Source organism: Streptomyces azureus (assembly GCF_001270025.1).
Lineage (GTDB): Bacteria > Actinomycetota > Actinomycetes > Streptomycetales > Streptomycetaceae > Streptomyces > Streptomyces azureus.
This window is the reverse complement of sequence record NZ_DF968389.1, coordinates 1-52,084: the sequence shown is the minus strand read 5'-3', so window position 1 is coordinate 52,084 and position 52,084 is coordinate 1. Positions and strand designations below refer to the sequence as shown.

Below are 52,084 nucleotides of genomic sequence, written 5' to 3'. Positions count from 1 at the left end.
CCTACCGGATCCGCCTCCCAGACGGACCCGATTCGGCAAGATTGATCCCGACATCACACAGACCCTAGGAGCGGACAGCCATGCCGACAGCGGCTTGATCCAGCCTCGTCGAAGCCGGCACAAGAGCGCGTATGACCAGGCCGGAGGCCGCATGATCGGCCGAGCGCACCGTGCAGGTGCAGCGCCACAACGGACCGATCAGGTCCCCGTACCGCCCCTCCCAACGGCGTAGGAGGCTACGTATTCCCAGGTCAAAGCGCCTCAAGCCACGTCGTGGATGTTGTGCTCGATCAGGTCGGACGCGTGCCGGGCAATAGCACGGTAGTCGGCATCGTCATGGAGGACAGCCAGACCGTGATGGGCCGCGGTGGCGGCGATGACGAGGTCCACCGCCGAGGCACTGCGATGCTCCCCAGCCTGGGCCATACGGTGTTGCACCGCACCGATCCAACGCCCGGCGTTCTTCGGCACCGACACGTCCGGGTAGAGATCAGTGAACATCTCCGTGATCTCGTCGTACTCGCGTCCGTTCCGGGCGTTGTGGAGGAACTCGGCGCGTTGCACGTAACAGGATGTGATGGCCCCGGCATCAACCGCGTCGTACCAGGCCGATTGCAGCTTTGGCTCGCGGAGCAGCCGGACCAGGCCGGACGTGTCGAGCAAGTAGATCACCGGCTGCGCTTCTCCGCTTGGTGCAAGCGCTCTGCATCCTCAACAGCACCCCACTCACGCGCACGTTCGAAGTGACGGCTGATGCGCGCCGCGCGCTCCTGCTGCTCGGCGTAGAAGTGCAGAGCGAGGTTCACCGCCTCCTTCTTGGTCCTGACCTTGGACAGAGCCATGGCGCGTGCCAGGGCGTCGTCATCGATGTCGATCTGGGTCACAGACATGCGACACCTTCCACAATGTTGGTGATGTACATAGAAGAATACATCACCAACATTCGCAGTCTACGTCTGCGTGCAGGATCCCGACGTCGCCCGCACGTATACCCCGGCTACTGGCAGCCCCCGCCCCCACCGCGTGCCCGCAAGAGCGGGCAACCACGGTCAACAGCGGTGCGATCCGTTCCCCGCACACCACCCCGGATGAAGGCATCTGCGCAGGTCAGACCTATAGGGGCCAGGCAAGCGCCATCGCTTCCCAAGGCTGAGAGCGCGAGTTCGAATCTCGTCACCCGCTCCATGCGCCGGCGGCGACGTCCCGCCGCCACTCCTCGTCCTTTGTAAAGCATGGGAGGAAATCCGCTGGAAAGCTCCTGAACCACCTCCTTCAAGGAGGAATGATCTTGACGTTCCGTCGTCTGCCTGGATTGCCGGTCCGGCCGTTCGTGGACGGCACGCCGGCAGACGGCATCCGCACAGCGGAACACCCGCGCGCCACCCCCGGGTGAATGGGGGGCGCAGCATCGCTGCGCCCCCACCGCCCTTGCCGCAACCCGCAACGGGCCGCGAGGAAGACCGACCGGGACTTCGAGTGCATCGCCGCCGTCGGCCGGAGCCGAGCAGGAGACGTGTGCACGCGCGACGGCGCTCCGTACTGGACATCCCCGTGGGCCAAGCCGGCTTCTCGTCACCCCTCCAGCGGGAACCCCCAGGTCATGGACTCGGGGGTTCTTTGTTGTCCAGAGACCATGAGCCTCCAGCGGACACCACCGGGGCACCGGCCTGATCGCCCCGCACCGCTGCGAACGCGGAGAGGCTGAATCCGCGGCCGGGCCGACTCCTTCCGTAGTGACGAAGTGCGAGGAGTACCGAGCCCCTGCCCGGCTGAACCTTGTACCCTTTGCGCGATTCAGACCTTTTCGCCCCACTCCCCCTGAGTGCGGCAGTGTCCCGCGACGGCCGCCTCGGCGTCCAAGCGTCTTCCAGCCGGTGAGGACGCCCAGGGGACCTCAATTGGCATGACGCGCACAGGGATTGACGTAGAAATCGCTTACCGCCTACGGTCCTTCCGGAATCGCGGACACCTTTCGGAATCTCGAACGTCTGGCGTCGGTACGCCCCACGAGAACAAGGAGTCGAAGCGAAATGGGCCCACAGCGAAGACTCGGCTGGATGTCGCTTGCCGCGGCAACCACCATTGCACTCGCGGCCGGAGTGATCACCGCCCCCGCCGCCCACACCGCGGACGATCCCGTGGAGGTCGTGGTCAACGGGGACGACGTTCGCGCCGACAACGTGAACGGTTTGACCTACAAGGGCCTCGGCGTGCTCAGCTGCAACAGCACGAGCAACCTGCTGATGGACTACAAGGCGGAGCATCCCGGCCGGTACTGGGAGCTCATCCGCGTGCTGTTCGGTGGGAAGAACCCCCTGATCAACCATGTCAAGGTCGAGATGGGTTCGGACACGAACACGTCGACCGGTTCCGACCCGGCGACCATGCGCACAGCGGACGAACTCGCCGACGCGTCGCGCTCCCCGGGTTTCCAGCTGGCAGCGGACGCCAAGACGGTCAACCCGAAGCTCAAGGTCTCGATTCTCCGCTGGGTCATGCCCCGATGGGTTCAGACCGAATGGAACAAGGGCACCGGCTCCGACGAGATGTACAAGTGGTACAAGGAGACGATCCTCGACGCGTACGAGAAATACGGGTACATGGTCGACTACGTGAACCCGGACACGAACGAGACGCATGATCCGGACGAGGCCTTCATCAAGTGGTACAAGAAGGCGATTCTGGCCGACACGGACTTCGCTGATCCCCGCTACGGCATCCCGGCGAAAAAGCGGGAGCAGGCCGAGAAGGCCTACCGCAGCATAAAGATCATCGCCGCCGACGAGAACACCACCCACAATTTCGGGCCGTCGATGCTCAGCGACGCGGAACTCTTCGGCATGGTCGACGCGGTCGGCTACCACTACAACACCGATGACCGGCACGACGGGCCCGCCGGCAGCGACACCCATCTGCCGTACACCAGGCTGGCGACCGGTGAGAACAAGTACAACGAGGACAAGGAAGTCTGGTACAGCGAGGGAGTCGGCTCCTTCGGCTACACCGACTACCGCGTCAACAACACCGAGGGTCCGAACGGAACGAGCACCGGTATCGGCGGCGTCCAGAGCGCCCTCGATCTCGCGAACCGCTCCGTCAAGGGCTACGCCAACTCGAAGCGGACGCACTACGTCTTCCAGCCGGCGATCGGCTCCTTCTACGAAGGCGCGCAGTACAGCCACAAGGAACTCGTCAGCGCGCGTGACCCGTGGTCGGGCCACCTCCACTACGACGCGGCCTTCTATGTGATGCAGCACTTCACCCAGTTCGCCAAGACCGGCTGGGAGAACGACACGAACACGGCGGGCATCTGGCGCACCGTGCCGGAGGCCAGTTACAGCGGGGTGAGCGGCACCGAGAACCTCGACGGCTCGAACGGGGCCCCGAGTTACATGACGCTCGCGGACCCCCGTAAGAAGGACTTCTCCACGATCGTCGTCAACGACAGCGACCAGCCCAAGACCTACCGGATCAAAGCCGAGAACATGCGACTCGGTTCCGACCCGACCATGGAGATCTGGGAAACCCGCGCACCGGACGCGGGCCGGCCCTACGACGCGAACTTCAAGCACCTCGTCGACGAGATCCGGCCCGGCGGCGCCGGGTACTACACCTATACGGTCAAGCCGAGGTCGATCGTGACCTTGACGACGCTCGACAAGAGCCACGACAGGGCGACGAAGCAACGCCTGCCCGAGTCGTGGGACCGCACAGTGCTGGACACCGACGCGACCGGCAAGAAGCACAACACCCGCGACAAGGTCCTGTACGCCGACGACTTCGGGTACGAGGAGGAGGGCAGGGTCCAGGTCGGCACCGGCAACGGCGCGCACAAGACGTCCCAGCCCTACCTGAGGTCGCGCGGCAACCAGCCTCGCTACATGGTCGACCAGACCGGCGCCTGGGAAGTCGGTGAGGACGCGAACGGCGACAACGTCCTGTACCAGTACATGGACCAGTCCATGAAGGACACCGGCGCCTGGAACCGCCACACCCCGAACACGACGGTCGGCGACTTCCGCTGGGAGAACTACCGGGCCACGGTCGACGTCTCGTTCCCTGACCCGGCCGGCGGACTCGCCTCCCTGGGCGTCCGTCAGCAGAAGGGCATGGCGATCAGCGACGCCGCCTACAACGTGCGCATCGCACCGACCGGCGCCTGGACGTTCTACGAATACGGCACGGCCGTCAAGTCGGGAACGGTCGCGGCCTCCGACGGCTACCGCCTCGCCATCGAGGCGAAGGGCGCGACGATCACGACGTACATCGACGGCAAGGCCGTCTCCACGTACCAGGACCCGACTCCGCAGACCGAAGGACGCGTCAAGCTCGGAAGCGACTTCCACAAGACGGCGTTCGACAACCTGAAGGTCGAGAAGATCGCCGGGTACACGCCCTACGCCCGCGCACAGCTCGACAACATGGACAGCTCGGTCGCCTACGCCGGCACGTGGAGCCGGAAAGCCTCCCTCGGCGACGCGATGGACTGGTACCGGTCGACGTCGACCGGCACGACCGCCGGTTCGTCGTTCACCGTCCCGTTCACCGGCACGGGCATCGACGTCATCGGCGGCAACGACGGCACCGCCGTCCTCGACGTCTACGTCGACGGAAGGCTGATCGCACGGGACGCGAAGACGGCCGCGACCGGCAAGCGCCTCGCGACGTACGCGCTCCGCGGTCTGCCCGACGGCGCGCACACGGCGAGGTTCGTCCTCAAGTCCGGAAAGATCGTTCTCGACGCGTTCAACGCCATCTCCGGGGACGTGGACCGCACTGTGGACACGACACCGATCCGGGACGCCCTGGAGAAGATCGGACGTCCGGAGCAGGCGGACTACACGGCCGACTCCTGGGCCCTGTTCGCCTCCGCGTCGTCGGCGGCGAAGGCTGCCGCGTCGGGACGGCAGAAGGGCCTTGACGCCATCGGCGTCGAGCAGATCACGGACCGGCTCGAAGAGGCTCACGACCGGCTGGTGCGCAAGGACGGCACCGCCGCCCAGTAGGTGCCCTGGGGCCTGCGGGCCAGTAGGTGCCTGGGCCCGCGGGCCCCGCGCGTTCGCCATAAATGATCAAGGGGCCGTATCGGATTCCTCCGATACGGCCCCTTGTACGGGGGCGAGTCACCGTCCGCAGGGCTCGGCGAACCGCGCCCGCGCATACGACAGTGCTCGCCCACCGGGCCGCCGGACAGTTTTTTGTTATGCACCGGTGCGGCGTGCGTCTCCTTGGTACAGGTCCGGAGAAGAACCAGGAGACAGTTCGATGGAGCAGGCCACCACCGACCGTTCGCTCAGCCGTCGCGGGATGCTGAAGCTCGCCGGTGCGGCCGGTGCCGGCGCCGGTGCGATCGGGGCGGCCACGGGGACCGCGTCAGCCGTGCCGACGGCCCCGAAGGGCGGGTTCGCCCACCCGGCGCTGCTGCACACGCAGGCCGACTTCGACCGGATGGCCGAGAAGGTCAAGGCGGGTGCGCAGCCCTGGACGGACGGCTGGAAGCGGCTGCTGAGCAGCCGGGACTCGGCGACCGACTACCGGCCACGGCCCGTCGCGACCGTCATCCGCGGTGGCGAGGACGCGAACGTCCACCTGCTCTTCCGGGACACCGCCGCGGCCTACCAGAACGCCCTGCGCTGGAAGATCAGCGGGGACGCCCGGCACGCGGACAAGGCGCGGGACATCCTCAACGCCTGGTCGGCCACCCTCAAGGAGCTCGGCGGGAACGCCGACCGGTACCTGATGGCGGGCATCCAGGGGTATCAGCTGGCCAACGCCGGCGAGATCATGCGCGACTACGACGGATTCGACCTCGGCCGGTTCCAGTCCATGCTGGTCGACATCTTCTACCCGATGAACGACCGCTTCCTGGTCAACCACAACGACGCCGTCCCCAGCAACTACCGGGCCAACTGGGAACTGTGCACCCTGGCGTCCATCATCGCCATCGGCGGGCTCACCGAGGACCAGGCCAAGATCGACCGGGCGGTGGAGTACTTCAAGAACGGCGACGGCAACGGCTGTGTCAAACGGGCCATCCCCGTCCTCCACGAGGAGGCGGACGGCGTCGTCCTCGGGCAGTGGGAGGAGAGCGGCCGGGACCAGGAGCACACCATGGCCGGTGTCGGCTGGATGGGCGCGCTCTGCGAGATGGCATGGAACCTGGGCGAGGATCTGTACGGGTACGACGACAACCGGTTCATGAAGGGCGCTGAGTACGTCGCCCGCTACAACCTCGGCAAGGACGTTCCCTACACCTCGTACTCACGCCGCATGGGCCGGCGCCTACCGGGCCAGGCCGGAGTCGTGCACACCGAACCGGAGATCAGCGAGCAGGGCCGGGGCAGCACCCGTCCCATCTGGGCCCTGATCCACAACCACTACGCGGTGCGCCGGGGGCTGGACGTACCGAACATCACGGCATACAAGGACAAGCTCACGCCCGAGGACGGCGGCGGGCTGCGCGGCGGGGCCGGCTGGAGTTACGACCACCTCGGCTACGGCACGCTGACCTACACCCGGGACCCGGAGGACGTCGGCGCGTCCGCGCCGGGTGCCGCACGCGAAACCAGGACGGCGGACGACGCCTCGGGCCGCGCGGCAGGCGGCGGGACGCGCCCGCAGGGCGGTGCCCCCCACGATCTGGCCGCCACCGGGGCGGGCGGCGTCCTGGCCTGGTCGGCCGCCGGGGCCTCGGCCCTCCTCGGGGGTCTGCTCCTGCTCCGCCGTCGCGGGCGCGGAGCGAACACGCCCGGGTCCGACGCGTGATCCGCGGCGCCTGAGCGAGGCGGTGCGAACGGGGCGGCTGCCGGATCCGCACGAGCGAGTCAGGCCGGACTCGCGCCTGAGCTGCTGGTTGAGGCAGTCGCTCAAATCCGTCGAGAAGTCGCGACAGGCGAGCCAAGCCCGGATGCCTGGCGCGGCCGTACGCCGGCTCCGTGTGCCGCGGGGGCTGGGCCCGGCCGTCGGGCTCAGCCCCGCAGCGCTCACTCTCCCCGTGCCCCCGCCTGCCGGGTGACCGCCCGCAGCAGGGGACGGCTCAGCCCGCCGGCCGCCAGAATTCCGCCGACCCCGGCGGCGCAGCACGCCGCGAGAACGATCAGGCCGCGTGCGTCGAACGACGAGTCGCCGCCGGCCAGCGTCAGCGATCCCCCGCACAGCAGCCCCGTCGCGGCGGCCCCGCCCGCCAGCACCGTGAGCGGGATCAGCGTCTCCCGGTTCCGGGCGGCGTCCAGGACCCGCAGTGGGGTCCCGGCCAGGTACAGCAGGCCGTAGGTGCGGCGGCGGTCCAGGACGGCGGCGGCCGCGGTGATCCCGGCCGAGGTGATGGCGACATGAACGTCACCACGAGCACCACCCGGGTGATGGTGGTGAAGTCCCGGGTGAACCGTGCCTCGGACCAGTTCACGTCGGTGGTGGTGACCGGGTACTGGTCGGGTGTCAGGCCGGTGAGCGCGGTACGGGCACGGTCCAGCTCGGCCGGGCCGCCGGACACGGTGGCGGTGACCTGGCGGCTGTCGTAGGGGCCCTCGGCCACGAAGCCGTCGTCCACGCCGACCACCGCGGCGGCCACGAAGACGACCGCTCGCACGGCGCTCGCTCCCCGGCTGCGCGACCGGCGTGCCACGTCCAGCGGGCCGACGACCACCTGACGGAGTCCGGCGAGCGCGCTGACCACGACCAGAGTGACCACCCCGGCCGTCAACGCCAGCAGCAGCGGCGCGCCGATCCACAGGTCGGCCGTGTACCAGGCGCCGCCCGCGAGCGGCAGACTCGCTGCTACCGGAAGCAGCACCGCGTACCCCACGGCACCGAGCAGCGCCCCGGCCGCCCCGGTCAGCAGCGCCTCGGCGGCCGTCAGCCCGGCGATACGGCCCGGCGTGGCGCCGATCAGGCGCAGTGCGGCGAGCCGCTGGTCGCGGCGGGAGTCCTCCACGCGGCCCGAGCCGGATGCCGCCTGCCCGCTGACCGAACGGGAACTGGACGTGGCCCGGCTCGTCGCGGTGGGCCGGACCAACCAGGAGATCTGCGACCGGCTGGTGGTGTCGCTGTCCACCGTCAAGACGCACCTGGCCAAGATCCAGCAGAAGATCGACGCCCGCAACCGGGTCGAGATCGCCGCCTGGGCATGGGAGCGCGGCATGGTCCGGGAGCGATAGGGGCGGCTGCACAGCCGCTGCTCCGGAGCTGTTGTGCGGCGCATGCCCATCCCTGACGGGCGACGACCGCCCAGACTTCCTCCGCCGCCAAGTGCTCACCTCACGCAACGTGCGCGGCGGCCGGTTCACCGACATCGCGCTGGGCGGGCTGAACCACCAGATCGAGCATCGTGTTGTCGCGCGGCCCTGCGGAGTGTCTGGCCGGAGTTCAGGACCCGGTGGAGTCGGACGGCGGGCGCGGGCCGCCGAAGCCGTGTTCCGAGAGGTCGAACCAGTTGCCCTCCGGGTCCATGGCCCGGTACTCGGCGAAGGGGCGGTTGGTGAAGCGTTCGGCCGGTTTCGGAGTGCCGGCCGCCACCAGGGCCTCGGTGGTGGCGGCCGTGTCCTCGATGTGGAACCCGAAGTGGTTGAAGCCGACCGGGGTCTCACCGTCGAGCTGATGCTTGATCAGGGCGAGGGAGAGATAGCCGTCGGAGAGGAAGCAACTGCCGTCCGGATCGCGGTGGAAGAGTTCCATCGCGAAGACCGAGGAGTAGAACTCGGCCAGCTTCTCCGGGTCGCGGGCCACGATGGCCAAGTGGCGGAGTTTGGGCCGGGCGGCGGTGGGTTCGACCACGGTGGAACCCTTCGGGTCGGGGGCCTGCTGCGCCGGGCGGGGCGCGGGGATCATGTTGTGGAACGCGCTGATCAACCAGTGGCCCTCCGCTGTCCGTTCCACGACGGCCAACGCGTGCGTGGTGGTCAGCGGCTGCCCGTCCGGGGCGGTAATGGTCGACTCCGCCTCCACCGTGGCCAGGTCGGGGCGGAGGAATCGGACGGCCACGACGCGTGCGTCGAGGACGGTTCCCGCGTACGGCCCGTGGAAGAGGGCGTCGTGCCCGGCCGCGATGCCGGCCCGGCCGTGTGGCTTGTCGCCTCGTACGGTCGTGAAGTCGCAGTCCTCCGCGAAACTCGTGGCGAAGAGCGCGGCGTCACCTGCCGCCCAGCCGCGGGCCATCTCGGCCCACAGCGCGCGGATCATCCGGGCGTCGTCACGGGTGCCGTCCTCGGTGCCGTCCTGGGCGGGTGCGTTCGTTCCTTCGGGCTGCTGCATTGTTCTCACGCCTTCATCAGTGAACTCGTACGGATACGCAGGTCGACCTCGGGGCACTCGGCGCCCTGGGAGCCTTCGGCGGGATGCTGGGGAGGCGGGGCCCAGGCGCCCAGGGCGTGGTAGAACTCGCCGTCCCGGCGCTCCAGGTAGCAGATGATGTTGAGGGGCCAGCCGGTCCGGCCGAAGAGATGACGGTCCATGGGAGTCGGGCGCTCGCTGAGCGTCTGGCCCCGTTCCGACGGCGGGCCCAGACGGTGCCAGTCCGGGTGCATGTGGATGGAGCCGAGCAGGTCCATCCCCACAGCCTCGGCCTCTCGGGACGCCCGGAGGAGGTCGTGGGAGTCCATCCACCAGCCGCGGTGCTCGTTTTCGTAGGCCGGCCCGAACTTCGGCACGATCGTCTCGCGGAACTCCCGTAGAGCCGCCGGATCACTGGTGCGGGCATTACGGCCGAAGGCGACACGCCGCACGTGGTACGTCGTCGCCTCCGCGCTGCCGAGCAAGAGCGCGAAACAGGGTAACGGGGCCTCGGGGGTGATGAGTTGGTACTCAGCGGCAGCCACGGCGAGGAAGTCCGCGAGTGCCTCGTCGTCCATCAGGACGGTGGGAGGAGGGGGGATGGTACGACCGGTTGCCGAACAGCCGGCCGAGCTGCATCCGGCGTCCGGCGAACCGGACCCGGATGCGTTCGTCACAGCGGACATGGGGTGGTCTCCGTCGAAATGGGGGGTGGGGAGGCCGTTGGAGCGGAGTGTCCGGAGACGTTACTTGAGCGTTCACACTCACAGGCCGACTGCCGTGAACTGTGGGGATTTCCCTACGGCTTGATAGGAACTTGCGGCCGGACGGTTCGCGACATCGAGGGGGATGAGCGTCAAACGCGCGACGGGGTGCCATGGGCGGCAGGTGATTCACATCGACCTTGCTCGCGTCGCCTCGGCACTGCCGGTCAGCCTGGCGTCGAGATCCTGTCCGGCATGGGGCAGGAAGGCGCTGTTGTGTCTGATCGGCGATTCCGACACCGGCAGGGCTGCGCACTCACAAGCGCGCCCGACCTGGACATCCGAGCCGGCCGGCCGAGCGCAGAGCCCGCTCACACTCGCTTCCGCCCACCGCGCTTCGAAGCCGTGCCACAGCGTGCCCGTGCGAGCGGACGACCACGGTCAACAGCGGTGCGAACAGGCCCTCCCGCCGACACCGACGCCGCGCCTCCGTGATCGTTGGGTCCGCCGTTGATCAGGCACTTCCAAGGTCAAGCTAGACCTGCGATGCGGCGAGCAGTTGAAGGGCATGCTCCTTCAGTCGGGCGTCGGCGTCTGCGGCGTTTCCGGAGTCGAAGGGTGGGTGGGGGTCGTATTCGATGGCGAGTTGGATCGCTCTCGCCGTGTCTTCTCCCGCCATCAGGGACGCGAGGTGAAGAGCCATGTCCACTCCCGCCGAGACACCGGCCGCAGTGATGACCTTTCCGGAGCGTACGTAGCGCTGTGGCAGGTAGGTCACGTCGAAGGTGGACTGCAGGTAGTCGGCGGAGGCCCAGTAGGTCGTCGCCTGCCGTCCCTTCAGAAGCCCTGCCGCGGCGAGGATGATGCTCCCGGTGCACACGGATGTCGTCCACCGACTGTGCCGATGGATCTCACGGATCCAGCTCAGGAGCGGCTCGTTGTTCATCGCCCCGATGGTGCCGCGGTTGCCTCCACCCGGGATGAGCAGGACATCGAGACGGTCGACCTCGGCGATCGACCGTTCCGCGACCATGGCCACGTCTCCGGTGTCCGTGCGAACCGCCCCGCGCTTTTCGGCGATCATGGTTACGGTCGCGTCCGGCAACCGGGACAGGACCTCGGCCGGGCCGGTGGGGTCCAGCAGTGTGTAGCCGTCGTACAGCAGGATGCCGATGTCCGGTCCCTTACCGGAGCGCGGGACTGCGTGGGCCGCTCCAGTTCGGGCCGTCGCTGTCGCTGCGAGCACGGTGGCGGCCATGGTCCCGCGAAGTACGTTTCTGCGTGTCGTCGGATGTCTCATGCCCCAAAGTCTTCTTCCTCGGCGCTGAGCGTGTGGTGGGCATGTCCGGCATCCTGCGAATCCTGTCCCCGGTGACCCCGTAGTGGTCCAAGAACGCCTGGCGGAGCGTCTCCGCCGACCCGAACCCACAGCGGCGAGCGATCGCGGCGAGGGACAGCCCACTGGATCTCGCCAGGTGTGCCGCCGCTTCGGTGCGCGCTGCGCGTACGGCCCGGGCCGGAGTCGTGCCCAGATGCGCGGTGAACAGGCGGGTCAGGTGCCGCGAGCTGATGCCTGCGCGCGCCGCCAGGGCTGCCGGGCTGAGGTCCTCGGCCAGATGGCCGCAGATGTAACCGGTCAGGTCTCGCACCAGCCGGTCCTCGGGCGGTGGAGCGGCGAGGAACATGGATATCTGTGCCTGGTCGGCCGACCGGTGCAGATGAGTGACCAGTTCCCGGGCGACGGCGCGGGCCAGTGTCGGCCCGTGGTCGTCCTCGATCAGCGACAGCGTCAGATCGAGTGCGCTGGTGACCCCAGCGGAGGTGTACACATTTCCATCGCGTATGCAGAGAGGACCCACGTCCACGGCCACGGCGGGGTGGCGCCGTGCGAGCCGTTCCCCCCATCCCCAGTGGGTTGTCACCCGCCTGTGGTCCAGCAGACCGGCTGCGGCCAGCACGTAGGCGCCGGTACATACGGAGGCCACGCGTCGGCTGCGGCCGGCCAGCCTGCGCACCTGACCCAGTAGGCGTTCGTCCGTCGCCGCGTCTTCGCAGCCGATGCCGCCCACCACCATCAGCGTGTCCAGACGTCCCGTCACCGCTTCCAGCCCCTGCCCTGCTCTCACCACGAGCCCCGACGAGCTGTGAGCGGCCTGGCGACCGAGGGTTCCCAGCTCGATGGCATAGGGCGGCGTCGCGCCGTACCGGTTGGCGATGTCGAAAGCGCCACTGGGACAAGCGATGTCGAGGATCTGCGCACCGTCGTAGGCGACGATGAGAACACGCCGCTGGTTGTCCATGCCCTGATACCACCACACCTCGCGACACCGCCGCTCATCGTTCCCGGGTAGAGGCCGGCGATCCGCCGCATCGTCAGGTCCGGCAGGTAGGCGACCGGGCAGCCAATGTCCCGGGCGACTGCCGGCGGCAGGGACCCGATGGAGGCCGCTGGTCGACCACGACCAGCAGCGTCCCGTGCTTGGCCTGGAGTTTCGCGAACAGCTCGCGGAGCTTGGGCTCGGTGTTGGGCAGGCGCTTTTCGAAGGCCTTCTTCCCGACCGGTGTGACGGCGGTGGCGTGGTGTTCGCCCTTGCCGACGTCCAGGCCGGGGAAGGCGTCGATGTCGCCGGTGTCGACCACGTGCGTCGCCGACTGACTACGGCAGGAGTTGCTCGGTCCAGATGCATTTGCCGTGGGAGGTGTAGCGGGTCCCCCAGCGTTGTGAGAGTGCGGCGATCAGCTGGAGGCCGCGGCCACCTTCGTCGGTCTCACGTGCGCGGCGAATGTGAGGGGTGGTCAGGCTGCCGTCGGTGACCTCGCAGATGAGCGAGCGGCTGCGGATGAGGCGCAGCCGGGCGGGGCCTCTCGCGTGACGGATGACGTTGCCGACGAGCTCACTGGCTATCAGCTCCGTGGTCCACATGAGGTCGTCCAGCTGCCAGTCGGTGAGCTGATGTCGTATGTGATCGCGGGCTTGGCCTGCGGCGACCGGATCCTCGGGAAGCTCCCAGCACGCCACGTCCCCAGCGGCGAGAGCGTGCGTGCGGGCCACGAGCACCGCGGTGTCGTCGCTGGTCTGCTCCTTGGCCGGGAGGAGAGCGGAGGTGAGCGCGGTGCACAGCTGGTCGAGATGCCGGGCATCGGCATCGCGGTCGGCGATCGTGGCGCCCGGATCGCGCCCGTCGGGCATCTGGGCGTTGGCGAGCGTGTCGGCCAGGCTGGCCATGCCGCTGTCGATGTCGCGGAACGCGGACTCGACCAGGCCGTCGGTGTAGAGCACGAGCAGGCTGCCTTCGGGCACCGTCAGCTCCACCGTCTCGAAGGGCGGCGTGGCCGCGCCGAGCGGTGGGTTCTGAGGCAGCTGCGGGAAGTGGACGGTGCCGTCGGGCTGGACGAGGGCAGGTGGGGGGTGCCCGGCCCGGGCGATGGTACAAACCTGGTCGGTGGGGTCGTAGACCGCGTACAAGCAGGTGGCGTAGAAGTCGTCGCCGAGGTCGCTGACCAGGTCATTGAGGCGGGAGAGCAGCTCGTCGGGGGGCAGTTCGAGTCCCACGAGTGTGTGGACCGCGGTGCGCAGGCGCCCCATGGTGGCGGCTTCGGACAGACCGTGGCCCATGACGTCTCCGATGACGAGCGCGACTCGCTCGGCGGACAGGGGGATGACGTCGTACCAGTCGCCGCCGACCTCCAGACCCTCGGTGGCCGGCAGGTAGCGGGCCGCGGTGGTGACGGCCGGCAGGGAGGGCAGAACCAGCGGGAGCAGACCGCGCTGCAACTCCTGCGAGCGGGTGTGCTCGGCGTCGTACAGGCGGGCGCGTTCCAGTGCTTGGGCGACCAGCCCGCTGAGCGCGGTCAGCAGGGCCTGGTCCTCCTCGCTGAACCGACGCGACCGTGAGAAGGAGATGACCAGGCAACCGATGGGACCACCGGAGACGATCAAGGGCGCGTACGCCCAGGCATGCTTCCCACCCGTGAACGCGAGGTCGGCGACCTCCGGGTAGCGCTCGCGGAACTCCCGCCTGGAGACGAGGTACTGCGGGGCGCGGTGGTGGACGGCGTCGGTGAACGGGCTGTGATCGGACAGGCTGATCGTGTCGGGAATGTTGTTCAGAAACTCCTGGGAGTACCCGGCGCTTCCTGCAACCCGGAGGCTCTCGCCGTCCACGAGCTGCACCAAGAGGCCGGTGGCACCGAAGAGGGGCAGGACACGCTCTGCGACGGTCTCCACGACGTCGCTCACAGCGACCGCCTCAGCCAGCGCCTCATTGAGGCGCCCGATGTACGTGGTGCGCTCGGCGGCTGCGCGCTGTGCTGCCTCGCGCTGCTCGTCCGCCAGCCGCTTCTCGGTCACGTCGGTGAGGTAAACCGTCACACCGTCCGGCGCCGGGACCAGACGTAGGTGGTACCAACGCCGGCTTGTCGGCCACTGGACATCGAAGCCGGTCGGAGCGCCCGCGGCGGCCACCTGCCGGCAGCGGTCCTCAAGATCGGGCACTTCGACACCGGGAACGTCCCAAAGTACGCGGCCGAACAGTTGCTGCGAAGGGCCGAGGAGGCGCTCGGCGTGGAGGTTGACGAACTCGATCCGCCAGTCGGCATCCACCGTGAGGAAACCGTCGCTCATGTGCAGCAGGGAATGGGCGACCGAATCCAGCGCCGTCCGCTTCTGGGTCGTGTCCCACACCGTGCCCACGAAGCGAGCCGGCTCGCCGTCCTCGCCGAGGACGACCTGGGCGTGGGCCTCCACCCAGACGACAGTGCCGTCCGGCCGGCACAGCCGGTACTCCGCCGCGTACTCGCTGCGCTGTCGGACGGCCTGCTCGACCGCGGCCACGACGCGCGGCAGGTCGTCCGGGTGGACGAGCCCCACAACGGTGTCGACCCGTCCGTCGAAGGTCTCCGGGTCGATGCCGAGTATGGCCAGCGTCGCCTCGTCGTAGACCACGTCGCCGGTGCGGAGGTTCTGGTCCCAGCTGCCGACGCGGACCGCCTCGCGCGCGTGCTGGAGCCGGGACCCGGCCAGATGTTCCGCGTTCCACCAGGCGGGGCCGAGGCTGCCTGTGGAGGGAGCGGGATGTGCCAGACGCTCGCACACCCACCGTGCGAGCGTCTCGAGGAAAGCCCGCTGCGCGACCGAGGGAACGCCACACACGGTCACGACCGAGAGCACTCCGAGCGAGCTGCCCTCCGCGGCGAGCAGCGGGACAGCCACGATCCCGGTGCCGGCAGAAGGGGCGAGGGCCTGCGTGTCGGTCGTGGGCAGCCACACGAGCAAGCCGTCCCGCAGGGCCCGGACCGGCGCGGTCTCGTCCTGCCAGCCGAGGGACTCCCACTCCTGGGCGAATTCTCGGGGCAGTCCGCCCGTCACCGCCAGGTGCAACGGCCGGCTGTCACCGGGTATGCGCAGGTGCACCATGCCACCCAGCCCGCCGAGATCGGCCACCGCGTGATGCAGCGCGAGCTGCAGCGCCTCTGCCTGGGTCTGCCCGTCGCCCATGTTCCTGAGTACGCGCATCCGGGCGGCTTCCGGCGCCTCCGCCGCTGTCGGCGGAGCCTGACCGAGCTGTTCGTTTGTGGCCATATGGATCACACTCACCGTCCCGCTGGGCGGGACGCAATTTACACTACTACCCATTCATACGAGCCGAATAAGGGCTATGCCCGTATCATTCCACCCCCCAGCGATCTCCTGCACTGCATCCCTCTCGCAGCCGTCGCCGTCACGCTGCACCGCCGGGTTCCGGCACCGGCTTCCCCGGCGGCGTGAAGGCGGCGAGCACCGTGGCCGTGATGTGGTCGGCGGCGCGGTCGGAGGTGAGACGGCCGGCGCGGATCTCCTCTGCGGCGCTGTGCATGATCGTGTGCAGGACATTGACCAGCCACGCGATCGGCAGATCCGTACGGAAGACGCCCTCGGCGCGGCCTCGGGCGACCAGTGTCTCGACCCGGGCGACGGGTCCACTGTGCAGTTCGCGGATGCGTCCTGCGGAGAGTTCCTTCTGAGCGGCGACGAGCAGTGCCCGCGCCTGATCCACCAGATGCCAGCCGGCCTCGACATAGCGCGCCAGGGCGAGCAGGGGATCACCGGTCAGATCGACCGCGTCCAGTGCCTCGTTGCCCCGGTCGATGGCACGGCTCATCGCCGCGTCGACCACCTCGGCCCGGGAGGTGAAGTGCGCGTACAGCGTCACCCTGCCCACCCCCGCGGCGCGCGCGATCTCGCTCAGGCTCGCGTCCGGGTTCCGCCCGAGACATTCGGCCGCTGCCTGCTCGATCGCCTCGATGCTCCGCAGGGCGTCGGCGCGTCTGGTGGTGCTCTTACTGCCCATGCCCTCACAGTACTCCAGCAAGTTGAACAATCCTGTTTGGGTTGTATCCCTGCGGCGTATAACCTGAACACGCCTGTACGGGTTTGCTATGAGGGGGAGCGTCATGAGTGACACGGAAACCACCACCACACACGCACCGGGTCCACCGCATCCGCTGCGCTGGCCGGCCCTGGGCCTGCTGGGGCTGGCCCAGCTGATGCTGATCCTCGACATCACCGTGGTCGCGATCGCGCTCCCCCACATGGGTGCCGAACTGGACCTGAGCCGTGCCGCACTGACGTGGGTGGTCAGCGGCTACGCCCTCGCCTTCGGAAGTTTGATGCTGCTCGGTGGCCGGGCTGCGGACCTGTTCGGGGCCAGGCGGGTCGTCCTGACCGGACTCGCCGTGTTCACCGCCGCCTCTCTGGCCGCCGGGCTCGCCACCGGCGCCCCGCTGCTGCTCGCCGCCCGGATCGCCCAGGGGGCGGGCGCCGCGATGCTCTCGCCCGCGGCCCTGTCCGTGGTGGTGCGGCTGTTCGACGGCGACGAGCGCAACCGCGCGCTGGGTATCTGGTCGGCGCTCGGCGGCGGGGGTGCCGCTCTCGGTGTGCTGCTGGGCGGGGTGATCACGGCAGGCCCGGGCTGGTCCTGGGTCTTCTTCGTCAACGTCCCCGTCGGCCTGGTCGTCCTCGTCTCGCTGGCCCGGATACTGCCGCGCCTGCCCCGCGTGGCAACCGGCTCCCTCGATGTGCCCGGGGCCGCCCTGGTCGCCGCGGCGACCGGTGCCCTCATCTACGCCCTGATCCGTGCCGGCGACCACGGCTGGTTCGACGCCGTCACCGTCGTTCTGGTCGTCGTCTCGGCAGCCGCCTACGCCGCCTTCGCTGCTTGGCAACGCCGGGCGACGGCACCGCTGATGGACCTTCGCCTGCTGTGCCGGCGCCCGGTGGTGGCGGGCACCTTCCTGATCACCGTCACCACTGCGTTGATGGTGGGGGCCTTCTTCCTCGGCTCCTTCTACCTCCAGAACCATCAGGGCCGAGGTGCCCTGATGACCGGCGTGCTGTTCCTGCCGGTGGCGCTGGCGACCATGGCCGCCGCCACCGCTGCCGGACGTGTGATCGGCCGTCTGGGAGCACGGGTGCTGGCTGCGGCCGCCCTGGCCGTCGCAGCCGCCGGATTCCTCGTACCGGTGCTCCGGTCCGGAACCACCGCCATGGTCACCGGTGTGAGCATCGCCTCGGCGGGACTGGGCGCCCTGTTCGTCGTCGCCTCGGCCACCGCGCTCAGCAGCGTCGCCCACCACGAGGCCGGCGTGGCCTCCGGAATCGTCAGCACCTTCCACGAGTTCGGCGCCTCGGTCGGCGCTGCGGCCGTCTCCAGCGCCGCAGCCACGAGCATCGCCGCCCACGCCGGCGCCCACGCCGCCTCCGGCTTCGACGACGCGTTCCTCGTAGCCACGGGCTTGGCCGCGCTCTCCGCCGTCATCACCCCGTGGCTGGTTCCGTCCAAGAACGAGTAGGCCGAAGCCGACGGCCTTCCAGGCAGCAGATGCGGTTGCGCCAGCACTTCAGAAGCGCTGCGCCGCCGAGGGCCAAATGCCGCCGCGCACTGCTCTGAACCGTGCGCCGCGCAGGGCGCCGACCCTCAGTTGAAGAGCGATCCCCACCCAAACGAGCGGACGTACCGCACGCTCACGAAGTGCTCACGGAGGCACTGGATGAATCACCGCATGCGCCGACTGTTGACGGCCGGCATCGCCGCAGGGGGTGTCGGCGCGGCATTGGCCGCAGTCCTGCTGATCGGCAGCCCGCAGCAGGACAACGGCGACCGGCGGACCGACCGGCAGGAGGCAGTCGCCGAGCGCGGTCAGAGCGTGATGCCCTTCGACCTCGAACAGACCACCCACCACTTCACCCCCACCGAGACAGGCGGGGCCCAGGACGTCGTCGCCGACCGGCCCGACGACGCCAAGCAGATCGGCCTCATACGCACCCATCTCCAGCAGGAGGCCAAAGCGTTCAGCCAGGGGGATTTCGGCGACCCCGCGCAGATACACGGCGACAGCATGCCGGGCCTGGGGAAACTGCGAGAGGGATACGAGCGCATCGAGGTGCGCTACCGGGAACGGCCCGACGGCGCCACCCTCACCTACGCCACCGACGAGCCCACACTGGTCAACGCCCTGCACGACTGGTTCGAAGCGCAGCTCAGCGACCACGGCGACCACGCCGAATCCGGCCACTGACCCGCGAGCAGCACACCGGAGCCCGGCTGAGAGTGAGATCAGCGGCGTCAGGCCGTGCCGTCCCTCAGCGTGTAACAGGTGGAGAGACCATGAGCGATCCTTACGAATTGACCGTAGGCGCGTGCCCTCCGTCGAGGTCTTCCGCCGCTTGCGCACCGATGCCGGCCTCTCGGACAAGGCGCCCGAGGCGGTTGCGCTCGCCCTCCTCAACACGTGGCACGGGGTGGTCCTCCACCACGAGGGGGAGCCCATCGGCATGGGGCGCATCATCGGTGACGGCGGTACCGCGTTCCAGATCGTCGACATGTGCGTACACCCCGCACACCAGGGGCGAGGCCTCGGCAAGCGCATCATGGCCGCGCTCGCCGAGGAACTGGAGAGCCGGGCGCCCGCCACGGCGTACGTCTCGCTGATCGCGGACGGCCCGGCGCGCCACGTCTATGAGAGGTTCGGCTTCGCCGACACGGCCACGCACGACTCGATCGGCATGTACCGCGTGATGGACACAGGCCCTGGACGCAGCGGATCACGGGCGTAGCCGTAGACCGAACGCTGCAACCGTGACCGCAGTCCCCCCAGGCCCAGTCGTCCGCCGTCCGCCCCCGCGTACCCCCCCGGCGGGCACCGCGACGGACGGGTACGGCGTTCGCTTCTCGTCACCCGCTCCATGCGAAACCCCCAGATCACAGACCTGGGGGTTCGTTGCTGCCGGGACCGGTGGGCGGGGTTCATGCGCCTGGCACACCATTGGCATTCCGGTGGCTCCTGCTGCTCTCACGGCCCCTTGGGAGAGCGAGGGCACTTTTATGTGATCGCCGTGCGAACGTGAGCTTTCGAGAGCGCCGTCCGGGTTATTGCACATCCACGTAGTCGCCGGTCGCCTTGACGGCCGGGGTGGTGGAAGTCCCTGCGAAGTTCCAGCGCCAGTAGCCGTCTTCGGAGGCGGTGACCGTGGTCGCCAGGTTGCCGGTGCTGGAGGTGTACACGGTCTTGATGGTCGCGTAGGTCGTAGCGCCGGACTTGCGGAACTGGAGCATGACCGGCTGGTTGGTGTAACCCCGGTAATCGAGATTGTCCCAGTCGGCCCGGGTGAGCTTGCCGGTGACGGTGAGGGTCTTGCCCCTGGGAGTCGGTTCCGGGCCTGCGTTCACGGTGAGTTTGGACTGCCGCTGCAGACGGGTCGTGGTGTAGCTCGCCGATTGGGTCCAGCTGTCGTCATTGGCCACCCCCTGGGCACTGACCTTCCAGGTGCCGGCGTGGGCGTTGGTGAGCGCGGTGCCGCCGTACTTCCAGTCCGGTTCGAGGGAGATCGTCTGCGAGCAGGTGGAGGTGGTGGCACTCGAGGCGACGCAGTCCGCATGGGAGTAGTACTGGTTCGACACGATGCGGTCGTCGTAGGTCTCGTAGGGGTTCGCACCATCCGGTCCGCGCCACAGGACGAAGTCCGCGTCCTGGATGCCCGACGGGTGGGTGAAGGTCCCTGAAACCGTGATCGTCTTGGCGTAAAGACCGACCACGACGTTCTTGCCACCGTCGAAGGAAACGTTGCTGATCTGGACGTCGGTCTGGGTCTCGTCCGCGTAGGCACCGGGGGCGGCGTAGCCGGCCAGCGCGGCGACGGCACTGAGCAGAGCAAAGGCAGCGCGCTTGCGCATGTATCTCCTTCACAGAGGGAAAAGTGGGAACCCGCTGAGCGGGAGCAGCGGGGCAGTGCCGGTCAGGGGCCGGTCAGGGGCCGGTGACTGACTTGATCGTGTACGGGAAGCTCTCCTGCTGCCAGATCACCGTGAACCGGGAGGTCGGGCGGGTGTCGACCTGTGGTACCCGGCCGTCCGACGTGAGTGTCTTCACGGTGCCAAAGGTGCCGGAAAGGCTGATCAGGCGGGCGCTGGCCTTGGTGTAGCTGTACGGGGGCGTCGACTTGGGGACGACCGTGTGGAAGACCAGCATGCCGTCGCCGTCGTCGTCGAGGGCCAGGTCGGGACGGTCGCCGGGACCCAGGCCGGTGACGGCGCCCCGGGCACCGGCCGCGGAGAGGCGGCGGCCGAGCAGCTCGAGTTTGCCGCTGCTGCTGTGGCGGGTCCACACGATCATCGAGTCGCCGTCGAGGTCGGTCGCGAGGGCGTGGTGGAAGCCCACGTTGTCCGTGGAGGCCGAGATGCGCAGGGGAGCCGCCAGGGTGCCGGTGCGGCTCCAGCGAGAGGCCCAGATCTGCGAGACGGAGCCGCCGCCGGAGCGGTAGGTGATGACCGCGTCGCCGTCCCGGTCCACGCCGGCCCGCACCATGCCGAAACCGCCGTACGACGCGATGGGCGACGTGAACACCTTCGTCGAGGAGACGGACGTCGACGTGATCCGCTTGGCCACGACGTCCGAGGCGCGCGCCCAGGCGACGACGAACTGGCCGCTGCGGTCCACTGAGATGGCCGGCTTCCCCGCCGAGCCCGAGCCGAGAGTGATGGGATCACCGAGCGTGCCGTCGAGCTTGAGGCGGCGGGCGACCGCGTACCAGCTTCCGTCGCGGATCTCCGTCCACGCCGCCATCGCAGTGCCGCCCGGGGTCACGGCGACCACCGGGGTGGTCGCGGGCGCCGACGTGGACAGCTTCTGAAGCGGTCCGACGAGGCTGCCGGAGGCCGAGAGCCGGCGGCCCACGACCTGGCTGTCCTGCTGCCAGACCACCGCCGAGTCGCCGGTGTCGTCGGAGGCGGCCTCCGGCCAGGACGGCGCGGCACCGTCGGGCGACAGGGTGCGGATCGCTGTCACCGTACCGCTCGCGGTCTTCACTCTGGCCTGGATCCGGTAGTAGCAGCCCGGCGTCGACAGGTCGCAGGCATTCCAGGCCAGCAGGGCGTCGCCCTGCCGGTCGACCGACACCGTGGGGGAATCGTCGGGGGTCCAGCCCGAGGCCGACACGTTCCACGTCGACGTCCACGCCGCCTCGGCGTTCATGGCCATCGTCGCGGTGACCGCGATTCCGGCCGCCGCGGCGACGGAAACCCCGGCAAGAACACGAGGCTTCACCGAACGCCGATGACGTGCTGCACGCGGAGCCACCCTCATCCCCCGTTTCCCATGACGTGGGCACAGCCGTCACAGGCTGCCCTCAATATCCAGCGCACCTGCATGCTCAAACGTCACATGCGTACGGACGGACATGAGCGGTCTGGTGGTCTCCAGCAAAAAGGGCGCTCGATACGGCCACGCAGAGCGGCACGCTCGCGCACATGCCTCGTCCTGTCAGCTGTACTCGGGCTGCCACATGGCGTCCTGGACCTGCTGGATCACGTCGTCGAGGCGGGCCCGGGCGACGCCCTCCTCGGCGGCGCGGCGGGCGACGGCCGCGGCGACGACGGCCGAGGAGGTGCGCAGGTTCTCCACCTCCGGCAGCAGGGGGGCGCCGGGCTCCGACAGGTCGGCGAGGCCGGCGACGGCTTCCGCCGCGGCCTGGAGCATGCCGTCGGTGATCCGCTCGGCGCGGGCCACCACGGCGCCCAGCCCCAACCCCGGGTAGACGAGGGCGTTGTTGGCCTGGCCGATGACGTACGTGGTGCCGTCCAGCTCCACCGGAGGTACCGGGACGCCGGTGGCGACCAGGGCCTTGCCGCCGGTCCACCGCAGCACCTCCTCCGGCATGGCCTCGATCTTCTCTGTCGGGTTGGACAGCGGCAGGACGACCGGCCGGTCCACGTGACGGGCCATGGAACGCACCACGTCCCGGGCGAAGGCCCCGTGCTGGGTGGAGGTTCCCACCAGGACGGTCGGCTGTGCCTGGTCCACCACGCTCGGCAGGTCGGCCGGCCTGTCGTCGGGCCACTCGTCGTCGGGTCGCGCGTAGGGCTGCTGGTAGTCGCGGAGTCCCTCGGTGGACTGCCGCAGCAGGCCCTGGCGGTCCACGCACCAGATGCGGCGGGTGGCCTCCTCGCGGTCCAGTCCGTCGCGGACCATGGCGTCGCGCAGCTGGTCGGCGATGCCCACGCCCGCCGTCCCGGCGCCGAAGACCACGATCCGCTGGTCCCGCATGGGCGTGCCGGTGACCCGTGCCGCGTTCATGACGCAGGCCAGCGTGATCGCGCCGGTGCCCTGCATGTCGTCGTTGAACGTGCAGATCTTCTCGCCGTACTGCTGGAGGATACGGCGGCCGTTGCCGGGGCCGAAGTCCTCCCAGTGCAGCAGCGCCTGCGGGAACAGCTCGCCCACCGCCTCCACGAAGGCGGCGACGAACGAGTCGTACACCTCACCGCGCACCCTGTTGTGCCGGTTGCCGACGTACAGCGGGTCGTTGAGCAGCGCCTGGTTTCCGGTGCCGACGTCGAGCATCACCGGGATGGCCCGCCCCGGGTGGATGCCCGCGGCAGCGGTGTAGACCGCCAGCTTGCCGACCGAGAGCTGCATGCCGCCGACACCCCAGTCGCCGATGCCGAGGAGTTGCTCCGCATCGGTGGCCACCAGCAGGTCGACGTCGTCGGGGCCCAGGCCCAGCGCCTGGAACGCCGGGCGGATGTCCTGGGGGCGGTCGATGGACAGGTAGACACCGCGCGGCCCCCGGTACTCGTGGCTGTAGCGCTTGACCGCCTCGCCCACGGTCGGGTCGTACACGATCGGCAGCAGCTCGGTGAGGTGGTCGCAGAGCAGCCGGAAATAGAGGACCTCATTGCGGTCGTGGAGCTGCTCCAGGTACACGTTCTTCGCCAAGTCGTCCGGCTGTGCCCGTAGTTGCTCCCAGGCGCGGCGCGCCTGGTGCTCCAGCGACAGCACTGCGGGCGGCAGCATCCCGACCAGGCCGTGGCGTTCCCGCTCCTCCTGTGTGAAGGCGATGCCCTTGTTGCTCAGCGGGTCCGTGAGCAGTGCGTGCCCGTCCGGTCGCCCGCGGCCGGTGTGGCCCTTCCCGGTGTGGCCCTTCCCCCTCCCCTGGTGGTCATCCTGTGCACGGTTGCTGGGCGGGGCCATCGGCTCTCCTTGCATCGTACGACTGCCGTAGGGGGTGGTTTCCTGCCAGGCGCCCCGGGTACCCCGGTCGGCGTGTCAGGCGCACCGGCGCCCATCCCTTTGCCGCACTTTGACGCGGCCCTTCGTTCGGGTACGGCGGCGCCACCGCCTCCAGCCGGTGCAGCGATCCCCGCGATGAGAGAGATAGAGGGGGATTTCCCCATGTCCAAGCCCGCCCAGCAGCAACAGCCTCCGGGTGCCGAAGCGGACCTGCGGCCCAAGGCCGACCACGGTGAGCACAGCTACCGCGGATCCGGCCGACTGGCCGGGAAGGCAGCCCTGATCACCGGTGGCGACAGCGGCATCGGCAAGGCCGTCGCGATCGCCTACGCCCGCGAGGGCGCCGATGTGCTCCTCTCGCACCTGAACGAGGAGGAGGACGACGCCCGCGACACGGCGCGCTGGGTGGAGGAGGCCGGCCGCAAGGCGGTGCTGGTGCCCGGTGATCTGAGCGATCCCGCCCACTGCCGGGAGGTGGTGGCGCGGGCCGTCGAGGCGTTCGGCCGCATCGACGTCCTGGTCAGCAACGCGGCGTTCCAGATGTTCCGCGACTCGATCGAGGAGGTCCCCGACGAGGAGTGGGACCACACGCTGGCGACCAACCTCAGCGCCATGTTCCACCTCTGCAAGGCGGCGGTGCCGCACATGAAGCCGGGTGCGTCGATCATCGCGTCCAGCTCGGTGAACTCCGACACGCCGCCGCCGGGCCTGCTGGCGTACAACGCGACGAAGGCGGGCCTGGCCAACATGGTCGGCTCGCTGTCCCAGTCGCTCGCCGAGCGGGGCATCCGGGTCAACAGCGTCGCCCCGGGACCCATCTGGACGCCGCTGATCCCCGCCACCATGCCGCCCGAGCAGGTCGAGGACTTCGGCGGCCAGACACCGCTGGGACGCGCCGGGCAGCCGGCCGAACTCGCCCCCGTGTACGTCATGCTCGCCTCGGACGAGGCCGCGTACGTCTCGGGTGCGCGCATCGCCGTCACCGGTGGCCAGCCCATCCTCTGACATTCCGTCAGGAATAGGAGTGACCGTGGACTGGTACCCCTTGCGGCTGACCACCCCCGTCAAGCAGCACGTCTTCGGCGGCCGGGCCCTCGCCGAACGGCTGGGCCGTACCGGCCTGCCCGACGGCCCGGTCGCCGAGACCTGGGAAGTCAGCGATGTGGACGGCGAGGGGGCACGGGTCGCGGACGGCGCGCTGGCCGGACTCACGCTGCGCCGGCTCGTCGAGGATCACCCCGACGAACTCGTGGGGCGTGGGTGGCGCGGCCCGCGCTTCCCGGTGCTGACCAAGTTCATCGACGGCACCGGTGCCCTTCCGGTCCATCTGCACGCCGACGACGACACCGCGCGCCGGCTCGAGGACGAGCCCCACGGCAAGACCGAGGCGTGGCATGTCCTCGACGCGGCCCCGGGAGCCACCGCCCTGGTGGGGGTGAAGGCCGGTGTGGACCGGGACACACTGCACCGGGCCCTGCTCGCGCAGGACTTCGACGCGGTCATGCGCCGGCTTCCGGTGCGGGCCGGGCAGACCGTCTACGTACCCGGCGGGACCCTGCACAGTTTCGGCCCGGACACACTGGTCTACGAGATCGAGCAGACCTCCGACATCCAGCAGCACGCCATGCGCCGGCGCATGGAGGACGACTCGGAACTGGACGACGCGGAGTGGCACACCAACCTCGGGCGGCTGCTCGACGAGTGGCGTCCCGGACCACGCCCCGACTTCCACTCCGGCCTGAGCGTCCGGGTCGACGACGGAGTCGAGCGCACGGTGCTGTGCGCGGGCCCGTACTTCGCGCTGGAGCGGTGGCGGGCGGGCACCACGGCCCCACTGGTGCACGACTTCTCCACCGCGCTGATCGTCAGCAACGCCGGTGCCCCGGTCACCGTGGAGTCCGGTGGCCGGTCCGAGCGGCTCGGGCGGGCCCGGAGCCTGTTGCTGCCGGCCGCGCTGGGCCGCGTACGGATCCAGGGGCCCGCCGACGTCCTCCTCGGTTACCTGCCCGACCTGGAGCAGGACATCCGCACGCCGCTGCTCGCGGCGGGGCACGGGGCCGCCGCCGTGGCCGCGCTCGGTGAGGGCCTCTCCCCTGTGCCGCCGGGGCCGGGCGCCGGGAGGCACTGAGACGAGCGCGCCGGGAACACCCCGGCAGCCCACCGCTGGTGGGGACACCGCGGGGACACACCATCCACGTCGAAGGAGAACGATGGGCAACATCACCACCAGCGACGGTGTCACGATCCACTACGAGGAACAGGGCACCGGCCCTCCTCTCGTCCTGATCCACGGCTGGGGCTTCAGCGGCCGCTTCTTCACGCGCAACCTGGACGCCCTCGCCGAACACGCCCGCGTCATCACCGTCGATCTGCGCGGTCACGGCGACTCCGGCAAACCCCGCCACGGCTACCGGGTGTCGCGGCTGGCCAAGGACCTGTTCGAGCTCCTCGAGGAACTCGACCTGCGCGAGGTCACCGTCCTGGGCTGGTCACTGGGCTGCCCGGTCATCTGGAGCTATCTGGAACTGTTCGGCAGCCACCGCCTGGCCCGCGCGGTGTACGTCGAGCAGGCGCCCCGCCAGTACTACGCGCCGGACTGGCCGCACGCACACGCCACCTGCTACGACGAGCCCTCGCTGGCCGCCCTGCAGACCCAGCTCACCTGCGACCCCCCGGCCTTCGACGAGGACCAGATCGGCACCATCTTCGCGGGCGAACCCACCCCGCAGGAGAAGGAGTTGCTCCTGGCCGAGATGGCCAAGTCACCGGCGTACGCACGCAACGCCCTGATGGCCGACCACACCCGCCACGACTGGCGCGATCTGCTGCCCACGATCCGGCTGCCCAGCCTGGTCCTGGTGGCACGTCAGGACCAGGTGTTCCCCTGGCAGGGCCCCGCCTGGGTCGGCGAGGCGCTCCCGGGAGCCCGGACCGTCTTCTTCGAGCACAGCGGCCACGGGCTGTTCTTCGACGAGCCGGAGAAGTTCCACCGGACGGTCACCGGCTTCCTGACCGACAGCAGGGACGACACGGAGGTACTCGTATGACTCTCACGGACAGCACCACACCTCCGTTCGCCTTCCCCTACGGCGTCAACCAGTTCACCACCATGCCCTGGTCCTTCGAGGAGGACCTGACGCACTACGCCGGCCTGGGTGTCGAAGCGATCGAGCTGTGCGAGACCAAACTCCACGACGACCATGACCGCGCCAAGGCGCAACTCGCCTCCGTCGCCGAGACGGGACTGCCGATCAGCTCAGTCCAGCCCGTCGTACGGACCGTGTTCCCCAGCGAGACCCAGCCGGACCCCACCACCCGGCGCGACCGGCTGGCCCGCTTCCGCCGCAGCGTGGAGCTGATCGCACCGTTCGCCCCGGGCGCGGCCTTCGTCACCAACACCGGGCCGGCGCCCGACGGGAACCTGCACGAGGCGATCCGTCAGACCGTCATCCATCACCGCGAACTGGCGGACGTCGCCGCCGACCACGGCGTACGGATCGCGCTGGAACCCCTCAACCCCGTCCTGCTCAACGCGGAGACCGCCATCTGGACCTACCGGCAGGCGCTCGACATCGTCCAGGAGGTCGACCGCGAGAACGTGGGCGTCTGCCTCGACCTGTGGAACCTGTGGCAGGACCCGGATCTCGTCCCCCGCCTCGCGGACGCTCCCGACCGCCTGTTCCTGCTCCAGGTCAGCGACTGGCGCACACCCCGCTCGCGGATGGACCGGCGCAGCGTCGGCACCGGCGCCATCCCGGTGGGCCGACTGCTGCACGCCGCCTACAGCGTCGGCTACCGCGGGCCCTGCGTCCTGGAGATCTTCTCCGACAACGTGCCGGACTCGCTCTACGAGACGGACCTGGACGATCTTCTGCGCACCAACCGGACGGCCCTCGAATCGGCCTGGCGCAGCGGCTGAACGCGTCGACCTCGTGGTGGCCGCCACGGCCGAGTCGCAGGGGCTGTTCTCGCTCAAACCGGTTCGGGTTGCGGTTCCGGTTTCCGTGCGGCTATCGCCGTCGGTTCCCACAGTCTGGCGGTCCGTACGTAGCCGTAGACCACTGAGGTCATCGCCAGAATGAGAAGTGATCCGGAGACCTCCTGGTGTCTGGCCATCTCCATCGGAAGATAGCGGTACGACACCAAGAGCGCCGCGAAGACCGCGGTGCCGTAGACGACCAGCTGGATCCCCCGCCGGTCCAAGCCACGGTCGAGCGAACGCAGCGCTGCCTCGATGGTGAGCGCGAACACCACGCCGGCGACGAGATCCACGCCGTAGTGGTAGCCGAAACCCAGCGTCGCGGCGAGCGTGGCAACCAGCCAGAACGTACCGGCGAATCGCAGGATCCGTGGACCCTTGCGGGAATGAATGAAGATCGCGACGGCCCACGCCGTGTGCAGGCTGGGCATGCAGTTTCGGGGGGTGATCTCGTCGTATGGCATCAGGCGCGGCGTGGTGATCGGCAGCGGCGTGTGCGGCCACAGGTTGGCCGCCGCCCACTGCACGCCGCCGGTCCCGGAAGCGCCCGGACCGTAGGCGAAGACCGGTCCGACCACCGGAAAAAGCATGTAGATGCCCGGCCCGAGGAGGCCGATCACCAGGAACGTCCGCACCAGATGATGGCTCGGGAAGCGGCGCTCGACCGCTACGTGACGCAGCTGGTAGAGCGTGACGACAATCGCGGCCACCGCAAGCTTTGCGTAGACCAAGTCGAGAAGATGGATGCCGATCGGGCCGGTGGCCTGGAGCATGCGGCCTGCCGGCCACGAAGGGTTGCCCAGCGCGTGATCGGCGGTCGCCACGTACTGGTCGAGCACCGCCGGGCGGGTCTTCGACGTGATCAGCAGCCAAGCGTCGCCGGACTTGCGGCCGGCCACCAGCAGCAGGCCCAGCCCGACGCCCTTCAACAGGAGGACTCGTTCCCAGCCGGTGCGGCGCGTAACAGCGATGACCGCATAGCCCAACATCACCAACAACGCGCCATTGCCGAAGAAATGGCCGTCGGCCACTTTGATACCGGCCGCCCACCGCACCAACAAGAGGACGCCGTCCATGCCGATCGCGGCGCCAGCCGCGATGATCCGTTGCGGCCAGGTGAGCACCACCGACATCAACGCCAAACCACCGTACAGCGGCCCCGGTTTCGGGGCTAATATCGCCCCTTTCAGCTGGTCGGCAACCGGCCCCGGTTGACCGATCACCAGTGCGACAGCGAGCCCAAGAGCCGCCACACCCGCTGTGACCCACAGCATCACTCGCCACTGACGCCGAGCAGTCGACGCACTTCTGCTGTCTAATCGCGAAAACACCTGCAACGTCCTAGATATGAATTTTTCGACTGATTTGCTTGATATGGGTTGAAGGGGTGAACAGTGACGGGATCATCATCGCGAGTCCGAGGATGCTATGAGCTCGTAACAGGATCACGATCGGTACTTGTTTGAGCCGCCTTCAACAGGTGGGTCCGCCACGAGGTTTCGTGCACCACTGCCCGCGTTCCGGGCCGCTGTGTTCGCGCTCGTCGGTACGGTGCCCGGGGTGTTCTTCGCCGTGGGACTGGTCGGGGCGCGACGCCCCCGTTCTCTCCTGACTCGCGGGCCCGGCGAGAACCTTGACGCCGGGATGCGTCTTGGCAGCCTTCCGCAGCCGCTCGGAAGCGTCCTCGAACCGCTTCTTCGCGTCGGTGACCTTCGCCGCCTTCATGTCCCCCGCCGAGTGACTCGGCGAGTTCCACACGCGCTGCGAGGAGCCGTCAGCTTACGGTCGCAGACCGGGATGCCGCTGACGTGATGGTCTGTCCAGGGGGCGGGTCCGCCGGGAATGCCGTCGCGGTGAGCAGGATGCCGTCGCAGACGTGCCGGCGCCCCGTGAGGACAAAGGCCTCGCCCGCCAGGTGTGCGGCGAACGTGCCGGTCCCCGGGGAGAACGTGATCCCGGCGTCCTCGAAATGGAGGACGCGGGGCGCGCTGGACGAACATGCCTTGTAAGCGGACCTTTTGGCGCTGAAGAGCAGACGGTCCCAGTGGATGCCGGGGCGGACGGCGTGCAGCCGGTCGAGGCGGGCGTGTTCGGACGGGGAGGTGATCCCGTCCCGGACGGCGGGGGACACGGGGGCGTGGGGCTCGGCGTCGATCCCGAGGCCGGCGAGGTCGGCGGTGCGGGCCGCGGCCGCGGCGCGGTAGCCGTCGCAGTGGGCCGTAGGGCTGCTCAGCGAATGACGGACGCGGCCGGCCGACGGGCCGGCCGCGTGTGGGTGGGGTTTTCACGGGAGAGACCGGCCCGCGTGTGACGGTGCGGGCCGGCATGCCCGAAATTGCCTGTCACCGGTCGATGTAGCTGAAATCGCCCACGGTCCACGCGCTGACGTCCTTGATCGCGACTCGGTACATGCCGCCCGTCTCGGGGATCCCGAGGCTGCCCTGGAGGATCCGGGCGAGGTGGAAGTGCAGGTGCGTGGGCGTCTCGCCGTGGCCGGGCCGGTTCTGGCGTGGGCCGCGGGTGAAGACGTCGGAGAACGGGCCGAGGTGGTCCGAGTCCTTCAGGACCTCCGCCACCCGCTCCCTCCACACGGCCTCGGGAGCCAGCCGGCCGGTGATGACGGCACCGCCGACGACCACGGTCAGTGACATCTGATTGCTTCGCTCGGATTCCACCGCGGCGGAAATGGCGACGAGCAGCTCATCAGGGTTCGACATGAGTCCATATCCTATTCGGCTGCCTGTCCCGGAACCCTCCGCGGGCGTGAAACGGCTGCGAACCAGCTGTGAGATGCATCAGGGCACGAGCGCCCGGTTCCGGTGGATCGGGCCGGACAGGTGGGACAACGGCAGGCCCGTTCCCCGGTTGGTGTGGGCGACGATCTCCGCGGTGATGGAGATCGCTGTCTCCTCGGGCGTGCGCGCGCCGAGGCCGAGGCCGATCGGGGGAGCGCAGCGGAAGTCGGCACCGCGAGTAGCGCCTGTCCTCATGGCCCTGGCCCGATTCACCGTCAACCCGGTCGTCACCTCGCTCGCCGTCCGCTTCGCCGGCGACGCCCCCACCCTCACCTCAGCGCTGACCACCTCCGCCTGCAACACCGGCATCGCCGCCGGGTCGGCCATCGCCGGCAGGGCCGTGGGCTCCTCCCTCGGCCTGACCGGACCGCCCCTGGTCGGCACCGTCTCCGCGGCCCTCACCCCGCTACCGCTGCTCGCCCTCGCCGTCAGCCGCACACCCCGCACAGCGCGGGTCCTCGCCCGGCACACGACCTCGCCCCACGCGCGCGACGACGAAAGCGCACAGGCACGGTCGCAGCGCTGACGCTCCGGCACGGGGCACGCCGGCGGGGACGTTGCTCGGTCGATGCCGACGCGGGGCAAAGGGGGCCCGCCGCATCCGGTCCGCTACCTCGCCCCGGACGATGTCGACGCGGGGCTGCTCGCGCTGCGGGAGCGGCAGCGATGTCGGGGCGCCGTACGGGCATCGCATGCAAGGATGTCGCCCGTGACCGGATCGTCTTCCTCGCCTGTCGCCGAGGGCACGCCTCACAACGACGGCCTGGGTCCCCGTACCGCCGCAGTGTTGGTGTTCGGGTCCTCAGCCGCGGTCCTGGTGGTCGAGATCGTCGCTCTGCGGCTGCTGGCTCCCTATCTCGGCCTCACCCTCGAGACCAGCACCATGGTGATCGGCATCGCCCTCACCGCGATCGCCGTCGGCTCCTGGCTGGGCGGGCGCATAGCCGACCAGGTCGATCCACGCCGGCTCCTGGGCCCCTCGCTCGGGGTGTCGGGAGCGGTCGTGGCGCTCACCCCTGCCGTGCTGCGCAGCACCGCGGAGTGGGCGCCGGCGTTGCTCTTGCTGATCGCGTCGCTGACCATCCTCGTGCCGGGCGCGCTGCTCTCGGCGGTGACGCCGATCGTGACCAAGCTGCGGCTCACCAGCCTCGCCGAGACCGGAACGGTCGTCGGCCGGCTGTCCGGCGTCGGCACCGTCGGGGCCATCGTCGGCACCGTCCTCACCGGGTTCGTCCTCGTGTCGCGGCTGCCGGTCAGCGGCATACTGATCGGCCTCGGCACCCTGCTGGTGATCGGCTCGGCGCTGGTCGAGTGGCGAACGCGTGGGTGGAGCGGCACCCCCGCCCTGGCCCTCGTGGTCGTCGCCGGCGGCCTCGCCACGACGGTCGCGCCCGGTGGCTGCGACACGGAGACCAGGTACCACTGCGCCCGGGTCGTAGCGGACCCCGACCGGGACAGCGGCCGCACACTCGTCCTGGACGGCCTGCGGCACTCCTACGTCGACCTCGACGACCCGGCCTTCCTCGAGTTCGAGTACGTGCGCGCCATCGCGTCGGTGGTCGACGCCGCCTTTCCCGAAGGTGAGCCGCTCGCCGCCCATCACGTGGGCGGCGGCGGGCTCACCATTCCCCGCTACCTCGCGGCCGCCCGGCCCGGAACGCGCAGCCTCGTGTCCGAGATCGACGGTGGGGTCGTGCGCATCGACCGCGACCAACTCGGTCTGGGATCAGCGGCCGGTATCGACGTACGCGTCGAGGACGGCAGACTCGGGCTGCGGCGGCTGGACGCCGGCAGCCGTGACCTCGTCGTCGGCGACGCCTTCGGGGGCGTCAGCGTGCCGTGGCACCTCACCACGGTGGAGGCGATGACCGACGTACGGCGGGTGCTCGACGAGGACGGCCTGTACGTCGCCAACCTCATCGATCACGGGGGCCTGGCCTTCGCACGTGCCGAAGCGGCCACCCTCGGCGAGACGTTCGAGCACGTCGCCCTCGTCGGCGAACCCGCCGATATCGGCCTCGACCCGACCGCCACAGCCCTGGGCGGCAATCTGTTGGTGATCGCCTCCGACCGGCCGGTCGACCTGCGCGCGACCCAGAAGGCGCTGGACGCCCGGCAGACCGGCTGGAAGATCTCCACCGGCGACGACCTCACGTCCTGGATCGGCGACGCCCGACCGCTCACCGACGACTACGCACCCGTCGACCAGCTCCTCCAGCCCTACAGTCCGGGGAACGGCCGGTGACGGGGCACACGGCCGCATGACGCAGGGCGGCGCGTCGGCGAACCGCCGCCCACAGCCGATGTGTTGCCGTGTCATGGCTGCCACGGCGGTGTTCTGAAGGAAAGACGCGTGCGACCTGAGGGCTCCGGGGCTCCTCATAGTCAGCACAGAGCGGGAACCGGTGCGGAGGCCGCCGGCTCCCTGCCACTCCCCACTTCGGTGCGCAAGGCCGTCGTCGCCACCGCCGCGATCACCGCCGGGCTGCTGATGACGGCGTGCCAGAACGGCACCGGCGACAGCTCGTCGGGGACGAACGAACGGGCACGAACGGAACGGGCACGGCGGCGGTCGCGGAGAAGGCGTCGGACTCCAAGTCGAGTTCGGAGAAGAAGTCGGAGAAGAAGAAGGGCGTCAGCGGCTCGTTCAAGAACGGCAAGGTCACCTATCTCGCGCCGGGCAAGTACACGGTCTCCGACATGAAGGGCGTCGAGCAGCAGTTCCTCGTCGCCGAGGACACCGAGATCTGGGACTACGGCGACATCTGCGGTGACACGAACACGGGTGAAGGCGGCCAGGGCGGCATCGAGTGCACCGAGGCCGAACTGGAGACGGCCGCCAAGAAGGGCTTCACCGCCGAGGTCGTGATCAGCAACGGCATCGCGACCACCATCCGCGACGACCACTGAGCCGCGGGCCTGCCGGAACGCGCCGCGCCGGAGGTCCACCCGCTACGAGGCCGGACGACCTCCGCGCGGACGATGGCGGGATGATGGCCCTATGCGCATCCGCATCGACGCCGTCGACCTGCCCGGCAGACTCCCCGCGTACGGCGACATCCACGTCGCCGTGCAACGCCGCGACCGTCCGGCCGAACTCCTCGAGCCACAGCCCGCCGACGCACCGTCCGCGACCTGGACGCTGGAGTGCACCACGAGCACCTCGCCGACCGGCATCGAGATCAAAGGCCCTTACGTGCAGGACCGTCTGGGCCGGCGGTTCATCTACCTGTCGTGGGGCACGGTCGACGAGTCGGGTGTCTTCACCATGTTCCGCCGCGCCAAGCTGATGCTCGACGTCATCCCCGCCGACGTACTCACCGCCGCCGCACGCGACGGACTGCTGGTCGGCCGCCTCGGCCTGACAGACGCCCAGGGCGGCCCCCTGTGCGCACGCGTCGAGCCCCCTCACATCAGCTGGAGCGCCGCACACGCCGGCCAGGAGGGGTTGTAGCGGTCTATGGCGTCACCCGCTGTCCGACGGCGGAAGCGGATCAGGCGACGTCGCCGTCCGACCAGGCGGCTCCGAGGTCGATCTGGACGGCTCGGTCCCGTCGGTCGTGAGGGGACCCCGCCGATCCACGGCGTCGTACCCGCAGCGCACGAATGGCCCGCCCCGAAGTGCCTCGTGGACCCGAGCTACTTAGCGTCGTCGTGCGTACCCCGCACAGACCGCGCAGGCCGCGCAGGCCGCGCAGGCCGCGCCGCGCCGAGGGCGATTGAGAGGCACCTTCATGGCAGTCGTGACGACCTTCGTCTGGCCCGAGATCACGCCCGACTTGTACGACGCGGCGCGCAAGAGGGTGCGCTGGGAAGAGGAGTCCCCGGACGGGTGCGTGTTGCACGTGGCGTGGTTCACCGCCGATGGCCTGAACGTGCTCGACATCTGGGAGTCGGAGGAGCACTTCGCCCGGTTCATCGCCGGCAGGATCGAACCTGTGCTCAAGGGCGAGATGAGGGTGAGGAGCGCCCCCCAGCCGGAGTTCTTCCCACTCCACAGGCGCTTCGTCGCCCCGGGCGTCAGCGGCGCTGCCTGACGCCCGGGCCGGCGAACAGCGATGACGGCCGGTGGGCGGGAGCCGGACCGGATCGGGGTGGACCGGTCGGAGGGGTTCGGCGAGCGACTGCTGGGGGTGCTGCTGGACCGGGCTCACGAGATGCCGCCGGACCTGATCGCCCCGCTCGTCGCGGAAGAGGTGGCCAGGGTCGGGGGGCGGGACGTCTCCATCCTTTTGCAGGACTACGAACAGGTCCTGCTGGTGCCGCTGCCGGGCCGGAGGCTGAAGGTCGGCGGCCCCGAGCCGGTCGAGGACTCCCCCGCCGGCGAGGCGTTCCTGAGCAGCAGAACGGTAGAGGTGCCGCAGGACGGCAGTGTGCGGATGTACCTGCCGCTGCTGGACGGCAGCGATCAGATCGGGGCGATGGCCGTCACCCTGGACAACGTCGATGACGACGACCGGCGGCTGCTCCGCAGACTCGCCGGTCTGGTCGCGGACATGATCGTCACCAAGGACGCCTACACCGACCAGTTCTTCCAGGCCCGCCGCAGCGCCCCGATGAGCGTGGCCGCGGAGATCCAGTGGTCGTTGCTGCCTCCGCTGTCGATGACCGTTCCGCAGGTCGAGGTGGCCGGAATCCTCGAGCCCGCCTACGACGTGGCAGGCGACAGCTTCGACTACGCCCTCAACGGCGACATCCTCCACGTGGCCATGCTCGACGCGATGGGCCACGGGCTGGATGCGGCGACCATGGCGACGGTGGCCGTCGGTGCCTATCGACACACGCGGCGGTCCCACACCGATCTGTCCCAGGTTTACGCGTTCATGGACAGGGCGATCAACGAGCAGTTCGGCAACGACCACTTCGTCACCGCGCAGATGATGGTGCTGAACATCGCCACCGGCCGGCTTCAGTGGGTCAACGCCGGCCACCCGGCCCCTCTCCTGATCCGCGATCGCGCCGTGGTGGACCGGCTGGAGAGCCCGACCACGCTGCCGGTCGGCTTCGGTGGTGAGGAGCCGGTGGTCAGCGAGCGGATGCTGCGCCCCGGGGACCGGTTGCTGTGCTTCACCGACGGCCTGATCGAGGAGCGCCAGCCCGGCGGGGAACAGTTCGGTGAGGAACAGCTCATCGAATGGACCAACCGGGTCCTCCGCGACCGCACCGAGGTGCGGTCGGTGGTGCGAGCGCTCTCCCACGCCCTGAAACACGGGCGTGGCGGCGCCACGAGCGACGACGCGACGATCTTCCTCGTCGAGTGGCGAGGCGGCGATGCCGATCATCTCGCCACCTTCGACTGACTTCGGCAGTGCGGACCCCCTTCGGGTGGCTGACCGCCACCGGATCCTCCCGCAGGTCACCCGTATGCCGATGTGACCTTCATCGCGATCGTGGCGTCCCGGCGCGTTCGCCGTCGTCCCGTCCGCTGAGGGGGACGGCCGCGGCGCAGGAGCCATCGAGGGAGGTCATGGCGCTGCGGCCGGGAGTACGCGGCAGGAACAGTGCGTCCACGCGGGACCAATATCTGTTTTTGCGAGATGAGAAATTTGTGCGGCACACGGCGAGTATTCCTCGACCTCCGGACGGGGCGGAATTATTGATCCACACAGCGCCGGTCACGCCATGCTACTGTCGATCTCAGTTGCAGGTGTGGTTGCCAGAAGGTTCATTTTCCTACGGGGTAATCAGCACGGCGACGCGGAATCCGCACAGGGTGAATTCCGAACATCGTCTCCGAAGGAGAATTAACATGGCTACTGGTACCGTGAAGTGGTTCAACGCGGAAAAGGGCTTCGGCTTCATCGAGCAGGACGGCGGCGGCGCCGACGTCTTCGCCCACTACTCGAACATCTCCGCCCAGGGCTTCCGTGAGCTGCTGGAAGGCCAGAAGGTGTCCTTCGACATCGCGCAGGGCCAGAAGGGCCCGACGGCCGAGAACATCGTTCCCGCCTGACATCGCGGCAGCAACGCATATTTCGCAGCTGGGGCCCGCACCTTGGGGTGCGGGCCCCGGCTCGCTGCTTTTCAGGGCGCGTGACAATAAATCCGCGCCCAACATCTCCGGCTCGTTCTCGCGATTCTCTGCGCCGTTCATTTGCGCGGCGGAAATTCCTTGCTACGTGCCCACGAGCTCACATCGAGGAAGGTTCCGCTTGAACCGCGTACGCACCGCCCGCCCGACCCGCTCCTACGACCGCTCCCGGGGGTCCGCCGCCAAGGGCTCGGGCGCTCCGCGGCGCTCCAAGGGCTACGAGCGCCGGCCGGCCGCACTCCAGGGGGAGTTCGCGCTGCCGGTGACGACCACGCCCGCGCTGCCCGCCGTCGAGGCGTTCGCCGACCTCGACCTGCCGGCGCCGCTGCTGGCCGCGCTCGGCCACGAGGGCGTGACCGTGCCGTTCCCCATCCAGGGGGCGACCCTGCCGAACTCCCTCGCCGGGCGTGACGTGCTCGGCCGCGGCCGCACCGGGTCGGGCAAGACCCTCGCCTTCGGCCTCGCGCTGCTGGCCCGTACGGCGGGCCGGCGTGCGGCGCCGCGGCAGCCGCTCGCCCTGGTCCTCGTCCCCACCCGCGAGCTCGCCCAGCAGGTGACCGACGCGCTCACCCCGTACGCCCGCTCCGTCCGGCTGAAGCTGGCCACCGTGGTCGGCGGCATGTCGATCGGCAGGCAGGCGGGTGCGCTGCGGACCGGGGCGGAGGTCGTCGTCGCGACGCCGGGGCGGCTCAAGGACCTCATCGACCGCGGCGACTGCCGGCTGGACGACGTCGCCATCACCGTCCTCGACGAGGCCGACCAGATGGCCGACATGGGCTTCATGCCCCAGGTCACCGCCCTGCTCGACCAGGTGCGCCCCGAGGGGCAGCGGATGCTCTTCTCGGCCACCCTGGACCGCAACGTCGACCGTCTGGTCCGCACCTACCTGACGGACCCGGTGGTCCACTCCGTCGACCCGTCGGCGGGTGCGGTCACCACGATGGAGCACCACGTGCTCCACGTGCACGAAGCGGACAAGCACCGCACGACGACCGAGATCGCGGCGCGGGACGGCCGGGTGATCATGTTCCTGGACACCAAGCGCGCCGTGGACCGGCTGACCGAGCACCTGCTGAACAACGGCGTCCGCGCCGCGGCTCTGCACGGTGGCAAGTCCCAGCCCCAGCGCACGCGGACCCTCGCCCAGTTCAAGACCGGCCATGTGACGGTGCTGGTGGCGACCAACGTCGCGGCCCGCGGCATCCACGTCGACAACCTCGACCTCGTCGTCAACGTGGACCCGCCCACCGACCACAAGGACTACCTGCACCGCGGCGGCCGTACCGCCCGCGCCGGCGAGTCCGGCAGCGTCGTCACCCTCGTGACACCCGGCCAGCGCCGCAGCATGACCCGGCTGATGGCTTCGGCCGCCATCACCCCCCAGGTCACCCCGGTGCGTTCGGGTGAAGCGGAACTGAGCCGGATCACCGGTGCCCAGACGCCGTCCGGTGTCCCTGTCGTCATCACCGCACCGGCTCCGGCTCCCCGCCGTTCCGCGTCCGGGGCGCCCTCGTCCCGAGGCCGCCGGAACCGCCCCGTCCAGGGGCGCCCCACCGGACAGGCCGGGCGGCGCAGGGCACAGCGGTCCGCCTTCGACCCGGCGGCCTAGGCCTGTTGCGTCGATCCTCAGCTCACCCATCTCCGCGGAGGCAGCTTTGACACCGGTTCAGACGCAGTGCCAGCAGGTGGATCCCTCCGTCGTGTCCCTGGTCGACGCCATGGACGCGTCCGGCCCCCGGGTCGGGGACGACATGACCGTCGAGGTCGCCCTGTCCGTCATGGTCGGCGCCCGGGTCGAGTACCTCACCCTGTGCGACGGGGACGACCAGAGCACGGGCTCGGTCACCCTGGCCGAACTCGTCGTTCACCGCGGCAGTTCCACGTACACGGACCGGACCCGGCTGCGGGACGTCCTCGACGGACCGTGCACCTCGACCGTCCCCCGGCGCACCGCCGTCGGGGAGCACGGCCGGACCCCGGGCGTCCTCGCCCTCTCCAGCTGATCCGCCTCACCCGGTCAGCCGTTCTCCTTCTCCCTGTGGGGGCATCATGCGCTGTGTCATCGCCCGGTACCCGTTCGACCTGACCAAGAGCGGGGTGCTGGCCTCGATGAAGGGCGTCACGCCCGAGACCGTCACGGGTGAGTCCGTGACCATCGGCCGCCGCCGCTACCCCGTCAAGCAGGTGGGCCAGGTCATCACCCGACAGGACCGCCGCGACTTCACGGGCAGCGAAGTCATCCGGGCCATGACCCGCCTCGGCTTCACCTGTCACGACCACCCCGAGGCCGCGCCCGTGCGCGTCCCCACCCCGCTCCAGACCGCGTCGGCACTGCTCGGCGCCGCACCCCTGGACGCATGAGGACGGGCGGACAACCGCCCACCCCGATCCCGATGAGGGCCCTGCCGACGCGCGTCGGCAGGGCCCTCGTCGTCGTCCCGCCGCCCTTGCGGGCCACTGACAACCTGCGCCACCAGCGAACAAAAATCTACTCTTGCCAGAGTAGACATTGGGCTCTGGCGCAGTTAGCCTTTTTCTCGTTGGAACAGGATCACTGAGCAGAGAAGGACGGAGGAGCAGACGCCATCAGGATCGCCCGGCCCGAGCGGCGCTCGGCCGGGTACCGCAAGACCCCGGATTGGAAGGTGGTCCCCGGTCACGCAGCCGCGATCCCCGCATCCCCCCTCCCAAAGGGCCGGTAGCGGAAACAGAAGGTCGGCGCAGCATTAGGGCCGACAGATGGTGTTCAATTTCCTTCGGGGCCCTGGTGCCATACGGCACCAGGGCCCCTCGACGCGTTGCACTACGAGGTGACATGACAGCAGATACCCCGCTCAGCGATCGTCTGGAAGACGACGACTACCCCGCATACACGATGGGGCGGGCCGCCGAGATGCTCGGTACCACCCCGGCCTTCCTCCGAGCCATCGGTGAGGCTCGTCTGATCACTCCGCTGCGCTCGGAGGGCGGACACCGCCGGTACTCCCGCTACCAGCTGCGCGTCGCGGCGCGCGCCCGCGAGCTCGTCGACAGGGGCACCCCGATCGAGGCCGCGTGCCGCATCGTCATCCTCGAGGACCAGCTCGAGGAAGCTCAGCGCATCAACGCCGAGTACCGCCGCCGTGCCGGGCACGGCGCGTCCGAAGGCTCCGTCGCCGATTCCGGCTGATCACCTGGGCGCGGCGAGGCCCTCAGCGCAGGGAGCACCCGGTTCCGGAGTCTGGGGACCCTGGACGTAGGCGGTGATGAACTGCTCGACGCGCGGGTCGGAGGCCGAGTCCGCACCGAGTTGGTGGCCCCATGCGGAGAGCATGATCGTCCCGGACTGCCGGGTGACGGGGCTCATCAGGGTGCAGGGCGTCCGGGTCACCTTGCCGGCGAGTTGCTCGATGTCGGTGGCGGTGGCCGTGTCGTTGTACGTGATCCAGACGGCACCGTGCCCCAGGGAGTGCACTGCGTTCTCGTCGCGGACCCGTCTCGGTGTAGACGGTGCCGTCGCAGGTCATCCACGTTCTGTCGTGGGCTCCGCCGACGGGCGGGGTCATGGGACAGCCGACATCGCCCTCGACGTGGTCGTACCCGAGTGCGCCGGTGTCCCAGACCCTTTCACCGGACACGTGTGGCCTCGCTGCGGCCGCCCTGCGCTCACGGTCCTGGCAGGCGTGGTGCGCCCACTGTCCGGCGAGCCAGACCACGACGATCGCGCTGACGGTGAGGAGGAAGGCGCGGTGTCGGCTGTCCGTACGGATGAGTCCTGATCAGGGCAGGGTCAGATGTTCCAGACACAGCGCCTCGCCCTGGCCGCCGACCTGCTGCGCGAACCGGAGGCGACGCTCGCCGTGGTGGCGGACCGCGTCGGGTTCGCCAACGCGTTCGCCTTCAGCGCCGCGTTCAAGCGGGAACACGGCATGAGCCCGAGCGAGTACCGCATGCGCGAGTCTCGGGCGGCGACCTGACGTCCGACTCCGGCGTGCGGGGGCGCGTCGGAGTTCTTCCCCGCCCAGGTCACGCCTCGGCCGTCAGCCGGGCCGTCGGGTGCGGTTCTCGTGGGCGTCCGTGCGGGCAGTCGTGCCTGGCTCTATGGGAAGGACCAGGACCCGCATCGGCGCGGGGGCCGTCGGCCGGAGGACCGTGGGATCCGTCGGCCGGCGGATCGTCCCGATGTCCTGCCATCCGAACGACAGGAAGGCGTCGCGGGCCGGAGCGTCGGCCTGGTCGACCAGTGTCGCCCCGAGCGAGGTGTGGTGGTCGGCCAGCAGACGGTTCTGGAGCCTGCGGGCGAGGCCCTGGTCGTCCGTACGGGGGTGCACCAGGATCTCGGTGATCGCGAAGACGCGTCCGGACGCGGTGAGCTGTTCGACGCTCTGCGGAAGGTTCCCCTCGAACCCCCTCCACCATGTCCCGTCGCGCGGTACGGGGAATCCGTAGGCACACCCGGCGAAGGCCGTGTCCTCCCCGATCAGCAGCGCGAATCCGGGCCGCCGGATGGCACCGGTGAGCCGTCGCAGAAACGCCTCCCGGGCCCGGTACTCCTCGCCTTCCTGCGCGCGTGAGGACTCCACGTACAGGTCGGCCAGGTCCTCCCGCAGGGTCTCGGCCTGCCAGCGGTTCAGCCGGCGCAGACGTACGGCGTGGGCGGGAGTCGGTGCGCTTGCCTCACCCTGGGCATCGACGTGGGTGGTGTGGTCGTGCCGGTGGACGTTCAGCCGTGGAAGGGGCATGGCTCCTCGGTTCAGGATGCCCGTCGGAGAGTGCCGCGCGGGCGGACCGGGACCGGCCCTCGCGGCGTGCCGCCGATACGGGGTGATCGTGGGGCGGAGGAACGGCCGATGCACAGGTTTGAGTTCGCGAGCACTGTGCTGGATCGGCCGTCCGGGGATGCGCCATGAACCGGACGGATCCGCGCCCGGTGGGCATCGTGTCCTGGAGGGAGGGTGGCTCTGTGCCGTCCCGCCCCGGGCTGTCCCCGCCCCGGGGTACAGGACGCGGGAAGACCCCGGCCTGTCAGGTGCGGTGCTGCGGCCGGGGTCCGGGCTGCGGGCCGTGGTGTCGGTCCGGTCGGTTCGGCCCGTTCGGTGACGAGCTCGGAGAGCCGGCCGCGGCGGTGGGGCTCAGGTCTGCTTACGGGGGCGGCGCCAGGAGAACCGCCCGCGTCCGCCGGGCCCTCGATGGTCGTGGCGGCGGCCGGTGCCGCTCGTCCCCGCCCGGCCCGGGTCCTTGTGCGGAGCCGGTCCCGCCACAGGCAGCCTCGAACGGCCGTAGTGGAAGGCGGCGATGCGGTCGTTGTGCTGTGAGTTCAGCTGATGGATGAGGAACACACCGAGAACGATCATCCCCAGGATCACAGCCACGGACACGAATATCTCCACTGGTCTCACCTTCCCATCGGCTGCTGCGGCACCGACGCGGTCACGGCCGGGGCCCCGGGACGTGCGGCCGCGCCGCCGGCCTCATGTCCTCCTTCCGAGTCCCAGACCGCCTCGACGGCCCGGTCCGCCTCGTACGCCGTCCGCGAGCGCGCCTCCTCCGCCATCAACCGGCTCGCGGTCGACGTGCCGAGTGGGTCGCTCGCGGCGGCCATCAGCCGGGCGGCCGACTCGGGGGTCGTCTGCGGCGGGATCACCAGGAGGTTCCAGCGGCCCACGTGGTACGAGAGCAGCAGCAGTTCGTGCGCGTCCTGCTCGGGCAGGAAACAGCCCACCTTCACCACGTGCCCGGCGACGGGCACCTTGCGGGGAACGACCGGCCAGTGGGTGGGATTCACCGTGACCCGGGTGATCCGCCCCCACAGCGGATCCAGTACGGCGGTCAGGGAGGGGAGCTCCGCCCCGAGATCGCGGGAACGGGGCCACCAGGCGCCGTCCAGCAGAGCCGGCGCGGGACCGACGGGAGCGAGCGACAGACGCAGAGAGGACGAGGCGAACCGGTCATCGGCTTCGGCTGTCACCGGGTGGGAAATGGTCGCAGTCATGACGCGAACCCTGCTCCGGGCCGATCGCGACCGGCCCGGCATATTCGAGCGCCGAAAACGACACGAGCCTGGAAGCCGGTGCGCGAAATATCCTCGGTGATTTCAGCGTACTCCTCGAACAGGCCCAGCGGACCGTACGGACAAGGGGGGAACTGCCCCATTCGCCCCTGCCCGGAGCCATGGTCCCTGCGGCAACAGTGGGAAGGGGAAAGGGATGACCGGCATGGCCCGCGAACGTCGTATGGCCGAGATCTTCGTGGAAGTGGCGGATTCCCTCGTCGAGGACTTCGACGTCATCGACCTGCTGCACCGGCTGTCCGAGCGCTGCGTCGAGCTGCTCGACGTGTCGGCGGCCGGGATCCTGCTCGCGAACGCGCAGGGAGAACTGCGGATCATCGCCGCCTCGGACGAGCGCACCCGCCTGCTGGAACTGTTCGCGCTCCAGCACGACCAGGGCCCGTGCGTGGAGTGCTACCGCACCGGCGCCGCCCGGACGAACATCGAGCTGACGCGGCCGGAGCCCGCCGACGGCCGGCCGCACTTCGCCGCACGGGCCCGCGAGACGGGATACGTGAACACGCATGCCCTCCCGCTCCGCCTGCGCAGCCGCGTCATCGGCGCGCTCAACCTGTTCCAGACCGCGCCGCACCGCCTCGGCGACGACGACATCGCGCTCGCCCAGGCACTCGCCGACGTGGCCACCATCGCGGTCCTCCAGCAGCGCACGCTGGAACAGTCGCAGGTCGAGAACAGCCAGCTGGAGGCCGCGCTGACCAGCCGCGTCCTGGTCGAGCAGGCCAAGGGCGTGCTGGCGGAGCGCTGGAACACGTCCGTCGACGACGCCTTCGCCGCGTTCCGGTCGTACGCGCGCGCCCGTCACCTGCGCCTGTCGGAGCTGGCCGCGCGGATCGTCTCGGGTGACTTCGACACCGCGGACATCCCGGTACCCGCGACGGTCAGCCCCGAGGACCGCCGCGGCTGACCGGCGATGCTTCCCGGGCTATTCGCCGGGGGCGCTCGGGACTTCCGTGGCGTCGGGTTTCGCTCGCTCGGTGCCGGTGTCGATGAGGATCTGTTCGGCCTGTGTCTCGCCGCCGGCGCGCGTGGCCTCGGCCATGGCGGCGCGCGCGGCGTCGGGCGTCGCGTGCGGCGGGACCACGAGGAGGGAGAAGAGGTCCTGCCCGCCCCGGGTGATGAGGACGGTGTCGTCGCCGACCGCGGAGGAGTCGATGTGGACGACACGATCGTCGATGGTCATCCGCGTCGGCAGCTCTTCCCAGGCGCCGGCGTCCAGGCCGACACGGGTGATGGGCCCGAGGTACTCCGTCAGTGCGGCGATCAGGCCGGGGAGCTCGGCGGCGATGTCGCGGGAGCGCGGCCACCACGCCCCGTCGAGCACGCCCTGCCGGTCGTGTGTCGTCTCCAGCCGTACGACAGCCGTTCCGGGCCGTATGGCCTGGTGGACGGCGTCCGGCAGGAGCCTGGTCACACGCGGGGAGTCGGAGTCGGACATCGCTCTCGCCTGCCTGCCGGGAATGCTGGAGGGAATGCCGGAGGGAGTGAGGAAACCGAGTGGCTTCCTCGTTTCACGGTACTCTCCAGCCGGCCGACGGCAGCCGGGAAGCCCGCCGGTCACGCGCGGGGCCTGCGGGGCAGCCCGGAGTAGAGTGAGGATTCGGCCCGTCTCGTACCGGCCGCCTCATACCGGTCCGTCTCATACCAGGACATCGAACGCCGAGGTCGCCATGCAGTCCACGGAACCACCTTCGGACGGGCACGCCGAGGTCCGCATCGTCGCCGCCTCGCCCGAGGTCGCCCGTCGGGTCGCTGAGGTTCTCCGCCGTTGCTTCGCCGCCAGCGAGCAGCGCAGCTACCCCGCGGGCCCCGACGGAGGAACCCGCCTCGACCTCATCGTGGACACCAGCCGCGCGGCAGGACCCGCACGGTCGTGGCTGGAGACCAGCCGGTCCGCGCAGGACGGCCGCCGACGGAGTGAGACGGCATCCGGGAACCGTCAGCCCGGCCCCTTCGCGGAGTAGCGTGAACTCATCGGGAGCACTTCGCACCCCGGCTCCGACGCCGGTGTCGTTCCCGGTGCATGACGACATCGGGCGGCTGCACCCGCGCAGCGGTCCGGAGACGGGTTTGCGCGATGTCCGCGACCACCTCTCACCCCCCGCTGCGGGCCGTTCCGTTCAGGACCCCGACCGCGCGCCTCGCGCTCAGATCAGAGAGCCCTTCCGCGGGGCGCGCGGAGCTGGACGGCGCCTGGTGGCCTCGTTCACGTGACCTGACGAGCGAGCTCTCCGGCCTGGCGGACATGCTGGACCCGCTGTGGGGGCGGATCACCCGAATCGCGGTCAACTCCCGCCACTGGCCGTTCCTCCCGCCCAGGATCTTCGTCAACGGCCATGTGGTGAGGGTCGGTTGGTTCACCTCGGAGCTGGATCCGCACGAGATCCTCCTGCTGTCCTACACCGCGGGCCGCTGGGACCTCCTGGTGATTCCCCCGGAGACCGGCGCCCCCTCGGCCGCCAGGCTGATGGCCGCGGCGAGTGCGGACACCGGCCCGGCGATGACCGCGACCGCGCTCGTGACGGCGGAACGGGCCCGTCACGCAAGCCCGGAGGCCGGGGTGACGCACGGGAGCGGCGGTGCCCTCTCGTCACACGGCTCACCTAGCTCACACGGCCGGAATCAGCGGCGCACCGTGGGGGTGTGACCGCCGTGGTCACATCCCTTGCCGTTCCGCGCGGTCACACGTCATCGCTCGCCGCGGCCGCCATGAGCGGTTGCGCGGCCTCGTCGGTCGTATCGGGCGGCACGACCAGCAGGTCCCAGCGGCCCCGGCCGGGGGCGAGCAGGACGACGGTGTGCGGGGCGGACGCCGCGAGGGCCCTGCGCAGTCGTACGACCTGGTTGAAGACGAGCATCCGGCCGGGTGCCGTCGGCCACGTCGCCCCGTTGACGGTGACGCTGGCGATGTGGCCCCAGGCCCGCGGCAACCCGGAGAGCAGCGACGGGAGTTCCGTCGGCAGGTCGTACGAGCGGGGCCACCACGCTCCGTCGATGGGCCGGGGCATGCCGCTGCGGGGCGCGAGACGCAGCCGGAGGACCGGGTGGGAGGGAAGCGGGGGCTCTGGTGCCGTGCTCATGAGGGCTCCTGCCGGCTGTCATGAGGGGGTCGGGTGGTCGGTGTCAGACGCGACGGGCCGCGACCCGGTCCGCGGTCGGCCAGCGCACGTCGTGCACCCAGCCGAGGCGTTCGAGGAGGCGGATGAAGGCGGCGGAGGGGTCGACCTGGCCTCGGTCGACGCCGTGGCGTGCGCTGGTGGGGTCGGCGTGGTGGAGGTTGTGCCAGCTCTCGCCGAACGAGAGCAGGGCGAGGGGCCACAGGTTGGTGGCCCGGTCGTGGCGGCGGGTGCGGAACGGGCGCTCACCGATGAGGTGGCAGAGGGAGTTCACGCTCCAGGTGACGTGGTGGAGCAGCGCGATGCGCACGAGTCCCGCCCAGAGCAGGGCTGTTACGCCGTACAGCCACGTACCGCCGATGGCCCAGCCCACTCCGAACGGCAGGGCGAGCGTGAGGACGCACAGGATCGGGAAGGCGCGGGAGACGGCGCGGATGTCGCGGTCGGCGAGGAGGTCGGGGGCGTACCGGTCGGCGGGTGTGCGGTCGTTGCGGAACAGCCAGCCGACGTGCGCGTGCAGCAGCCCGCGCAACTGGCCTCGCAGATGCGTGCCGTAGCGGTACGGGGAGTGCGGGTCGCCCGGCCGGTCGGTGAAGGCGTGGTGGCGGCGGTGGGTGGCGACCCAGCCGATGACGTCGCCCTGGAAACTCATCGACCCTGCCACCGCGAGCGCGATGCGCACGGGGCGGGCGGCCCGGTAGCCGCCGTGGGTGAGACCGCGGTGGAAGCCGACGGTCACGCCGAGACCCGTGATCGTGTACAGGACGAGGGCGAGCACGATGTCGGCGGGATGGATGAGACTCCCCCACAGCAGCCAGCCGGCGAGACCGATCGCCACGAACGGCAGGATGACGATCACCCCCGTCACCGCGACGTACAGCCGCTCACCGCCGTCGCGGGCGGGCGCCGGGCCGTCCGAGGGGAAGGGGGACGTCCCGTCGTAACCCTGGGGCGACGGGGCGGGGTCCGGTGGTGGAACCGTCGTGGACGTGTTCGGACTGTGAGGCGATGGCATACGTGGCTCCTCGGCCTGGATGCGGATGGCGCGGCCGGGGTCACGGGCTGCCCATGTGAGGACGGGGGGCGTGCGATGTCCGGAGCCGGTCAGAATTCCGGCATACGGAAAGTCCTCGTCCTCCCACCGTACTCCGGCCCGGGCCGGAGTAGTGTGAAGTGGCGGGACCAGACAGGGAGTACGGCATGATCCGTTCAGCCGACATCCGCGAATGGCGCGACCATGACGTGGTCGATCCGAAACAGAACAGGATCGGCATGCTCGAATCGGTCTACGTGGACACCGCCACCGACGAACCGGCCATGGCCACCGTCCGCGCCGGGCTGCCCAGACGCCGGCGCCTGATCTTCGTCCCCCTCGACGACGCCGTTCTCGGACCGGGTTACGTCAAGGTCCCCTACGCCAGGGCACAGGTGCGCAAAGCCCCGTCGATCGGGACGGACGACGTTCTTCCGGCCGAGCAGGAGGAGGAGATCTTCCAGCACTACGGCATGACGTACCGGCCGGGAGCGGGGGGCGAGCGCCGGCTCGCCCGCCGGTGACCGAACACACGTGGCACAGGAAAGGTGGTCCGCGCGGTGATGGCCCTCTTCCTTCTGGTCGTCCTCGTGGCCGTCGTGCTGGGAATCATCGGTGTGGCGGTCCAGGGCCTGGGTTATCTCCTGGCCATCGGCATCGTGCTCCTCGCCGTCGACGTGATCTTCTTCGCGCTGCGGCTGTCCCGGCGCGCGGGGCGACGCCCCGTGCGCTGACGACGGCAGGTGTCCGGCCGGGCGGCGTCCCTTCCTGCCCGGCCGTTCTCCCGGTTGAAGCAGCACGTGGGGGGCACTGGAGCGTGGCGTGGTGGAGGTGCGGTGCCCGGTTCGGTGGGTGAAGGGCGGTCATGGCCGGTGGCCGAGACAGGTTTTTGGCAGCAGGTCGTCGAGCAGCTGAGCACATCCGTGATGGTGGTGGATCCGGCCGGACGGATCCTCGCCGTCAACCCGGCCGCCGAGCGGCTGCTGGGCCTGGCCTCCGCCGTGGTGCGCGGGAAGGACGCGCACGAGCTGCTGCACCGGGACGCGGGCGGCGGCACACCCCCGCGGGAGCGGTGCCCGCTGCTCCGGGCGCTGACCGAGAGGACCGCCGCGCGCGGGGAAGGCGACCGCTATCTGCGCGGTGACGGCCGTCTGGTCACGATCTCCTGGTCCGCCTCTCCCCTGACGGACGGCGGCTCCTTCCAGGGTGTGGCCGTCCTGTTCACCGACGTCACGGGCGACCACGGCACGCGCCGGGAACGTGCGGCCTATACGAGTGCTCTTGAGGACCTCAACGAGCGGCTGACGCTGGTCGCGGAGATCACCGACGTGCTGGGCCAGACCCTGGAGACCGACGAGGCCCTCGCCCGGCTGGGCCGCCTGCTGGTGCCCCGCGTCGCCGACTGGGCGGCCGTGGACTTCCGGTCCGGTTCCGGGCAGGTCCACCGGGTGGCGGTGACCGGTCCCGTGGGCCGGTACGTCGCGCTGGAGGGGATGCGCGAGCGCCTTCCGGATCCCGGGGAGGGAGACCACTCGCCGCTCGTCCATGTGCTGAACGGCGGTGATCCCTTACTGCTGGACGGGGTGGAGACGGCTTCACCATCACCGGGCTCCCCCCTGGCCGCCGTGCACGGTGATTTTCTGCGGGCGGTGGGCGCGACGTCCGCCATCACGGTGCCGCTGGGCTCCAGGCGGCAGATCACCGGCGCGCTGACGCTGGTGCGCACCGACCCGGCGCACCCCTTCGACAGCGGCGACCTGGATGTGGTGAGCGACATCGGCCGACGGGTCGGCCTGGTCATCGACAACGCCCGGCGGTTCGGGCGCCAGCGCGCCGTCGCCGAGGCCATGCAGCGCAACCTGCTCGCCCCGCTGCCGCAGCCCGGCCGCCTGCGGCTGGCCGCCCGCTACCAGCCGGCCCCGGCCGGTTCCCAGGTCGGCGGCGACTGGTACGACGCGTTCGAGCTGAAGGACGGCACGCTCGCGCTGGTGATCGGCGACGTCGTGGGCCACGACCTGACCGCGGCGGCCGGGATGGCCCAACTGCACGGCATCCTGCGCTCCATGGCCTGGGACCACACCGGGCCGCCGGGCAGCGTCGTCGACCGCCTCGACGACGCCATGCCCGCCATCACCACCGTTCCCATGGCCACCCTCGTCCTCGCCCGGATCGAAGGCCACCCGCAGACCGGCCCGTGGACCCTGCGGTGGACCAGCGCCGGGCACCCGCCGCCCCTCCTGCTGACGCCCGGCGGACACGCGCAGTACCTGGAGGCCGGGCAGGGACTCGTCCTCGGTGCCCAGCTGGGCACCGACGTGAGCCGGCCGAACGCCACGCGGTCCCTGCCGCCGGGTTCCACCCTGCTGCTCTACACCGACGGTCTGATCGAGCTCCCCGGCAGCGACCTCGACACCGGCCTGGGCCGACTGCGCCGCCACGCCCTCGCACTCGCCGACGCACCACTGGACACGCTGTGCGACCAACTGCTCGCCCGTATGCCGCCCGGCACCACCGATGACGTGGCGCTTCTCGTCCTGCGTCTGCCTGCCGACGACCAGCTGGTGGCGGGCGAGGCGTGGTATGGCTCCGAAGCCGGCAGGTAAGCCGGGGGCGGCCTCTCGGCGTTCCCCGTTCCGGTCAGGATTCGAGAAGCGCATGTCTCGTGCGGCGCCTAGCGTCGACGTCATGACTTCCATCGAATCCGTCACCCTCGAAGTGGACGACCCCACCGCCGCCCACCGCTTCTACACCAGCGCGTTCGGACTGGGCGATCAAGTCCGCGTGCGGGCCTCACAGGCGCCGACGACCGGCTTTCGCGGGTTCACGCTGTCGCTCGTGGTGTCCCAGCCGGCCGACGTCGACGCCCTCGCCGGCGCCGCCGTGGACGCCGGCGCCGCGACGCTGAAGCCCGCCGCCAGGTCGCTGTGGGGCTACGGGGGCGTCGTGCAGGCTCCGGACGGGACGATCTGGCAGATCGCCTCGTCGTCGAAGAAGGACACCGGCCCGGCCACCCGGCGGATCGACGAGATCGTGCTCCTGCTGGGGGTCGCGGACATGGCCGGGAGCAAGCGGTTCTACGTCGAGCACGGCCTCCCCGTGGCGAGGAGCTTCGGCAGCAGGTACGTCGAGTTCGCCACCGGGTCGGGCTCCGTCAAGCTGGCGCTGTACAAGCGCCGGGGTCTGGCCAAGCTCGTCGGTGTCTCTCCCGACGGCACCGGATCGCACCGGCTCACGGTCAACGGCGACTCCGGGCCCTTCACCGACCCGGACGGGTTCGCGTGGGCGACCGCGTCGGAGACCGCGTCGCTCTGACCGTGCGCGATCTTACGGAGTCGTGACGTACGGGCGCGGTCCCGTGGTGCGGCCAGGTCGCGGGCCTAGCGTGGCCGTATGCGCGTACTGGTCACCGGCGGTGCCGGGTTCATCGGGTCCCATGTGGTCGCCGCCCTCCGGGAGCTCGGGCACGAGGCGGTCGTGTTCGACGTGCGGGAGGACGCCGGCGCCGACGTGCGGGACCCGGCCGCCGTCGGACGTGCCCTGGCCGGGGTGGACGCCGTGTGCCACCAGGCCGCGAGGGTCGGGCTCGGCGACGGAGTCGCCGACGCGGCGGAGTACGTCTCGCACAACGACCTCGGGACGGCCGTGCTGCTCGCCGCCATGGCGGAGGCGGGGGTACGGCGTCTCGTGCTGGCCGGGTCGATGGTGGTCTACGGGGAGGGGCGGTACGAGTGCCCCCGGCACGAGGTCGTACGGCCCGGGCCGCGTGCCGTCACCGACCTCGACGCCGGCCGGTTCGAGCCGCCGTGTCCGGTGTGCGGGGCGGATCTCGCCCCCGGGCTGGTCGGCGAGGACGCCCCGGCCGATCCCCGGAACGTGTACGCGACGACCAAGCTGGCCCAGGAGCACCTGGCCGCCGCCTGGGCCCGCTGCACGGGCGGGTCGGCGGTGTCGCTGCGCTACCACAACGTGTACGGGCCCGGCATGCCCCGCGACACGCCTTACGCCGGTGTCGCCTCCTTCTTCCGCTCGGCGCTCGCCCGGGGCGAGGCACCGCGGGTGTTCGAGGACGGGCGGCAGCGCAGGGACTTCGTGCACGTCCGGGACGTGGCGCAGGCCAATGCCGTGGCGCTGGAGGCGGAGGCCGGCCCGGGCGTGCTCACGGCGTACAACACCGGCAGCGGCGACCCGCACACCGTCGGCGAGATGGCCCGGGCGCTCGCCGCCGCGTACGGCGGGCCCGAGCCCGTCGTCACCGGCGAGTACCGGCTCGGGGACGTACGGCACATCACCGCCGACTCCGCGCGGCTGCGGGACGCGCTGGGCTGGAAGCCGGAGGTCGGGTTCGAGGAGGGCATGGCGGAGTTCGCGCGGGCCGGGATTCGGGACGCGTAGGAGCCGTCGACGTCCCCTGGGACCCGGCTCTCGAAAGGCCGGTGGTGCTGCCCGTGTCACGAAGCGGCGGCGGGCAGCACCACCTCGAAACGGCAGCCGCCGGGGATGTTCCGTACGGTGGCCCGGCCCTGGTGCGCCTCCACGATCCCCCGGACGATGGCGAGGCCGAGACCCGCGCCGGCCGGGGGCGTCCGGGCGTGCGTGCCGCGCCAGCCGGTGTCGAAGACACGCGGCAGGTCCTCGTCGGGGATGCCTCCGCAGCCGTCCGTCACCGACAGCACCACGCCCTCGGTGGAGCGCTCCGCGGTGACGGCGACCGTGCCGTCGGCCGGGGTCCGGCGGATGGCGTTGACCAGCAGGTTGCCCAGCACCCGGCTCATCTCCTTGCCGTCCACCTCCACCGGCACCGGCTCGATACGGCCGCCCACCAGCCGCACCCCGTGTTCCCGGGCGAGTGGGTCGGCTCCCGCCAGCGCGTCACCCACCAGGTCGTACAGCGACATCCGGCTGGGGGCGAGGGCGAGCGCGCCGGCGTGGATGCGGGAGAGTTCGAAGAGGTCGCCGACCATGTCGTTGAGGCGTTCGACCTCGGTGCGGATCTGCTTCAGATAGCGGCCGGGGTCGGCTGCGACGCCGTCCTCCAGGGCCTCCGACATGGCGCGCAGGCCGGCCAGCGGGGTGCGCAGATCGTGCGAGATCCAGGCGACGAGTTCGCGCCGGGAGGCCTCCAGCGCGCGTTCCCGCTCCCGGGATTCGGCGAGTCTGGTGCTGGTGGCGGCCAGTTCGCGGCTCAGATGGTCCAGTTCGGCGGTCGTCGGGCCGACGGGGGCGGCGAAGTCCCCCCCGTCGCCGAAGGAGCGTGCGGCCACGGCGAGTTCGCGGCTGCGGGCGACGACCCAGCGGCCCAGCAGCAGCGCGGTGGCCAGGGAGACGACGGCCGCCATGGCGACGACGGTCGTGACGACGGACAGGTCGTGCGGCGACAGGAACATCGCCCAGGCGACGGCGAGCGTGCCCGCGAGCATCGCGACGACCCCGACCGCCGCGACCACGGCGAGCGAGGCGGTGAGCGAACGGCGCCGGATCAGGCGCAGCGCACCGGCTCCGGCCAGGCCGGTGGCCGCGGCACCGGCGAAGGCGTACAGGGCGATGAGGAGGGTGTCGTTCACGATCCGG

Annotated in this window: 53 protein-coding genes and 4 pseudogenes; 31 read left to right on the top strand and 26 right to left on the bottom strand. The window is 70.2% G+C overall.

The features are described from left to right. Positions 1 to 261 precede the first annotated feature (261 nt). Positions 262 to 672: a PIN domain-containing protein gene (locus AOQ53_RS32265; protein ID WP_059422638.1), complete on the bottom strand. Its 411-nt coding sequence runs from the start codon at positions 670 to 672 to the stop codon at positions 262 to 264. Beyond that, a complete protein-coding gene (locus tag AOQ53_RS32260; RefSeq protein ID WP_174523383.1) occupies positions 669 to 890 on the bottom strand; it encodes a type II toxin-antitoxin system VapB family antitoxin in 222 nt (73 codons plus the stop codon). The genes AOQ53_RS32265 and AOQ53_RS32260 overlap by 4 nt, the downstream gene beginning before the upstream one ends. A 1,140-nt stretch (positions 891 to 2,030) precedes the next feature. Between AOQ53_RS32260 and AOQ53_RS32255 the strand changes: the two genes are divergently transcribed. Next, the gene (locus AOQ53_RS32255; RefSeq protein WP_059422636.1) at positions 2,031 to 5,006 is read left to right on the top strand and encodes a GH59 galactosidase; all 2,976 of its coding nucleotides are present in this window, start codon (positions 2,031 to 2,033) and stop codon (positions 5,004 to 5,006) included. Between the two features lie 259 nt (positions 5,007 to 5,265). Further along, entirely contained in the window at positions 5,266 to 6,765 is a 1,500-nt protein-coding gene (locus AOQ53_RS32250) for an alginate lyase family protein (protein WP_236711896.1), read from the top strand. Positions 6,766 to 6,983: 218 nt separating this feature from the next. Here the strand turns inward: AOQ53_RS32250 and AOQ53_RS44250 are convergent, their stop codons facing one another. Together AOQ53_RS44250 and AOQ53_RS32240 are read right to left on the bottom strand one after the other, a co-directional pair. Further along, entirely contained in the window at positions 6,984 to 7,190 is a 207-nt protein-coding gene (locus AOQ53_RS44250; RefSeq protein WP_059422633.1) for a hypothetical protein, read from the bottom strand. 11 nt (positions 7,191 to 7,201) lie between these two features. Further along, positions 7,202 to 7,933: an FtsX-like permease family protein gene (locus tag AOQ53_RS32240; RefSeq protein ID WP_059422631.1), complete on the bottom strand. Its 732-nt coding sequence runs from the start codon at positions 7,931 to 7,933 to the stop codon at positions 7,202 to 7,204. On the opposite strand from AOQ53_RS32240, the gene AOQ53_RS32235 reads away from it, so the two are divergent. Then, positions 7,878 to 8,156: a response regulator transcription factor gene (locus AOQ53_RS32235; protein ID WP_408055209.1), complete on the top strand. Its 279-nt coding sequence runs from the start codon at positions 7,878 to 7,880 to the stop codon at positions 8,154 to 8,156. The two genes, AOQ53_RS32240 and AOQ53_RS32235, sit on opposite strands and share 56 nt — an antisense overlap. 46 nt (positions 8,157 to 8,202) lie before the next feature. Beyond that, positions 8,203 to 8,331 (top strand): annotated as a pseudogene (locus tag AOQ53_RS46845) (acyl-CoA desaturase); the annotation flags it as partial. A gap of 33 nt (positions 8,332 to 8,364) precedes the next feature. Here AOQ53_RS46845 and AOQ53_RS32230 read toward each other — a convergent pair. From AOQ53_RS32230 to AOQ53_RS32200, 7 genes and pseudogenes are all read right to left on the bottom strand, one after another. Continuing rightward, positions 8,365 to 9,249, bottom strand: a complete 885-nt coding sequence (locus AOQ53_RS32230; protein WP_059422630.1) for an SgcJ/EcaC family oxidoreductase — start codon at positions 9,247 to 9,249, stop codon at positions 8,365 to 8,367. 5 nt (positions 9,250 to 9,254) lie between these two features. Then, positions 9,255 to 9,845 (bottom strand): hypothetical protein, encoded by a 591-nt coding sequence (locus AOQ53_RS32225; protein ID WP_059422629.1) that lies wholly within the window; start codon positions 9,843 to 9,845, stop codon positions 9,255 to 9,257. Between the two features lie 661 nt (positions 9,846 to 10,506). After that, positions 10,507 to 11,271 carry a DJ-1/PfpI family protein gene (locus AOQ53_RS32220; protein WP_078945605.1) on the bottom strand — a complete coding sequence of 255 codons (765 nt, stop codon included), beginning with the start codon at positions 11,269 to 11,271 and terminating at the stop codon, positions 10,507 to 10,509. Continuing rightward, positions 11,156 to 12,271: a GlxA family transcriptional regulator gene (locus tag AOQ53_RS32215; RefSeq protein WP_148640402.1), complete on the bottom strand. Its 1,116-nt coding sequence runs from the start codon at positions 12,269 to 12,271 to the stop codon at positions 11,156 to 11,158. The genes AOQ53_RS32220 and AOQ53_RS32215 overlap by 116 nt, the downstream gene beginning before the upstream one ends. 41 nt (positions 12,272 to 12,312) lie before the next feature. Next, positions 12,313 to 12,611: pseudogene (locus AOQ53_RS43855) on the bottom strand (IS110 family transposase); the annotation flags it as partial. A 16-nt stretch (positions 12,612 to 12,627) separates the two neighbouring features. Continuing rightward, positions 12,628 to 15,552, bottom strand: coding sequence for a SpoIIE family protein phosphatase (locus AOQ53_RS32205; RefSeq protein WP_236711895.1), 2,925 nt, complete (start codon positions 15,550 to 15,552; stop codon positions 12,628 to 12,630). A 139-nt stretch (positions 15,553 to 15,691) separates the two neighbouring features. After that, entirely contained in the window at positions 15,692 to 16,300 is a 609-nt protein-coding gene (locus tag AOQ53_RS32200) for a TetR/AcrR family transcriptional regulator (protein ID WP_059422650.1), read from the bottom strand. A gap of 103 nt (positions 16,301 to 16,403) precedes the next feature. On the opposite strand from AOQ53_RS32200, the gene AOQ53_RS32195 reads away from it, so the two are divergent. The 3 genes and pseudogenes from AOQ53_RS32195 to AOQ53_RS32185 all read left to right on the top strand — a co-directional run bounded on the left by AOQ53_RS32195 (position 16,404) and on the right by AOQ53_RS32185 (position 19,065). After that, positions 16,404 to 17,801, top strand: coding sequence for an MFS transporter (locus AOQ53_RS32195; protein WP_078945604.1), 1,398 nt, complete (start codon positions 16,404 to 16,406; stop codon positions 17,799 to 17,801). Positions 17,802 to 17,999: 198 nt separating this feature from the next. Continuing rightward, positions 18,000 to 18,527 carry a hypothetical protein gene (locus AOQ53_RS32190; protein ID WP_059422623.1) on the top strand — a complete coding sequence of 176 codons (528 nt, stop codon included), beginning with the start codon at positions 18,000 to 18,002 and terminating at the stop codon, positions 18,525 to 18,527. 89 nt (positions 18,528 to 18,616) lie between these two features. Then, positions 18,617 to 19,065 (top strand): annotated as a pseudogene (locus AOQ53_RS32185) (GNAT family N-acetyltransferase). A gap of 313 nt (positions 19,066 to 19,378) precedes the next feature. Here the strand turns inward: AOQ53_RS32185 and AOQ53_RS32180 are convergent. The 3 genes from AOQ53_RS32180 to AOQ53_RS32170 form a co-directional block, all read right to left on the bottom strand. Then, complete coding sequence (locus tag AOQ53_RS32180; protein WP_059422619.1) at positions 19,379 to 20,182, bottom strand: hypothetical protein; 804 nt, start codon at positions 20,180 to 20,182, stop codon at positions 19,379 to 19,381. Positions 20,183 to 20,255: 73 nt separating this feature from the next. Then, a complete protein-coding gene (locus AOQ53_RS32175; protein ID WP_236711894.1) occupies positions 20,256 to 21,551 on the bottom strand; it encodes a hypothetical protein in 1,296 nt (431 codons plus the stop codon). A gap of 216 nt (positions 21,552 to 21,767) precedes the next feature. Further along, positions 21,768 to 23,477: an NAD-dependent malic enzyme gene (locus AOQ53_RS32170; RefSeq protein ID WP_078945603.1), complete on the bottom strand. Its 1,710-nt coding sequence runs from the start codon at positions 23,475 to 23,477 to the stop codon at positions 21,768 to 21,770. A 201-nt stretch (positions 23,478 to 23,678) separates the two neighbouring features. Here AOQ53_RS32170 and AOQ53_RS32165 point away from each other — a divergent pair, with 201 nt between their 5' ends. The 4 genes from AOQ53_RS32165 (at position 23,679) to AOQ53_RS32150 (ending at position 27,435) form a co-directional block, all read left to right on the top strand. After that, positions 23,679 to 24,521, top strand: coding sequence for an SDR family oxidoreductase (locus AOQ53_RS32165; RefSeq protein WP_059422618.1), 843 nt, complete (start codon positions 23,679 to 23,681; stop codon positions 24,519 to 24,521). A 25-nt stretch (positions 24,522 to 24,546) separates the two neighbouring features. Then, positions 24,547 to 25,644, top strand: a complete 1,098-nt coding sequence (locus AOQ53_RS32160; protein WP_059422645.1) for a type I phosphomannose isomerase catalytic subunit — start codon at positions 24,547 to 24,549, stop codon at positions 25,642 to 25,644. Positions 25,645 to 25,726: 82 nt separating this feature from the next. Then, positions 25,727 to 26,563, top strand: coding sequence for an alpha/beta fold hydrolase (locus AOQ53_RS32155; protein ID WP_059422616.1), 837 nt, complete (start codon positions 25,727 to 25,729; stop codon positions 26,561 to 26,563). Then, a complete protein-coding gene (locus tag AOQ53_RS32150; RefSeq protein ID WP_059422614.1) occupies positions 26,560 to 27,435 on the top strand; it encodes a sugar phosphate isomerase/epimerase family protein in 876 nt (291 codons plus the stop codon). The genes AOQ53_RS32155 and AOQ53_RS32150 overlap by 4 nt, the downstream gene beginning before the upstream one ends. A gap of 53 nt (positions 27,436 to 27,488) precedes the next feature. On the opposite strand, the gene AOQ53_RS32145 is transcribed toward AOQ53_RS32150, so the two are convergent. The 4 genes and pseudogenes from AOQ53_RS32145 to AOQ53_RS32125 form a co-directional block, all read right to left on the bottom strand. Then, entirely contained in the window at positions 27,489 to 28,769 is a 1,281-nt protein-coding gene (locus AOQ53_RS32145; protein WP_167745788.1) for a phosphatase PAP2 family protein, read from the bottom strand. Positions 28,770 to 29,269: 500 nt separating this feature from the next. After that, entirely contained in the window at positions 29,270 to 29,650 is a 381-nt protein-coding gene (locus AOQ53_RS32135) for a 4'-phosphopantetheinyl transferase superfamily protein (protein WP_269085487.1), read from the bottom strand. A 187-nt stretch (positions 29,651 to 29,837) separates the two neighbouring features. Beyond that, the gene (locus AOQ53_RS32130; protein WP_059422608.1) at positions 29,838 to 30,212 is read right to left on the bottom strand and encodes a hypothetical protein; all 375 of its coding nucleotides are present in this window, start codon (positions 30,210 to 30,212) and stop codon (positions 29,838 to 29,840) included. A 78-nt stretch (positions 30,213 to 30,290) separates the two neighbouring features. Continuing rightward, positions 30,291 to 30,446 (bottom strand): annotated as a pseudogene (locus tag AOQ53_RS32125) (XdhC family protein); the annotation flags it as partial. Between the two features lie 37 nt (positions 30,447 to 30,483). Between AOQ53_RS32125 and AOQ53_RS32120 the strand changes: the two are divergent. The 11 genes from AOQ53_RS32120 to AOQ53_RS32070 all read left to right on the top strand — a co-directional run bounded on the left by AOQ53_RS32120 (position 30,484) and on the right by AOQ53_RS32070 (position 39,490). After that, positions 30,484 to 30,816 (top strand): hypothetical protein, encoded by a 333-nt coding sequence (locus AOQ53_RS32120; RefSeq protein WP_059422604.1) that lies wholly within the window; start codon positions 30,484 to 30,486, stop codon positions 30,814 to 30,816. A 183-nt stretch (positions 30,817 to 30,999) separates the two neighbouring features. After that, positions 31,000 to 32,535, top strand: coding sequence for a fused MFS/spermidine synthase (locus AOQ53_RS32115; protein ID WP_099054736.1), 1,536 nt, complete (start codon positions 31,000 to 31,002; stop codon positions 32,533 to 32,535). A gap of 254 nt (positions 32,536 to 32,789) precedes the next feature. Next, positions 32,790 to 33,200, top strand: coding sequence for a hypothetical protein (locus AOQ53_RS32110; RefSeq protein WP_059422600.1), 411 nt, complete (start codon positions 32,790 to 32,792; stop codon positions 33,198 to 33,200). Between the two features lie 91 nt (positions 33,201 to 33,291). Continuing rightward, positions 33,292 to 33,744, top strand: coding sequence for a DUF5990 family protein (locus AOQ53_RS32105; RefSeq protein WP_059422598.1), 453 nt, complete (start codon positions 33,292 to 33,294; stop codon positions 33,742 to 33,744). Between the two features lie 280 nt (positions 33,745 to 34,024). Further along, positions 34,025 to 34,327 carry a hypothetical protein gene (locus AOQ53_RS32100; protein WP_059422596.1) on the top strand — a complete coding sequence of 101 codons (303 nt, stop codon included), beginning with the start codon at positions 34,025 to 34,027 and terminating at the stop codon, positions 34,325 to 34,327. 21 nt (positions 34,328 to 34,348) lie between these two features. Continuing rightward, a complete protein-coding gene (locus AOQ53_RS32095; protein ID WP_059422594.1) occupies positions 34,349 to 35,590 on the top strand; it encodes a PP2C family protein-serine/threonine phosphatase in 1,242 nt (413 codons plus the stop codon). Between the two features lie 449 nt (positions 35,591 to 36,039). Further along, positions 36,040 to 36,243: a cold-shock protein gene (locus tag AOQ53_RS32090; protein ID WP_030730357.1), complete on the top strand. Its 204-nt coding sequence runs from the start codon at positions 36,040 to 36,042 to the stop codon at positions 36,241 to 36,243. A gap of 199 nt (positions 36,244 to 36,442) precedes the next feature. Continuing rightward, complete coding sequence (locus tag AOQ53_RS32085; RefSeq protein ID WP_059422591.1) at positions 36,443 to 37,930, top strand: DEAD/DEAH box helicase; 1,488 nt, start codon at positions 36,443 to 36,445, stop codon at positions 37,928 to 37,930. A 46-nt stretch (positions 37,931 to 37,976) separates the two neighbouring features. Then, entirely contained in the window at positions 37,977 to 38,324 is a 348-nt protein-coding gene (locus AOQ53_RS32080; protein WP_174523382.1) for a hypothetical protein, read from the top strand. Positions 38,325 to 38,370: 46 nt separating this feature from the next. After that, positions 38,371 to 38,682 carry an SCO5918 family protein gene (locus AOQ53_RS32075; protein ID WP_059422590.1) on the top strand — a complete coding sequence of 104 codons (312 nt, stop codon included), beginning with the start codon at positions 38,371 to 38,373 and terminating at the stop codon, positions 38,680 to 38,682. A gap of 454 nt (positions 38,683 to 39,136) precedes the next feature. Then, a complete protein-coding gene (locus AOQ53_RS32070) occupies positions 39,137 to 39,490 on the top strand; it encodes a helix-turn-helix domain-containing protein (RefSeq protein WP_059422589.1) in 354 nt (117 codons plus the stop codon). Here the strand turns inward: AOQ53_RS32070 and AOQ53_RS43165 are convergent, their stop codons facing one another. Then, complete coding sequence (locus AOQ53_RS43165) at positions 39,491 to 39,775, bottom strand: DUF3105 domain-containing protein (protein WP_059422587.1); 285 nt, start codon at positions 39,773 to 39,775, stop codon at positions 39,491 to 39,493. Between the two features lie 319 nt (positions 39,776 to 40,094). On the opposite strand from AOQ53_RS43165, the gene AOQ53_RS32060 reads away from it, so the two are divergent. Next, positions 40,095 to 40,277, top strand: coding sequence for a helix-turn-helix domain-containing protein (locus tag AOQ53_RS32060; protein WP_059422586.1), 183 nt, complete (start codon positions 40,095 to 40,097; stop codon positions 40,275 to 40,277). A 63-nt stretch (positions 40,278 to 40,340) separates the two neighbouring features. On the opposite strand, the gene AOQ53_RS46835 is transcribed toward AOQ53_RS32060, so the two are convergent. The 3 genes from AOQ53_RS46835 to AOQ53_RS32045 form a co-directional block, all read right to left on the bottom strand. Next, positions 40,341 to 41,042 carry a hypothetical protein gene (locus AOQ53_RS46835; RefSeq protein WP_236711893.1) on the bottom strand — a complete coding sequence of 234 codons (702 nt, stop codon included), beginning with the start codon at positions 41,040 to 41,042 and terminating at the stop codon, positions 40,341 to 40,343. A 390-nt stretch (positions 41,043 to 41,432) separates the two neighbouring features. Continuing rightward, positions 41,433 to 41,690 carry a hypothetical protein gene (locus AOQ53_RS32050; RefSeq protein WP_059422585.1) on the bottom strand — a complete coding sequence of 86 codons (258 nt, stop codon included), beginning with the start codon at positions 41,688 to 41,690 and terminating at the stop codon, positions 41,433 to 41,435. Positions 41,691 to 41,695: 5 nt separating this feature from the next. Continuing rightward, entirely contained in the window at positions 41,696 to 42,292 is a 597-nt protein-coding gene (locus tag AOQ53_RS32045; RefSeq protein WP_059422583.1) for a DUF5994 family protein, read from the bottom strand. Between the two features lie 214 nt (positions 42,293 to 42,506). Here AOQ53_RS32045 and AOQ53_RS32040 point away from each other — a divergent pair, with 214 nt between their 5' ends. Beyond that, positions 42,507 to 43,274: a GAF and ANTAR domain-containing protein gene (locus tag AOQ53_RS32040; protein WP_059422581.1), complete on the top strand. Its 768-nt coding sequence runs from the start codon at positions 42,507 to 42,509 to the stop codon at positions 43,272 to 43,274. Between the two features lie 18 nt (positions 43,275 to 43,292). On the opposite strand, the gene AOQ53_RS32035 is transcribed toward AOQ53_RS32040, so the two are convergent. Beyond that, a complete protein-coding gene (locus AOQ53_RS32035) occupies positions 43,293 to 43,805 on the bottom strand; it encodes a DUF5994 family protein (RefSeq protein ID WP_059422579.1) in 513 nt (170 codons plus the stop codon). Positions 43,806 to 44,037: 232 nt separating this feature from the next. Between AOQ53_RS32035 and AOQ53_RS32030 the strand changes: the two genes are divergently transcribed. Next, entirely contained in the window at positions 44,038 to 44,331 is a 294-nt protein-coding gene (locus AOQ53_RS32030; RefSeq protein WP_059422577.1) for a hypothetical protein, read from the top strand. A 140-nt stretch (positions 44,332 to 44,471) separates the two neighbouring features. Further along, positions 44,472 to 45,014 (top strand): DUF5994 family protein, encoded by a 543-nt coding sequence (locus tag AOQ53_RS46830; protein ID WP_330219377.1) that lies wholly within the window; start codon positions 44,472 to 44,474, stop codon positions 45,012 to 45,014. 34 nt (positions 45,015 to 45,048) lie between these two features. On the opposite strand, the gene AOQ53_RS32020 is transcribed toward AOQ53_RS46830, so the two are convergent. Then, positions 45,049 to 45,447 carry a DUF5994 family protein gene (locus AOQ53_RS32020; protein WP_059422575.1) on the bottom strand — a complete coding sequence of 133 codons (399 nt, stop codon included), beginning with the start codon at positions 45,445 to 45,447 and terminating at the stop codon, positions 45,049 to 45,051. Between the two features lie 43 nt (positions 45,448 to 45,490). After that, positions 45,491 to 46,498, bottom strand: a complete 1,008-nt coding sequence (locus tag AOQ53_RS32015; protein WP_059422574.1) for an acyl-CoA desaturase — start codon at positions 46,496 to 46,498, stop codon at positions 45,491 to 45,493. Between the two features lie 185 nt (positions 46,499 to 46,683). Between AOQ53_RS32015 and AOQ53_RS32010 the strand changes: the two genes are divergently transcribed. The 5 genes from AOQ53_RS32010 (at position 46,684) to AOQ53_RS31990 (ending at position 50,908) form a co-directional block, all read left to right on the top strand. Next, a complete protein-coding gene (locus AOQ53_RS32010; protein ID WP_059422572.1) occupies positions 46,684 to 47,040 on the top strand; it encodes a PRC-barrel domain-containing protein in 357 nt (118 codons plus the stop codon). Positions 47,041 to 47,079: 39 nt separating this feature from the next. Beyond that, complete coding sequence (locus AOQ53_RS44980; protein WP_167745787.1) at positions 47,080 to 47,250, top strand: hypothetical protein; 171 nt, start codon at positions 47,080 to 47,082, stop codon at positions 47,248 to 47,250. Positions 47,251 to 47,388: 138 nt separating this feature from the next. Next, entirely contained in the window at positions 47,389 to 49,119 is a 1,731-nt protein-coding gene (locus AOQ53_RS32000; RefSeq protein ID WP_236711892.1) for a SpoIIE family protein phosphatase, read from the top strand. Positions 49,120 to 49,201: 82 nt separating this feature from the next. Continuing rightward, on the top strand, positions 49,202 to 49,828 hold the full coding sequence (locus AOQ53_RS31995; RefSeq protein WP_059422567.1) for a VOC family protein: 627 nt from the start codon (positions 49,202 to 49,204) through the stop codon (positions 49,826 to 49,828). A gap of 78 nt (positions 49,829 to 49,906) precedes the next feature. Continuing rightward, entirely contained in the window at positions 49,907 to 50,908 is a 1,002-nt protein-coding gene (locus AOQ53_RS31990) for an NAD-dependent epimerase/dehydratase family protein (protein ID WP_059422566.1), read from the top strand. Positions 50,909 to 50,964: 56 nt separating this feature from the next. Here the strand turns inward: AOQ53_RS31990 and AOQ53_RS31985 are convergent, their stop codons facing one another. Then, a complete protein-coding gene (locus AOQ53_RS31985) occupies positions 50,965 to 52,077 on the bottom strand; it encodes a sensor histidine kinase (protein WP_059422640.1) in 1,113 nt (370 codons plus the stop codon). Positions 52,078 to 52,084: the final 7 nt, after the last annotated feature.

What these genes read in the sequence shown, in the direction of transcription:
- AOQ53_RS31995 (WP_059422567.1), top strand. Translation starts at nt 49,202, where the DNA reads ATGACTTCCATCGAATCCGTCACCCTCGAAGTGGACGACCCCACCGCC.
- AOQ53_RS32040 (WP_059422581.1), top strand. Translation starts at nt 42,507, where the DNA reads ATGACCGGCATGGCCCGCGAACGTCGTATGGCCGAGATCTTCGTGGAA.
- AOQ53_RS32045 (WP_059422583.1), bottom strand. Translation starts at nt 42,292, where the DNA reads ATGACTGCGACCATTTCCCACCCGGTGACAGCCGAAGCCGATGACCGG.
- AOQ53_RS32230 (WP_059422630.1), bottom strand. Translation starts at nt 9,249, where the DNA reads ATGCAGCAGCCCGAAGGAACGAACGCACCCGCCCAGGACGGCACCGAG.
- AOQ53_RS32190 (WP_059422623.1), top strand. Translation starts at nt 18,000, where the DNA reads ATGAATCACCGCATGCGCCGACTGTTGACGGCCGGCATCGCCGCAGGG.
- AOQ53_RS32250 (WP_236711896.1), top strand. Translation starts at nt 5,266, where the DNA reads ATGGAGCAGGCCACCACCGACCGTTCGCTCAGCCGTCGCGGGATGCTG.
- AOQ53_RS46835 (WP_236711893.1), bottom strand. Translation starts at nt 41,042, where the DNA reads ATGCCCCTTCCACGGCTGAACGTCCACCGGCACGACCACACCACCCAC.
- AOQ53_RS32170 (WP_078945603.1), bottom strand. Translation starts at nt 23,477, where the DNA reads ATGGCCCCGCCCAGCAACCGTGCACAGGATGACCACCAGGGGAGGGGG.
- AOQ53_RS32060 (WP_059422586.1), top strand. Translation starts at nt 40,095, where the DNA reads ATGTTCCAGACACAGCGCCTCGCCCTGGCCGCCGACCTGCTGCGCGAA.
- AOQ53_RS31990 (WP_059422566.1), top strand. Translation starts at nt 49,907, where the DNA reads ATGCGCGTACTGGTCACCGGCGGTGCCGGGTTCATCGGGTCCCATGTG.
- AOQ53_RS32150 (WP_059422614.1), top strand. Translation starts at nt 26,560, where the DNA reads ATGACTCTCACGGACAGCACCACACCTCCGTTCGCCTTCCCCTACGGC.
- AOQ53_RS32145 (WP_167745788.1), bottom strand. Translation starts at nt 28,769, where the DNA reads ATGCTGTGGGTCACAGCGGGTGTGGCGGCTCTTGGGCTCGCTGTCGCA.
- AOQ53_RS32200 (WP_059422650.1), bottom strand. Translation starts at nt 16,300, where the DNA reads ATGGGCAGTAAGAGCACCACCAGACGCGCCGACGCCCTGCGGAGCATC.
- AOQ53_RS32105 (WP_059422598.1), top strand. Translation starts at nt 33,292, where the DNA reads ATGCGCATCCGCATCGACGCCGTCGACCTGCCCGGCAGACTCCCCGCG.
- AOQ53_RS32070 (WP_059422589.1), top strand. Translation starts at nt 39,137, where the DNA reads ATGACAGCAGATACCCCGCTCAGCGATCGTCTGGAAGACGACGACTAC.
- AOQ53_RS44980 (WP_167745787.1), top strand. Translation starts at nt 47,080, where the DNA reads ATGGCCCTCTTCCTTCTGGTCGTCCTCGTGGCCGTCGTGCTGGGAATC.
- AOQ53_RS32225 (WP_059422629.1), bottom strand. Translation starts at nt 9,845, where the DNA reads ATGGACGACGAGGCACTCGCGGACTTCCTCGCCGTGGCTGCCGCTGAG.
- AOQ53_RS32130 (WP_059422608.1), bottom strand. Translation starts at nt 30,212, where the DNA reads ATGTCGAACCCTGATGAGCTGCTCGTCGCCATTTCCGCCGCGGTGGAA.
- AOQ53_RS32180 (WP_059422619.1), bottom strand. Translation starts at nt 20,182, where the DNA reads ATGCGCAAGCGCGCTGCCTTTGCTCTGCTCAGTGCCGTCGCCGCGCTG.
- AOQ53_RS32255 (WP_059422636.1), top strand. Translation starts at nt 2,031, where the DNA reads ATGGGCCCACAGCGAAGACTCGGCTGGATGTCGCTTGCCGCGGCAACC.
- AOQ53_RS32205 (WP_236711895.1), bottom strand. Translation starts at nt 15,552, where the DNA reads ATGGCCACAAACGAACAGCTCGGTCAGGCTCCGCCGACAGCGGCGGAG.
- AOQ53_RS32075 (WP_059422590.1), top strand. Translation starts at nt 38,371, where the DNA reads ATGCGCTGTGTCATCGCCCGGTACCCGTTCGACCTGACCAAGAGCGGG.
- AOQ53_RS32215 (WP_148640402.1), bottom strand. Translation starts at nt 12,271, where the DNA reads ATGGACAACCAGCGGCGTGTTCTCATCGTCGCCTACGACGGTGCGCAG.
- AOQ53_RS32010 (WP_059422572.1), top strand. Translation starts at nt 46,684, where the DNA reads ATGATCCGTTCAGCCGACATCCGCGAATGGCGCGACCATGACGTGGTC.
- AOQ53_RS32100 (WP_059422596.1), top strand. Translation starts at nt 34,025, where the DNA reads ATGGCAGTCGTGACGACCTTCGTCTGGCCCGAGATCACGCCCGACTTG.
- AOQ53_RS32030 (WP_059422577.1), top strand. Translation starts at nt 44,038, where the DNA reads ATGCAGTCCACGGAACCACCTTCGGACGGGCACGCCGAGGTCCGCATC.
- AOQ53_RS32035 (WP_059422579.1), bottom strand. Translation starts at nt 43,805, where the DNA reads ATGTCCGACTCCGACTCCCCGCGTGTGACCAGGCTCCTGCCGGACGCC.
- AOQ53_RS32015 (WP_059422574.1), bottom strand. Translation starts at nt 46,498, where the DNA reads ATGCCATCGCCTCACAGTCCGAACACGTCCACGACGGTTCCACCACCG.
- AOQ53_RS32155 (WP_059422616.1), top strand. Translation starts at nt 25,727, where the DNA reads ATGGGCAACATCACCACCAGCGACGGTGTCACGATCCACTACGAGGAA.
- AOQ53_RS32090 (WP_030730357.1), top strand. Translation starts at nt 36,040, where the DNA reads ATGGCTACTGGTACCGTGAAGTGGTTCAACGCGGAAAAGGGCTTCGGC.
- AOQ53_RS32020 (WP_059422575.1), bottom strand. Translation starts at nt 45,447, where the DNA reads ATGAGCACGGCACCAGAGCCCCCGCTTCCCTCCCACCCGGTCCTCCGG.
- AOQ53_RS32120 (WP_059422604.1), top strand. Translation starts at nt 30,484, where the DNA reads ATGGCCCTGGCCCGATTCACCGTCAACCCGGTCGTCACCTCGCTCGCC.
- AOQ53_RS32165 (WP_059422618.1), top strand. Translation starts at nt 23,679, where the DNA reads ATGTCCAAGCCCGCCCAGCAGCAACAGCCTCCGGGTGCCGAAGCGGAC.
- AOQ53_RS32195 (WP_078945604.1), top strand. Translation starts at nt 16,404, where the DNA reads ATGAGTGACACGGAAACCACCACCACACACGCACCGGGTCCACCGCAT.
- AOQ53_RS32260 (WP_174523383.1), bottom strand. Translation starts at nt 890, where the DNA reads ATGTCTGTGACCCAGATCGACATCGATGACGACGCCCTGGCACGCGCC.
- AOQ53_RS32220 (WP_078945605.1), bottom strand. Translation starts at nt 11,271, where the DNA reads ATGAGACATCCGACGACACGCAGAAACGTACTTCGCGGGACCATGGCC.
- AOQ53_RS32095 (WP_059422594.1), top strand. Translation starts at nt 34,349, where the DNA reads ATGACGGCCGGTGGGCGGGAGCCGGACCGGATCGGGGTGGACCGGTCG.